This window comes from Kitasatospora sp. NPDC004615 (assembly GCF_042873545.1).
Taxonomy (GTDB): Bacteria; Actinomycetota; Actinomycetes; order Streptomycetales; family Streptomycetaceae; genus Kitasatospora.
In genome coordinates this window covers 827579-883400 of sequence record NZ_JBIALQ010000002.1, presented here as the reverse complement: position 1 = coordinate 883400, position 55822 = coordinate 827579, and the positions used below count along the sequence as shown (strand labels likewise).

The 55822-nt window shown below is 73.1% G+C and carries 54 protein-coding genes and 1 riboswitch (2 of these 55 cut by a window edge); of the genes, 36 read left to right on the top strand and 18 right to left on the bottom strand.

Features of this window, described 5'->3' with window-relative positions; translation table 11 throughout:
- The 3 genes from ACFYS8_RS10835 to ACFYS8_RS10825 form a co-directional block, all read left to right on the top strand.
- Positions 1 to 76, top strand: partial view of an ABC transporter substrate-binding protein gene (locus ACFYS8_RS10835; protein ID WP_387638723.1) — the 3' portion only. 443 nt of this gene lie to the left of the window's left edge; the window shows 76 of its 519 coding nt (coding positions 444-519); its start codon lies off the left edge, out of view; it ends in the stop codon at positions 74 to 76.
- Positions 77 to 133: 57 nt separating this feature from the next.
- A complete protein-coding gene (locus tag ACFYS8_RS10830; RefSeq protein WP_387638721.1) occupies positions 134 to 1084 on the top strand; it encodes an asparaginase in 951 nt (316 codons plus the stop codon).
- Between the two features lie 98 nt (positions 1085 to 1182).
- Positions 1183 to 1401, top strand: coding sequence for a dodecin (locus ACFYS8_RS10825; protein ID WP_387638718.1), 219 nt, complete (start codon positions 1183 to 1185; stop codon positions 1399 to 1401).
- Between the two features lie 93 nt (positions 1402 to 1494).
- Here ACFYS8_RS10825 and ACFYS8_RS10820 read toward each other — a convergent pair whose 3' ends face one another.
- Positions 1495 to 1986 carry an inorganic diphosphatase gene (locus tag ACFYS8_RS10820; RefSeq protein WP_387638715.1) on the bottom strand — a complete coding sequence of 164 codons (492 nt, stop codon included), beginning with the start codon at positions 1984 to 1986 and terminating at the stop codon, positions 1495 to 1497.
- A gap of 95 nt (positions 1987 to 2081) precedes the next feature.
- On the opposite strand from ACFYS8_RS10820, the gene dacB reads away from it, so the two are divergent.
- The 6 genes from dacB (at position 2082) to folE (ending at position 9847) form a co-directional block, all read left to right on the top strand.
- Entirely contained in the window at positions 2082 to 3572 is a 1491-nt protein-coding gene (gene dacB / locus ACFYS8_RS10815) for a D-alanyl-D-alanine carboxypeptidase/D-alanyl-D-alanine-endopeptidase (protein ID WP_387638712.1), read from the top strand.
- Positions 3573 to 3700: 128 nt separating this feature from the next.
- On the top strand, positions 3701 to 4855 hold the full coding sequence (locus ACFYS8_RS10810; RefSeq protein WP_387638710.1) for a zinc-dependent metalloprotease: 1155 nt from the start codon (positions 3701 to 3703) through the stop codon (positions 4853 to 4855).
- Positions 4856 to 5099: 244 nt separating this feature from the next.
- Entirely contained in the window at positions 5100 to 6245 is a 1146-nt protein-coding gene (tilS, locus tag ACFYS8_RS10805) for a tRNA lysidine(34) synthetase TilS (protein WP_387638708.1), read from the top strand.
- 63 nt (positions 6246 to 6308) lie between these two features.
- Complete coding sequence (hpt, locus tag ACFYS8_RS10800) at positions 6309 to 6863, top strand: hypoxanthine phosphoribosyltransferase (protein ID WP_043915585.1); 555 nt, start codon at positions 6309 to 6311, stop codon at positions 6861 to 6863.
- A 221-nt stretch (positions 6864 to 7084) separates the two neighbouring features.
- Positions 7085 to 9127, top strand: coding sequence for an ATP-dependent zinc metalloprotease FtsH (gene ftsH, locus ACFYS8_RS10795; RefSeq protein WP_387638706.1), 2043 nt, complete (start codon positions 7085 to 7087; stop codon positions 9125 to 9127).
- Positions 9128 to 9241: 114 nt separating this feature from the next.
- Positions 9242 to 9847: a GTP cyclohydrolase I FolE gene (folE, locus tag ACFYS8_RS10790; RefSeq protein ID WP_387638704.1), complete on the top strand. Its 606-nt coding sequence runs from the start codon at positions 9242 to 9244 to the stop codon at positions 9845 to 9847.
- A 27-nt stretch (positions 9848 to 9874) separates the two neighbouring features.
- Here the strand turns inward: folE and ACFYS8_RS10785 are convergent, their stop codons facing one another.
- The gene (locus ACFYS8_RS10785; RefSeq protein ID WP_387638702.1) at positions 9875 to 11059 is read right to left on the bottom strand and encodes an alpha/beta hydrolase; all 1185 of its coding nucleotides are present in this window, start codon (positions 11057 to 11059) and stop codon (positions 9875 to 9877) included.
- 391 nt (positions 11060 to 11450) lie between these two features.
- Between ACFYS8_RS10785 and ACFYS8_RS10780 the strand changes: the two genes are divergently transcribed.
- The 7 genes from ACFYS8_RS10780 (at position 11451) to ACFYS8_RS10750 (ending at position 17804) form a co-directional block, all read left to right on the top strand.
- Entirely contained in the window at positions 11451 to 13292 is a 1842-nt protein-coding gene (locus ACFYS8_RS10780; RefSeq protein WP_387638700.1) for a phosphatidylglycerol lysyltransferase domain-containing protein, read from the top strand.
- A gap of 199 nt (positions 13293 to 13491) precedes the next feature.
- A complete protein-coding gene (gene folP, locus ACFYS8_RS10775; protein ID WP_387638697.1) occupies positions 13492 to 14358 on the top strand; it encodes a dihydropteroate synthase in 867 nt (288 codons plus the stop codon).
- 2 nt (positions 14359 to 14360) lie between these two features.
- Positions 14361 to 14858 (top strand): nuclear transport factor 2 family protein, encoded by a 498-nt coding sequence (locus ACFYS8_RS10770; RefSeq protein ID WP_387638694.1) that lies wholly within the window; start codon positions 14361 to 14363, stop codon positions 14856 to 14858.
- Positions 14859 to 15022: 164 nt separating this feature from the next.
- Positions 15023 to 15382: a dihydroneopterin aldolase gene (gene folB, locus ACFYS8_RS10765; RefSeq protein ID WP_387638908.1), complete on the top strand. Its 360-nt coding sequence runs from the start codon at positions 15023 to 15025 to the stop codon at positions 15380 to 15382.
- A gap of 35 nt (positions 15383 to 15417) precedes the next feature.
- Positions 15418 to 16017, top strand: a complete 600-nt coding sequence (gene folK / locus ACFYS8_RS10760) for a 2-amino-4-hydroxy-6-hydroxymethyldihydropteridine diphosphokinase (RefSeq protein WP_387638692.1) — start codon at positions 15418 to 15420, stop codon at positions 16015 to 16017.
- A 144-nt stretch (positions 16018 to 16161) separates the two neighbouring features.
- Positions 16162 to 16659, top strand: coding sequence for a DUF3180 domain-containing protein (locus tag ACFYS8_RS10755; protein ID WP_387638690.1), 498 nt, complete (start codon positions 16162 to 16164; stop codon positions 16657 to 16659).
- 125 nt (positions 16660 to 16784) lie between these two features.
- Positions 16785 to 17804: a hypothetical protein gene (locus tag ACFYS8_RS10750; RefSeq protein ID WP_387638687.1), complete on the top strand. Its 1020-nt coding sequence runs from the start codon at positions 16785 to 16787 to the stop codon at positions 17802 to 17804.
- Between the two features lie 61 nt (positions 17805 to 17865).
- On the opposite strand, the gene ACFYS8_RS10745 is transcribed toward ACFYS8_RS10750, so the two are convergent.
- Positions 17866 to 18441 (bottom strand): TerD family protein, encoded by a 576-nt coding sequence (locus ACFYS8_RS10745; RefSeq protein ID WP_387638684.1) that lies wholly within the window; start codon positions 18439 to 18441, stop codon positions 17866 to 17868.
- A 115-nt stretch (positions 18442 to 18556) separates the two neighbouring features.
- Positions 18557 to 19048, bottom strand: a complete 492-nt coding sequence (locus ACFYS8_RS10740) for a hypothetical protein (protein WP_387638682.1) — start codon at positions 19046 to 19048, stop codon at positions 18557 to 18559.
- A gap of 62 nt (positions 19049 to 19110) precedes the next feature.
- Between ACFYS8_RS10740 and arfB the strand changes: the two genes are divergently transcribed.
- Entirely contained in the window at positions 19111 to 19539 is a 429-nt protein-coding gene (gene arfB / locus ACFYS8_RS10735) for an alternative ribosome rescue aminoacyl-tRNA hydrolase ArfB (protein ID WP_387638680.1), read from the top strand.
- 19 nt (positions 19540 to 19558) lie between these two features.
- Here the strand turns inward: arfB and ACFYS8_RS10730 are convergent, their stop codons facing one another.
- Positions 19559 to 20107: a flavin reductase family protein gene (locus ACFYS8_RS10730; RefSeq protein ID WP_387638677.1), complete on the bottom strand. Its 549-nt coding sequence runs from the start codon at positions 20105 to 20107 to the stop codon at positions 19559 to 19561.
- Positions 20108 to 20401: 294 nt separating this feature from the next.
- Here ACFYS8_RS10730 and ACFYS8_RS10725 point away from each other — a divergent pair, with 294 nt between their 5' ends.
- Positions 20402 to 22174 carry a diguanylate cyclase domain-containing protein gene (locus tag ACFYS8_RS10725; RefSeq protein ID WP_387638674.1) on the top strand — a complete coding sequence of 591 codons (1773 nt, stop codon included), beginning with the start codon at positions 20402 to 20404 and terminating at the stop codon, positions 22172 to 22174.
- A 75-nt stretch (positions 22175 to 22249) separates the two neighbouring features.
- Positions 22250 to 23179, top strand: coding sequence for a hypothetical protein (locus ACFYS8_RS10720; protein WP_387638671.1), 930 nt, complete (start codon positions 22250 to 22252; stop codon positions 23177 to 23179).
- A 66-nt stretch (positions 23180 to 23245) separates the two neighbouring features.
- Here ACFYS8_RS10720 and ACFYS8_RS10715 read toward each other — a convergent pair whose 3' ends face one another.
- From ACFYS8_RS10715 to ACFYS8_RS10700, 4 genes are all read right to left on the bottom strand, one after another.
- On the bottom strand, positions 23246 to 24103 hold the full coding sequence (locus ACFYS8_RS10715) for a ketose-bisphosphate aldolase (protein WP_387638669.1): 858 nt from the start codon (positions 24101 to 24103) through the stop codon (positions 23246 to 23248).
- Between the two features lie 92 nt (positions 24104 to 24195).
- A complete protein-coding gene (gene nagA / locus ACFYS8_RS10710) occupies positions 24196 to 25371 on the bottom strand; it encodes an N-acetylglucosamine-6-phosphate deacetylase (protein ID WP_387638666.1) in 1176 nt (391 codons plus the stop codon).
- The gene (locus ACFYS8_RS10705) at positions 25368 to 26300 is read right to left on the bottom strand and encodes an ROK family protein (RefSeq protein WP_387638663.1); all 933 of its coding nucleotides are present in this window, start codon (positions 26298 to 26300) and stop codon (positions 25368 to 25370) included. The genes nagA and ACFYS8_RS10705 overlap by 4 nt, the downstream gene beginning before the upstream one ends.
- Positions 26301 to 26425: 125 nt before the next feature.
- On the bottom strand, positions 26426 to 27346 hold the full coding sequence (locus ACFYS8_RS10700) for an SIS domain-containing protein (protein WP_387638660.1): 921 nt from the start codon (positions 27344 to 27346) through the stop codon (positions 26426 to 26428).
- Between the two features lie 201 nt (positions 27347 to 27547).
- Between ACFYS8_RS10700 and ACFYS8_RS10695 the strand changes: the two genes are divergently transcribed.
- From ACFYS8_RS10695 to otsB, 4 genes are all read left to right on the top strand, one after another.
- Positions 27548 to 28336 (top strand): DeoR/GlpR family DNA-binding transcription regulator, encoded by a 789-nt coding sequence (locus ACFYS8_RS10695; RefSeq protein WP_387638658.1) that lies wholly within the window; start codon positions 27548 to 27550, stop codon positions 28334 to 28336.
- 148 nt (positions 28337 to 28484) lie between these two features.
- Entirely contained in the window at positions 28485 to 29747 is a 1263-nt protein-coding gene (locus tag ACFYS8_RS10690; RefSeq protein WP_387638656.1) for an extracellular solute-binding protein, read from the top strand.
- A gap of 57 nt (positions 29748 to 29804) precedes the next feature.
- Positions 29805 to 30032 (top strand): DUF3263 domain-containing protein, encoded by a 228-nt coding sequence (locus ACFYS8_RS10685; RefSeq protein WP_387638653.1) that lies wholly within the window; start codon positions 29805 to 29807, stop codon positions 30030 to 30032.
- 49 nt (positions 30033 to 30081) lie between these two features.
- A complete protein-coding gene (otsB, locus tag ACFYS8_RS10680) occupies positions 30082 to 30930 on the top strand; it encodes a trehalose-phosphatase (RefSeq protein WP_387638651.1) in 849 nt (282 codons plus the stop codon).
- Positions 30931 to 30975: 45 nt separating this feature from the next.
- Here otsB and ACFYS8_RS10675 read toward each other — a convergent pair whose 3' ends face one another.
- From ACFYS8_RS10675 to ACFYS8_RS10665, 3 genes are all read right to left on the bottom strand, one after another.
- Positions 30976 to 32442: a trehalose-6-phosphate synthase gene (locus ACFYS8_RS10675; RefSeq protein ID WP_387638649.1), complete on the bottom strand. Its 1467-nt coding sequence runs from the start codon at positions 32440 to 32442 to the stop codon at positions 30976 to 30978.
- 71 nt (positions 32443 to 32513) lie between these two features.
- Positions 32514 to 33002 (bottom strand): hypothetical protein, encoded by a 489-nt coding sequence (locus ACFYS8_RS10670; protein WP_387638647.1) that lies wholly within the window; start codon positions 33000 to 33002, stop codon positions 32514 to 32516.
- Between the two features lie 24 nt (positions 33003 to 33026).
- Positions 33027 to 34001 carry a glucosyl-3-phosphoglycerate synthase gene (locus ACFYS8_RS10665; protein WP_387638905.1) on the bottom strand — a complete coding sequence of 325 codons (975 nt, stop codon included), beginning with the start codon at positions 33999 to 34001 and terminating at the stop codon, positions 33027 to 33029.
- A 163-nt stretch (positions 34002 to 34164) separates the two neighbouring features.
- Positions 34165 to 34293, top strand: a riboswitch (SAM riboswitch).
- Positions 34294 to 34310: 17 nt separating this feature from the next.
- Here ACFYS8_RS10665 and thrC point away from each other — a divergent pair.
- The 5 genes from thrC (at position 34311) to ACFYS8_RS10640 (ending at position 39110) form a co-directional block, all read left to right on the top strand.
- The gene (thrC, locus tag ACFYS8_RS10660) at positions 34311 to 35591 is read left to right on the top strand and encodes a threonine synthase (protein ID WP_387638645.1); all 1281 of its coding nucleotides are present in this window, start codon (positions 34311 to 34313) and stop codon (positions 35589 to 35591) included.
- Positions 35592 to 35623: 32 nt separating this feature from the next.
- Positions 35624 to 35902, top strand: a complete 279-nt coding sequence (locus tag ACFYS8_RS10655; RefSeq protein WP_387638643.1) for a MoaD/ThiS family protein — start codon at positions 35624 to 35626, stop codon at positions 35900 to 35902.
- 588 nt (positions 35903 to 36490) lie between these two features.
- Positions 36491 to 36697, top strand: coding sequence for a cold-shock protein (locus ACFYS8_RS10650; protein ID WP_014137493.1), 207 nt, complete (start codon positions 36491 to 36493; stop codon positions 36695 to 36697).
- Positions 36698 to 37019: 322 nt separating this feature from the next.
- Complete coding sequence (gene groL, locus ACFYS8_RS10645) at positions 37020 to 38642, top strand: chaperonin GroEL (protein WP_387638638.1); 1623 nt, start codon at positions 37020 to 37022, stop codon at positions 38640 to 38642.
- Between the two features lie 111 nt (positions 38643 to 38753).
- The gene (locus ACFYS8_RS10640; protein ID WP_387638636.1) at positions 38754 to 39110 is read left to right on the top strand and encodes a hypothetical protein; all 357 of its coding nucleotides are present in this window, start codon (positions 38754 to 38756) and stop codon (positions 39108 to 39110) included.
- A 66-nt stretch (positions 39111 to 39176) separates the two neighbouring features.
- On the opposite strand, the gene ACFYS8_RS10635 is transcribed toward ACFYS8_RS10640, so the two are convergent.
- Positions 39177 to 39806 carry a hypothetical protein gene (locus ACFYS8_RS10635; protein WP_387638634.1) on the bottom strand — a complete coding sequence of 210 codons (630 nt, stop codon included), beginning with the start codon at positions 39804 to 39806 and terminating at the stop codon, positions 39177 to 39179.
- 165 nt (positions 39807 to 39971) lie between these two features.
- Here ACFYS8_RS10635 and ACFYS8_RS10630 point away from each other — a divergent pair, with 165 nt between their 5' ends.
- The 5 genes from ACFYS8_RS10630 to ACFYS8_RS10610 all read left to right on the top strand — a co-directional run bounded on the left by ACFYS8_RS10630 (position 39972) and on the right by ACFYS8_RS10610 (position 45511).
- Positions 39972 to 40688, top strand: coding sequence for an ABC transporter ATP-binding protein (locus ACFYS8_RS10630; protein ID WP_387638631.1), 717 nt, complete (start codon positions 39972 to 39974; stop codon positions 40686 to 40688).
- Complete coding sequence (locus ACFYS8_RS10625) at positions 40685 to 43384, top strand: ABC transporter permease (protein WP_387638628.1); 2700 nt, start codon at positions 40685 to 40687, stop codon at positions 43382 to 43384. Before ACFYS8_RS10630 ends, ACFYS8_RS10625 begins: the two co-directional genes overlap by 4 nt.
- A gap of 25 nt (positions 43385 to 43409) precedes the next feature.
- Entirely contained in the window at positions 43410 to 43754 is a 345-nt protein-coding gene (locus ACFYS8_RS10620) for a PadR family transcriptional regulator (RefSeq protein ID WP_387638625.1), read from the top strand.
- On the top strand, positions 43751 to 44710 hold the full coding sequence (locus tag ACFYS8_RS10615; RefSeq protein ID WP_387638622.1) for a hypothetical protein: 960 nt from the start codon (positions 43751 to 43753) through the stop codon (positions 44708 to 44710). The genes ACFYS8_RS10620 and ACFYS8_RS10615 overlap by 4 nt, the downstream gene beginning before the upstream one ends.
- A 114-nt stretch (positions 44711 to 44824) precedes the next feature.
- Entirely contained in the window at positions 44825 to 45511 is a 687-nt protein-coding gene (locus ACFYS8_RS10610; protein ID WP_387638619.1) for a copper homeostasis protein CutC, read from the top strand.
- A gap of 145 nt (positions 45512 to 45656) precedes the next feature.
- Here ACFYS8_RS10610 and ACFYS8_RS10605 read toward each other — a convergent pair whose 3' ends face one another.
- Positions 45657 to 47726 (bottom strand): HelD family protein, encoded by a 2070-nt coding sequence (locus ACFYS8_RS10605; RefSeq protein WP_387638618.1) that lies wholly within the window; start codon positions 47724 to 47726, stop codon positions 45657 to 45659.
- Positions 47727 to 48049: 323 nt separating this feature from the next.
- Between ACFYS8_RS10605 and ACFYS8_RS10600 the strand changes: the two genes are divergently transcribed.
- Positions 48050 to 48205 (top strand): hypothetical protein, encoded by a 156-nt coding sequence (locus ACFYS8_RS10600; protein WP_387638615.1) that lies wholly within the window; start codon positions 48050 to 48052, stop codon positions 48203 to 48205.
- An 8-nt stretch (positions 48206 to 48213) separates the two neighbouring features.
- Here ACFYS8_RS10600 and ACFYS8_RS10595 read toward each other — a convergent pair whose 3' ends face one another.
- On the bottom strand, positions 48214 to 49845 hold the full coding sequence (locus ACFYS8_RS10595) for a DNA repair helicase XPB (RefSeq protein WP_387638612.1): 1632 nt from the start codon (positions 49843 to 49845) through the stop codon (positions 48214 to 48216).
- A 62-nt stretch (positions 49846 to 49907) separates the two neighbouring features.
- Complete coding sequence (locus ACFYS8_RS10590) at positions 49908 to 51440, bottom strand: DUF2079 domain-containing protein (protein ID WP_387638610.1); 1533 nt, start codon at positions 51438 to 51440, stop codon at positions 49908 to 49910.
- A 250-nt stretch (positions 51441 to 51690) separates the two neighbouring features.
- On the opposite strand from ACFYS8_RS10590, the gene ACFYS8_RS10585 reads away from it, so the two are divergent.
- On the top strand, positions 51691 to 51963 hold the full coding sequence (locus tag ACFYS8_RS10585) for a hypothetical protein (RefSeq protein WP_387638607.1): 273 nt from the start codon (positions 51691 to 51693) through the stop codon (positions 51961 to 51963).
- Positions 51964 to 51980: 17 nt separating this feature from the next.
- Here ACFYS8_RS10585 and ACFYS8_RS10580 read toward each other — a convergent pair whose 3' ends face one another.
- The gene (locus ACFYS8_RS10580) at positions 51981 to 54458 is read right to left on the bottom strand and encodes a helicase-associated domain-containing protein (protein WP_387638604.1); all 2478 of its coding nucleotides are present in this window, start codon (positions 54456 to 54458) and stop codon (positions 51981 to 51983) included.
- Between the two features lie 174 nt (positions 54459 to 54632).
- Between ACFYS8_RS10580 and ACFYS8_RS10575 the strand changes: the two genes are divergently transcribed.
- Positions 54633 to 55475: a hypothetical protein gene (locus ACFYS8_RS10575; RefSeq protein ID WP_387638601.1), complete on the top strand. Its 843-nt coding sequence runs from the start codon at positions 54633 to 54635 to the stop codon at positions 55473 to 55475.
- A 71-nt stretch (positions 55476 to 55546) separates the two neighbouring features.
- Here the strand turns inward: ACFYS8_RS10575 and ACFYS8_RS10570 are convergent, their stop codons facing one another.
- Positions 55547 to 55822 carry the final stretch of an ABC transporter substrate-binding protein gene (locus ACFYS8_RS10570; protein ID WP_387638598.1) on the bottom strand. It continues 720 nt past the right edge of the window, so only the last 276 of its 996 coding nucleotides appear in the window; the start codon falls outside the window, past its right edge — the gene reads right to left on this strand; its stop codon occupies positions 55547 to 55549.

The following is a 55822-nucleotide window of genomic DNA, read 5'->3' as shown; positions in this document are numbered from 1 at the left end:
CGACTGCGGGGCCGAAATCACCCGCAGGTACCGTGAGGGGGAGGCCCGGGTCGAGGACCTGCTCGGCGACAGCTGAGCGGTCGGGACGCGGCCGGGGCCCACCCACCCTCACCACACGTCCTGGAGACCACCCGTGTCGCAGTCCGCCCTGCCCGCACTCGCCGAGGTCATACGTTCCGGCTTCACCGAGGGCCGCCACCGCGGCTCGCTGGTCCTGCTCGACGCCGACGGCACCGTCGCGTACACGCTGGGCACCCCCGATCAGCCGGTCTACCCGCGCTCCACCGCCAAGCCGTTCCAGGCGATCGCCACCCTGCGGGCCGGCCTGGAGCTGCACGGCGAGCAGCTCGCACTGGCCGCCTCCAGCCACTCCGCGGAGCCCTTCCACCGGGCCGCGGTGCGCCGGATGCTGGCCGACGCGGGCCTCACCGAGGCCGCCCTGCGCACCCCCGCCGAGCTGCCGCTGGACGAGGTTGAGGCGGAGGAACTGCTGCGCTCCGGCGGGGAACGGGCGCCGATCATGATGGACTGCTCCGGCAAGCACGCCGGCTGGCTGGCCGCCTGCGCCGCCAACGGCTGGGACCTGGCGTCCTACCTCGACCCCGAACACCCGATCCAGCGCCTGGCCCGTACCGCGCTGGAGGAGACCACCGGCGAGCCGGCCGCGCACACCGGCACCGACGGCTGCGGCGCCCCGCTGCTGGCCGTCTCGCTGACCGGCCTGGCCCGCGGCTACCGCGCCCTGGTGCTGGCCGAGCCCGGTACCGTGCAGCGCCGGGTGGCCGACGCGATGCGCGCCCACCCCGAGTACGTGGCCGGCACCCGCCGGGCCGACACCTGGCTGATGCGAGCGGTGCCCGGCACGCTGTCCAAGATGGGCGCCGAGGCCGTCCAGGTGGTCGCGTTGGCCGACGGCCGGGCCCTGGCGTTCAAGATCGAGGACGGTGCGGAGCGCGCCCGCGGCCCGGTGCTGGCCGCCGCGCTGCGCCGCCTCGGCGTCCAGGACCCGGTGCTGGAGCGAATCGCGACCGCCCCGCTGCACGGCGGCGGCGCGGTGGTCGGCGAGATCCGCGCGGCATTCTGACGCCCCGCCGGGGCGGCGCCGGGATGCCCGTCCCGGCGCCCTGGTGCACGGTGGACGGCAGGGGAGCGCCCGCCACCGCCGCACAGGGAGTACGCGCCATGTCCGACCACACCTACCGGGTCACCGAGATCGTCGGCTCCTCGCACGAGGGAGTGGACGCCGCCATCCGCAACGGCATCGCCCGCGCCGGCCGCACCCTGCGCCACCTCGACTGGTTCGAGGTGGTGCAGGTCCGCGGCCACATCGAGGACGGGGTGGTGAAGCACTTCCAGGTCGGCCTGAAGGTCGGGTTCAGGCTCGACGACAACGACGGCTGACCGGCCGCCGGAAACCGGCGAGGGGCGGGAGTCCGGTGTCGGACTCCCGCCCCTCGCACGGGCACCGCGGGCCACCCCGAAGGGCGTGACGGCTCAGTGGCCGCCCTGCTCCTGGAGGCGCTTGATCGAGGCCTCGACCTCGGCCTCGGCCTCGGCCCGGCCGACCCAGTCGGCGCCCTGGACGGACTTGCCGGGCTCCAGGTCCTTGTAGACCTCGAAGAAGTGCTGGATCTCCAGACGGTCGAACTCCGACACGTCGTTGATGTCCTGCAGGTGCGACCAGCGCGGGTCGGTCGCCGGGACGCACAGCAGCTTGTCGTCGCCGCCGGCCTCGTCGGTCATCTGGAACATGCCGATGGCGCGGCACTTGATCAGGCAGCCCGGGAAGGTCGGCTCCTCCAGGATGACCAGCGCGTCCAGCGGGTCGCCGTCGTCCGCGAGGGTGCCCTCGACGTAGCCGTAGTCGGCCGGGTAGCGGGTCGAGGTGAAGAGCATGCGGTCCAGACGGAGGCGACCGGTCTCATGGTCGACCTCGTACTTGTTGCGCGAGCCCTTCGGGATCTCGATCAGGACGTCGAACTCCAACGCTTCCTCCAAGGGTGGGGACTGACAGAATCCAAGTGTCTCCTACGGCAGGGAGTGCTCGGGAAAGGGGCCGGTCGGTGAGATCAGGGACAGGGGTGGGACGCGGGCGCAGGACGGCGCTCGTCGGGGTCCTGGGGGTGGCGCTGGCGGCGGGAGTGCTGACCGTCGCCGATCCGGCACTGGCCCAGCCCTCGCCGGGCGCCAGCCGCTCGGACGGGCACGGCAAGCACGCCGACGACGGGCACGGGCAGGGCGGGGACGGGCAGGGCAACGGCCGCGGCAAGCAGGACCGGCGCGGGGACCGGCACCGGGCCGTCCCGGTCAAGGGCCCGGTGCTGCCGGCCGGGGACGCCGGCGACAGCCACCCGCCGACCGGCAACGGGCTGCGCGGCGCGCTCGGCGCCACCGTCCAGGACAAGTCGCTGGGCACCCTGAACTTCGCGGTCGCCGACGCCGCCACCGGCGAGCTGCTGTTCGGCGCGCAGGAGAACGCCCCGGCCACGCCCGCCTCCACCACCAAGCTGGCCACCGCGGTCGCCGCCCTGGCGCTGCTGCCGGCCGGCCACCGGATCGCCACCACCGTGGTGCAGGGCGCCGCCCCCGGTGAGATCACCCTGGTCGGCGGCGGCGACCCCACCCTGACGGCGCTGCCCACCGATCAGATCCGGATCGGCGGCGCCCCCGTGGACGCGGACAGCGCACCCGCCTCGATGGCCGACCTGGCCCGCCGCACCGCCACCGCGCTGAAGGCGGCCGGGACCACGAGCGTCAAGCTGTCCTACGACACCTCGCTGTACAGCGGCCCGCTGCTGCACAAGGACCACGACGCGATGAACATCGCCGCGGTCACCCCACTGATGGTCGACGAGGGCCGGATCGACCCGCGCTCCGTCGACGAGGCCCCGGCCCGGGTGTTCGACCCGGCCGGGCAGGCCGCCGAGACCTTCGCGAACCTGCTGAAGGCCGAAGGCGTCACCGTCCAGAACAAGGCCGGCCAGGCCACCGCCCCCGCCGGGGCCAAGGAACTGGCCCGGGTGGAGTCGCCGGAGATCGGACGGGTGGTGGAGCGGATGCTCACCACCTCCGACAACCAGCTCGCCGAGGCCGTCGCCCGGCAGGCCGCGCTCGCCGCCAAGCAGCCCGCCAGCTTCGAGGGCGGCGCGAGCGCCGTCACCGCCGAACTCGGCAAGCTCGGGGTGCCGATGACCGGCGTGGTGCTCACCGACGGCAGCGGCCTGGCCAAGGCCAACCTGATCCCGCCGATCACCCTGGTGAAGCTGCTCGCCGAGGCCGCCTCCCCGCAGCATCCGGAGCTGCGCCCGGTGATCACCGGCCTGCCGGTCGCGGGCTTCACCGGCACCCTGGCCGGCCGGTTCGGCGCCAAGTCCGGGGCCGGCGAGGCGGCCGGCATCGTGCGCGCCAAGACCGGCACCCTGCAGGGCGTCAACACGCTGGCCGGCACCGTGGTCGACGCCGACGGCCGGGTGCTGGCGTTCGCGCTGATGACCCGCACCGGCGCCGACCCGACCGCGGCCCGCGCCGCGGTCGACCGGATCGTCGCGAAGCTCGCCGCCTGCGGGTGCTGATCACCCGGTGACACCCCGTCGGCCCGCTGACCCGCCGTCAACGGGCCGGACAGGCCCGGACAGACCAAGGGCCTGTCCGGACGCCCAGTTGTCTCCCGGGGGCGGGGGCGAGCACGTACCGTGAGGGCATGACGAGCGCGAACAGCGGTGCGGAGATGGTCGACTGGGATCTCGCGGTGGCGACCGCGGTGCGCCTGGCCCGGCCCGGGCCCCGGATCGGCCGGGAGGAGGCCCGTGCGGTGGTCTCCGAACTGCGCCGGCATGCCGTCGAGGCCGAGCGGCACGTGCGCGAGTTCACCCGGATGGGAACGGGCGAGGACACCCCCGGCACCCCCGTGCTGGTGGTCGACCGGCCCGGCTGGGTGCGGGCCAATGTGGCGGGTTTCCGTACCGTGGTCCGCCCGCTGACGGACCGGCTGGCGGCCCGCCGCCCGGAGGGCCCGGGCACGGCGGCGGTCGGCTCGGTGGGCGCCAAGGCCACCGGCGTGGAGGTCGGCGCGGTGCTGGCGTTCCTGTCGGCGAAGGTGCTCGGCCAGTACGAGACCTTCGCCCCCGCCGATCTGCCCACCGCCCCGGACAGCCCCGAGGGCCTGTTCGACCAGCCGCGCCGGGGCCTGGCGATGCCGCCCGGACGGCTGCTGCTGGTGGCGCCGAACATCGTCCAGGTGGAGCGCGAACTCGACGTCGACCCGCACGACTTCCGGCTCTGGGTGTGCCTGCACGAGGAGACCCACCGCACCCAGTTCACCGCGGTGCCCTGGCTGCGCGACCACATCCAGTCCGAGGTGCAGGAGTTCCTGGCGCAGACCGACGTCGACCCCTCGGCGCTGCTGGACCGGCTGCGCGAGGCGCTCGGCGGCCTGCCGGGCTTCGGCGGCCGCGGCAACGGCTCCACCGCGGGCAGCCTCGTCGACCTGGTGCAGACGCCCGCGCAGCGGGAGATCCTGGCCCGGCTGACCGCCGTGATGTCGCTGCTGGAGGGCCACGCCGACGTGGTGATGGACGGCGTCGGCCCGGCCGTGGTGCCCTCGGTGGCGGAGATCCGGGAGAAGTTCCAGCGCCGCCGCGACCGCGGCAGCGGCCGGCTCGACCTGGTGCTGCGCCGACTGCTCGGCATGGACGCCAAGCTGCGCCAGTACCAGGACGGCGCGGTGTTCGTCCGCGGCGTGGTGGAGCGGGCCGGGATGGACGGCTTCAACCGGGTGTGGACCTCGCCGAACACGCTGCCCACCAAGGATGAGATCCACGACCCGGCGTCCTGGGTGGCCCGGGTGGTCGGCTGAGGCGGATGCCCGGGAACGCCCGGTCGGGCGGCAGGTGCGGCCCGCGGTGGACGGTCAACCGGGCGAGTCGTACACCTGGCGGCAGACGTAACGTTTCTCCATTCACCCGTACGTGGGACCGTGGATCCGCCGTTGGCGCGGAGGGCGTGGGCGGTGGCCGGATTCTGCGACCATCTGTGAGCGCCTGGTGACAGAGAGCTGACAGGCGGCCGACGTACCCTCCCTCCGCCAAGGAGTGCCAACCATGGGCCCACACCCCGCTGTCGCGGCGATACGCCTCGCCGTCCGCCGTACCCTCGCTGAGCTCGCCGCCGAGGCGGGCGTCACCCCCGGAGAGCCGGTGCGCGCCGTCCGCACCGCGCCGCCGGCGCAGGCCGCCCCGCTGCCCGCGCTTGCCACCACCGCCACGGTGCCCGGCACGTTGATCGGTAATGCCCGCCGCCACCCCTCCGGCCTGCCCCGCACCCCGGCCGCCCCCGGCTCCCCGCTGGTGCTGGTCGCGGTCTCCGGCGGCGCCGACTCGATGGCCCTGGCCACCGCCACCGCCTTCGAGGCCCCCAAGCTCGGCCTGCGGGTCGGCGCCGTCACCGTCGACCACGGCCTGCAGGACGGCTCCGCGGAACGCGCCGAACAGGTCGCCGTCCGGCTGCGCGAACTGGGCCTGGACCCGGTGGAGGCGGTCGCGGTGCACGTCGGCCGCGAGGGCGGCCCGGAGAACGCCGCCCGGGAGGCCCGCTACGCCGCGCTGGACTCCGCCGCCGAACGCCACGGCGCGCTCGCCGTCCTGCTCGGCCACACCCGCGACGACCAGGCCGAGACGGTGCTGCTGGGCCTGGCCCGCGGCTCCGGCGCCCGTTCGCTGGCCGGGATGCCCGCACAGAAGGGCCGCTACCGCCGCCCGCTGCTGGAGCTCGACCGGGCCGCCACCCGGCAGGCCTGCTCCGCGCAGTCCATCCCGGTCTGGGACGACCCGCACAACGCCGACCCGGCCTACACCCGCTCCCGGGTCCGCCACGAGGTGCTGCCGGTCCTGGAGAAGCACCTCGGCGGCGGAGTGGTGGAGGCGCTTGCCCGCACCGCCCGGCTGTTCCGCGACGACGCGGACGCGCTGGACCAGTGGGCGGCCCTCGCCGAACGCGACCTGCGCGGCCCCGACGAGGCCCTCGACGTGGGCAAGCTCTCCGAACTGCCCCCCGCGGTGCGCCGTCGGGTGCTGCGTCGCGCGGCCCTGCGCGCGGGCTGCCCGGCCGGCGACCTGTTCGCCCGCCACCTGGAAACCGTGGACCTGCTGGTCACCGGCTGGCGCGGCCAGGGCCCCCTGCACCTACCCGGGGGCGTCGAAGCCGTGCGCCGGTGTGGCACGCTGGTGTTTCGGCGGCAGGGCGACTGAGCACGAACCAGTCGTACCGCCGCCGCCGAACCCAGACCCCGAACGTTTGAGGACGTATCCCCGGTGGACCAGAACGACATGGGCGCAGACCTCGCGAAGGTGCTCATCAGCAAGGACGAGATCGACGCCAAGCTGGTGGAGCTGGCCGCGCGGATCGACCAGGACTACGCCGGGAAGGACCTCCTGCTGGTCGGCGTCCTCAAGGGTGCCGTGATGGTGATGGCTGACCTGGCCCGGACCCTGCACAGCCAGGTGACCATGGACTGGATGGCGGTCTCCTCGTACGGCATGGGCACCAAGTCCTCGGGCGTGGTGCGCATCCTGAAGGACCTGGACACCGACATCGCCGGCCGCGACGTGCTGATCGTCGAGGACATCATCGACTCCGGCCTGACGCTGTCCTGGCTGCTCGGCAACCTCGGTTCCCGCGGCCCGGCCTCGCTGAAGGTGTGCACCCTGCTGCGCAAGCCGGACGCCGCCAAGGTGGAGATCGACGTCGAGTACGTCGGCTTCGACATCCCCAACGAGTTCGTGGTCGGCTACGGCCTGGACTACGCGGAGAAGCTGCGCAACCTGCCGTTCATCGGCACCCTGGCCCCGCACGTCTACGGGGGCTGAACCGTTCGGGCGATGGGTGGGAACAGTGCCTTGTTCCCGCCCGTTGTGCGGGGGTAGGAAAATAGGCTGCACCGTGGTGTGATCCCGTCGTGAGCGGGGGCCGCTGCGGTACGGTCCAATCAACCGCTCGTCTGACGAGCACATATCGGATGCGCCACGGCCCACGGCCGACCAGCGCCCGTTGAATGGCAGGAGGGACGGGGCGGTGACGCCCCGCATGGATGGACGTCAAGCGATACTTCCGTGCGCCGATCATGTGGGTCGTGCTGGCCGCCCTCGCCGTGTTCGCGTTGATGGAGCTCGTCTCGGACTCGAGCGGCTACAAGACTGCGGACACCGGTCAGATCATCAGCGCGATCGACAACAACCAGGTGAAGTCGGCGCAGCTCACCACCGGTGACTCGAACCTCATCAAGATCCAGCTGCAGGACAACCAGAAGCTGAAGCCGGGCGCCAACGGCAAGTCGCCGTCCGGCAGCCGCTTCCAGGCCTCCTACACCGGCGACGTTCAGGCCGCCGATCTGGCCAAGAACCTGCAGACCAAGTACGCCGGCGGGCAGATCCCGGACGGTTACACCGTCAGCCCCGAGAAGCAGTCGACCTTCGTCAGCCTGCTGTTCTCGATGCTGCCGATCGTGATCATCGTCGTGGTCTTCCTGTTCCTGATGAACCAGATGCAGGGCGGCGGCTCCCGGGTCATGCAGTTCGGCAAGTCCAAGGCCAAGCTGCTCACCAAGGACACCCCGAAGACCACCTTCGCGGACGTCGCGGGCGCCGACGAGGCCGTCGAGGAACTCCACGAGATCAAGGAGTTCCTGCAGGAGCCGGCCAAGTTCCAGGCGGTCGGCGCGAAGATCCCCAAGGGTGTGCTGCTGTACGGCCCGCCCGGTACCGGTAAGACCCTGCTGGCCCGCGCCGTCGCGGGTGAGGCGGGCGTCCCGTTCTACTCGATCTCCGGTTCGGACTTCGTCGAGATGTTCGTCGGTGTCGGCGCCAGCCGGGTCCGCGACCTCTTCGAGCAGGCCAAGGCCAACGCCCCGGCGATCATCTTCGTCGACGAGATCGACGCTGTCGGCCGGCACCGCGGTGCGGGTCTCGGCGGCGGTCACGACGAGCGCGAGCAGACCCTCAACCAGCTGCTGGTCGAGATGGACGGCTTCGACGTTAAGGGTGGCGTCATCCTGATCGCCGCCACCAACCGCCCCGACATCCTGGACCCGGCGCTGCTGCGCCCCGGCCGCTTCGACCGGCAGATCGCCGTCGACCGCCCGGACCTCCAGGGCCGGCTGGACATCCTCAAGGTGCACCAGAAGGGCAAGCCGATCGCGCCCGACGTCGACCTGTCGGCCGTCGCCAAGCGCACCCCCGGCTTCACCGGTGCCGACCTGTCGAACGTGCTGAACGAGGCGGCGCTGCTCACCGCGCGCTCCGACAAGAAGCTGATCGACAACCTAATGCTGGACGAGGCGATCGACCGCGTCGTGGCCGGTCCGCAGAAGCGCTCGCGGATCATGTCCGACAAGGAGAAGAAGATCACCGCGTACCACGAGGGCGGTCACGCCCTGGTCGCGGCGGCCTGCAACTACTCCGACCCGGTGCACAAGATCACCATCCTGTCCCGGGGCCGCGCGCTCGGCTACACCATGGTGCTGCCGGACGAGGACAAGTACTCGACCACCCGCAACGAGATGCTCGACCAGCTCGCCTACATGCTGGGCGGCCGGGCGGCGGAGGAACTGGTCTTCCACGACCCGACCACCGGCGCCTCGAACGACATCGAGAAGGCCACCGCCACCGCGCGGGCCATGGTCACCCAGTACGGCATGAGCGAGCGCCTGGGTGCGATCAAGTTCGGCACCTCCGACTCCGAGCCCTTCCTGGGCCGCGAGATGGCCCACCAGCGCGACTACTCCGAGGAGATCGCCGGGCTGGTGGACGAAGAGGTCAAGAAGCTGATCGAGACCGCGCACAACGAGGCCTGGGAGATCCTGGTCGAGAACCGCGACGTGCTCGACAACCTGGTCCTCGAGCTGCTGGAGAAGGAGACGCTGAACAAGGAGCAGATCGCCGAGGTCTTCGCTCCGGTCATCAAGCGTCCCCCGCGTCCGGCGTGGACCGGCTCGGCCCGCCGCACCCCGTCCACCCGGCCGCCGGTGCAGTCGCCGAAGGAGCTGGCGCTGAGCAACGGCGCCGTCTCCGGCAACGACAGCCCGGTCGACACCGTGAAGCTGCCGCCGGCCGACGGCGGCCAGGTCGAGAGCTGATCGACCGAGCACCTGTTCGGAATGGATGCCGCGTTTCCGGGGTTTGTACCCTGGAGGCGCGGCATTCGTGCTGCACGGACACTGTTTTCCCCTTTGACGAGCAGCGAGGCACGCATGATCGATCCGGTGACGCTCGACGGTGAGTTCCCCGTCCGCGAGTTCGACCAGAAGCGGGCCGAGAACGCCGTCCGCGAACTGCTCATCGCCGTCGGTGAGGACCCGGACCGGGAGGGCCTGCTGGAGACCCCCGCCCGGGTCGCGCGCGCCTACCGGGAGATATTCGCGGGCCTGTGGCAGCAGCCGGAGGACGTGCTCACCACCACCTTCGACCTCGGCCACGACGAGATGGTGCTGGTCAAGGACATCGAGGTGTACTCCACCTGCGAGCACCATCTGGTCCCGTTCCGCGGCGTCGCGCACGTCGGCTACATCCCCGCGGTCAGCGGCAAGATCACCGGCCTGTCCAAGCTGGCCCGGCTGGTCGACGTGTTCGCCCGCCGCCCCCAGGTGCAGGAGCGGCTCACCAGCCAGGTCGCGGACGCGCTGATGCGGATCCTGGAGCCGCGCGGCGCCATCGTGGTGATCGAGTGCGAGCACATGTGCATGTCGATGCGCGGCATCCGCAAGCCGGGCGCCACCACCGTCACCTCGGCGGTGCGCGGCCAGCTGCGCGACCCCGCGACCCGGGCCGAGGCGATGAGCCTCATCATCGGGCGATAGCGGCAGTACCGGGGAGGGACGCCCCCGTCAGGGCCGCGGTTCGCGGTCCTGCGGGGGTGCGAGGTGGTCGCTGAGCCACTCCAGGGTGGCCGGCAGTTCGCGGCGCCAGGTGTCGAAGGTGTGGCCGCCGTCCGGCAGCAGCAGCGAGTCGATCAGGAATTCCGGGTGGCCGTCGGCGGCCTGTTTCGCGGCGCTGAGGAACTTCTCGGTCGCCGGGTAGTCGTCCTCGGCGTGGGTGGAGACCACCAGCAGGGTCGAGGCCGGTGCGGGCAGGTTCTTCAGCCGCCAGTTCAGGTCGGCGTGCTTGGCGGCGTCCGCGTCGCCCCCGAACAGGTCGCCGTCGGTCCACCGGTCGTTCGGGACGACGTAGTCCGGGTGCATCCCGGCGGCGTTCCGGTACACGTCGGGGTGACGCATCGCCAGCCGCAGCGCGCAGGAGCCGCCGGTGGAGTAGCCGAACACGCCCCAGGACTCCGCCGTACGGCCCACCCGGTACGCGGAGCGCAGCGCGGCCGGCACGTCCTTGACGAACCAGGTCTCGGTCTTCGGGCCGCCCGCCACGTCCACGCACTCGGTGTCCCGCGGCGGGGCGACGGTGGGGCGGGCCATCACGATCACGGTGGGGGCCATCTGTCCGGTGCGCTGCAGTTCGGCGGCGGTCTGTGGCAGCTGGAGGTCCTCGACCAGGTGCAGCGTCGGGCCGGGGTAGCCGGCCAGCGCGACCAGCACCGGGAAGTGCTCGCGGTTGTAGCGAGGGTTGAAGTACTCGGGCGGCAGATAGACGAACATCTGATCCGACAGACCGGACTCGGTGCCGGTCAGCCGCACCGAGTCGACCCGGCCGACCTGCTCGGGCGGCCCGGCCGGCAGCACGTCCTTGACCGTCTCCAGACCGCCGTCGGTGGTCGGCTGCACCAGCTTGTCGCTCTCGGGGGCGGCGCCGGGGGAGCGCCCGGTGTTCAGGGCCAGCGGGGCGGCCTTGCCGGGGCGGAGCAGGTCGTCCCAGGAGGTGTAGAAGCCGTAGGCGTTGTTCACCGACAGGAGCAGCACCGACAGCGCCGCCACCTGAGTGACTGTCAGTAGCCCTAGTCGCCCCAGCACCGGAAGCGGCCGTTGCCGGGACAGTCGCGGCCACAGCCAGAGGGTGGCGATCAGGGCCGCCACACCCACCACGGTCAGCACGTACACCAGTGTCCGGCTGGTCAGCTCCATGCCGTCCGGCCCTCCTCGACTCCCGCTCGGTCAACGTTGTTTGACGGTCCGTCGGATGCGAGTGGGGGTAGTCTGACCGAGCGTCGGAAACCAGTACGACCGGATGACTGCACGAACGGGAACCGTCGCCCTAGAATGCGGCGTCCACGGGTTGGAATCGCGCCGAACCGCCGGGCCGGCGGCCACAGGTGCGGCATCGGTGGTACCCGCCGCGTCCCCCGGTCCGATGAGCGCAGCCGTTCGAACCGAGCCCCGGGCGGGCTCCTTCCTCCGCCCGGTGTACCCCTCTTGACGTGCGGATTGCCAGAAAAAGGAACAGTCATGAAGGTTCATCACAACCCGGCGCCCGGGGTGCGCGAGCAGCACCCGGGTGCCTCTAGGCTGGGTTCCCATGAGCGCTCCCGTGTCTGCTGAGACGACATCCGACCAGCCCCGCCGGCGGGGGCTGCAGGCGCTCCGGTCCCAAGCCTCCGCCGTACCGAGGCAGTGGCTGCCGGGTGTCGTCGGGTACGCCTGTCTGGCGATCGGCCTGATCGACATCACCTCCGCGGTCTTCCCCCGGTTCCGGGCCACCCGGATGCACACCTGGGCCGGTCAGCTGCCCGGCGGCACCACCACGCTCGCCGCCGCCGGCACCCTGATGGTCGGCATGGTGCTGGTGCTGCTCGCGCACGCGCTGCGCCGCCGCAAGCGGCGCGCCTGGCGCGCCGTGTGCGTGCTGCTGCCGATCGGTGCCGCGCTCCACATGCTGCGCTGGCACCAGTTCGTCCAGGCCGCGATCTCGCTGGCGCTGTTCGTGGTGATGCTGATCCACCAGCGCGAGTTCTACGCCAAGGCCGACCCGCGCACCCGCTGGCGCGCGGCGCTCAACTTCGTCGTGCTCGGCACCGTCTCGGTGCTGATCGGCATGGCGATCGTCTCCGTCCGGTGGAAGTACGAGATCGGCGACCCGTCGCTGTACCAGCGGCTGGAGCACGTCGGCTACGGCCTGTTCGGCTTCGAAGGCCCGATCCACTACACCAGCGAGCGGATCAGCGACCTGGTCGGTTACTCGCTCGGCGCGCTCGGCCTGGTCACCGCGCTCACCACCGCGTACCTGGCGCTGCGCCCCGAGAAGCCCGAACCCGAGCTCACCCCCGAGGACGAACTCAAGGTCCGCGAACTGCTCGCCCGGCACGGCAAGCGCGACTCGCTCGGCTACTTCGCGCTGCGCCGCGACAAGAGCGTGCTGTTCTCGCCCACCGGCAAGGCCGCGATCTCCTACCGGGTGGTCTCCGGCGTGATGCTCGCCTCCGGCGACCCGGTCGGCGACGTCGAGGCCTGGCCCGGCGCGATCAAGGTCTTCATGACCACCGCCCGCGAACACGCCTGGGTGCCCGCCGTCATGGGCTGCTCCGAGGTCGGCGGTGAGGTCTGGACCCGCGAGGCCGACCTGGACGCGCTCGAACTCGGCGACGAGGCCATCGTCGACACCTCCACCTTCTCGCTCTCCGGCCGCGCCATGCGCAACGTCCGCCAGATGGTCAAGCGGATCGAACGCAACGGCTACTCCTGCAAGGTCCGCCGGGTCGGCGACCTCACCCTGGAGGAGAAGCGCCAGATCGCTGACGCGGCCGCCCGCTGGCGCGGCACCGACACCGAACGCGGCTTCTCCATGGCGCTCGGCCGCTTCGGCGACGCCGGCGACGACGACTGCGTGGTCGTCACGGCGCACAAGGCCCCCGAGGAGGGGGAGAGCGCTTCCGGCGGCGACGACCTGAAGGCCGTGCTGCACTTCGTCCCGTGGGGCGACGACGGCATCTCGCTGGAACTGATGCGCCGCGACCGGGAGGCCGACCCCGGCCTCAACGAACTGCTGATCGTCGCCGCCCTCCAGGAGGTCGGCGCGATGGGCATCCGGCGGGTCTCGCTGAACTTCGCGATGTTCCGCTCGGCGCTCGCCCGCGGCGAGCGGATCGGCGCCGGGCCGGTGCTGCGGGCCTGGCGCGGGTTGCTGGTGTTCCTGTCGCGGTGGTTCCAGATCGAGTCGCTGTACAAGTTCAACGCGAAGTTCCAGCCGGTCTGGGAGCCCCGGTTCCTGGTCTACCAGCAGACCCGCGACCTCCCGCGGATCGGCTTCGCCGCGATGCAGGCGGAGGCGTTCATCACGCTCGGCATGCCGCGGTTCGGGCGCAAGCGGCAGCGGCAGGGGCTCATGCCGGAGGTTCCGGCGCAGCTGGGCAAGGCGGCGTAGCGGGCGCGGAGGGGTGCGAAAGCAGGGGCGCGGGGAACTGCGCGGGCAAGGAGTGAGCGCCGGCTAGGTCGCGATCAAGTGCAGGTCATTGTCCTGCGTCGCGATCTTGCGGTTGGGTGCCTTCCGCTGCGCGCAGTTCCCCGCGCCCCTGTTGGTGCACCCCCTGCCGTTTCCCCGCGCCTTGTTGGGGCGACCGATAATGGGTCGTATGAGCGAAAACCTCCCTGGCCTGCCCGTCCTGGACCGTTGTGCGGTGATGGGGGTGGTGAATGTCACGCCGGATTCGTTCTCGGACGGGGGGATGTGGCTGGATCCGGCGAAGGCGATCGCGCATGGGCTGGAGCTGGTGGCGCAGGGGGCTGACCTGGTGGACGTGGGTGGGGAGTCGACCCGGCCGGGGGCTCTGCGGGTGACGGAGGAGGAGGAGCTGCGCCGGGTGGTGCCGGTGGTGGCCGAGCTGGCCCGGGCGGGGGTGGTGGTGTCGGTGGACACCATGCGGGCGGGGGTGGCGCGGGCCGCGGTGGAGGCGGGGGCGAAGATCGTCAACGACGTGTCCGGAGGACTCGCGGACGCGGAGATGGCCCGGGTGGTCGCCGAGACCGGCGCGCCGTTCGTGGTGATGCACTGGCGCGGGCAGTCGGCGGACATGGACGCGTTGGCGGTGTACGAGGACGTGGTCGCGGACGTGGTGCGGGAGCTGACCGTCCGGGTGGAGGACCTGCTCGCGGCGGGGGTGAAGGAGGATCAGCTGATCCTGGACCCCGGCCTGGGGTTCGCCAAGACCAGTGCGCACAACTGGGCGCTGCTGGGCCGGCTGGACGCGCTGACGGCGCTGGGGCGGCCGGTGCTGGTCGCGGCTTCGCGCAAGCGCTTCCTGGGTACGCTGCTGGCCAACCCGGAAACCGGGGAGCTGCGCCCGGCGCGGCAGCGGGACGACGCCACGGCGGCGGTCTCGGTGCTGTCGGCGAAGGCGGGTGCCTGGGCGGTCCGGGTGCATGACGTGTCCGGCACGGCTGACGCCGTACGAGTCGTCGCGGCCTGGGAGCAGGCGGAGCAGAGGGGGTAGGCGTGGCGGAGGCAGTGAGCGGCAACGACCGGGCAGCGGCGCTGGAACCGGACGAGGAAGCCGTGCTGGCGGCCAATCAGACGCTGTACGAGGCCCTGGAGAACGGGGACTTGGACGCCGTCGAGTCGATCTGGCTGGGGCCGGGCGAGGCGGACGACAAGGGCGGGGTGTTCTGCGTGCACCCGGGCTGGCCGATGCTGGTCGGCCGGGCCCAGGTGACGCGTTCGTACATGCTGATCATGGCGAACACCGAGTACATCCAGTTCTTCCTGACGGATGTGGAGGTGGACGTGCAGGGAGATGTGGCGCTCGTCACCTGCACGGAGAACATTCTGTCCGGCGGGGAGCCCGAGGAGGAGGGCGAACTGGGGCCGCTGGTCGGCGGGAAGGTCGTGTCGACGAACCTGTTCCGGCGTACTTCGGACGGCTGGAAGCTGTGGTCGCACCACGGTTCGCCGGTTCTCACCAGCGGCGACGACGAGGACGACGAGGAGGAGTGAGGGCCGTCCGTCAAGGGCCGCGGTGGCCGGTCCGATCGGGTGGGCAGCCGGGGAGGCGGTCCGGGGCGGTCAGCACTCGAAGGTAGATTCGAGGGGCGGCGGGCGACGGTGCCCGCCGGTCCCCGCCGCGGCGGGGCCGTCAGCTGGGAGCAGTGATTCTTTTGCTGGACCGCGTCACTCTGCGTGGGCTCCGTGCCCGCGGCCATCACGGCGTGTTCGAACGGGAGCGGATCGAGGGACAGACCTTCGTCGTCGATCTGACGCTGTTCCTGGACACCCGTCCGGCCGCCGCGAGTGACGATCTGACCCGCACCGCGCACTACGGCGTGATCGCGGAGGAGGTCACCGCGGCGATCGCGGGCGACCCGGTCGACCTGATCGAGACGCTGGCCCAGCGGATCGCCGACCAGTGCCTGCGGCACGAGGTGGTCGAGGAGGTCGAGGTCGTCGTGCACAAGCCCGACGCCCCGATCACCGTCCCGTTCGACGACGTCACCATCACGATCCGCCGGAGCCGCGCTTGATGGCGTCCGGTGGAGCCCGAGTGGAGGGAACTCCCATGGCCACCACAGACCCGACCGCCACGCGGACCACGTTCGACCTGCAGGGCAAGGTGGACCGCGTGGAGTCCACCCTGCACGAGTCGCGGACCGCCGCGGTCGCGCTCGGCAGCAACCTGGGCAACCGTCTGGAGACCCTGCAGGGCGCGGTCGACGCGCTGGAGGACACCCCCGGTGTCCGGGTGACCGCGCTGTCCGCGGTGTACGAGACGGACGCCGTGGGCGGGCCCGCCGGCCAGCCCAACTACTTCAACGCCGTCGCGGTGCTGCGCACCTCGCTGCCGCCGCGGGACCTGCTGGAGCGGGCCAACGCCGTGGAGGACGCGTTCGGCCGGGAACGCACCGTCCGCTGGGGTTCCCGCACCCTGGACGTCGACATCCTCACCTACGAGGGCGTGCTCAGCGACGACCCGCAGCTGACCCTGCCGCACCCGCGCGCCCACGAGCGGGCGTTCGTGCTGGCGCCGTGGCAGGACGCCGACCCGCAGGCCGAGGTGCCCGGGCACGGGCCGGTCGCGGAGCTGCTGGCGGCCCTCGGCGGGGCCGAGGGCCAGGGCGTGCGGCTGCGCGCCGACCTGCAGCTGCGACTGCCGGAGTGAGCGGCCCGGGAACTTCCGGCGGGGTGCGGGCGTAGCTCCCTGCGGGTGCGGCCCGGCCGGTACGGTGGGCTGGTCGCCGTGACCCGCCGGACCTCCGGGCCGTGAAGAGGCCGGGACGAACCACTGGGAAGGAAGCCCGTCCGCGTGAAGCCGCTCCGTCTCCGCCTGCTGCTCGGCATCACCGCCATCACGGGGCTGCTGTCCTGGGGCGGCGCCCGGCTGTGGGACTCGCTGGGCACACTGCCCGGGGTACCCGCGTACGCGCCGTTCGTGCTGGCGGCGATCGCCGTGGTGCTGCTGGCCGTGGCGATCTCGCTGCGGTCGCGGCTGAAGGCGATCCGGGAGCGGCAGCCGGGTGCGAAGCGGGTCGATCCGCTGCACGCGGCGCGGGCGCTGGTGCTGGGGCAGGCCAGTGCGCTGGTGTCGGCGGTGGTGACCGGGGTGTACGCGGGCGTCGGGGTGTTCCTGCTCGGCTCGCTGGAGGTCGCCGCCCGCCGGGCGCAGGCCGCGACGGCGCTGTTCTCGGTGCTGGCCGGCGCGGCGGTGATCGCGGTGGCGCTGTGGCTGCAGCACATCTGCAAGCTTCCCGAGGACCACGACGACCCGGACCACCCGCGCGGCACGGCCGCGTCCTCGCGCTGATCTCCCCGCCGGATCCGGTCGCGCTGCGTGGTGGGACGTACGCGGCCCGTGTTTCTGTCGGCGTGTCAAGGGCGGAATGGGGGCCGAGGCTGACAGCGCCTCGATTCGCACGCTAGTTTCTAGCCATGTCTCGCGGACGCCACCGTCATTCCTCCGTCCTTGGCCGGTCGCTGCCACCGGTCGCCTCCGGTGTGCTCGTGGTCGCGGCGGTGGCCGCGCTGGTGGCCAGTCCGGATCAGATCGTGGCCCGCTCGGTCGGGGTCGCCGCGGTGGTCGCGGTGGTCGGCCTGGCGCTGGTGCTGCGGCAGCGCGACCGGGCCGCCCGGAACGCCGCCGAGGTGGCCATGGTGCGCCGGCTGCGCGCCGAGGAGAGCTACGAGGAGCAGATCGCCGAGGCCGAGTACGCGGCCGAGGTCGCCGAGGAGCGGGCCACCCGTTTCGGGCGGCGCCTGACCGCGGAGAAGTCCCGGCTGGCGAAGGCGGAGACCGAGATCGCCCGGCTGCTGCGCGAGCGCGCGGTGCTGGTCGCCGAGCAGGCGCTGAAGGAGGCCGAGGCGGCCCGCCGGGCGCTCGAGGCGACCCGGCCCAAGAACCCGGCCACCCCGGCCGCGTTCGTCCGCGCACAGGCCGCGCTGCGGCACCTGGAGCGGCAGGCCGTGACGGCCGAGGCGCGTCGCGCGGTCGACGAGCGGGCCCAGGTCGAGCTGCGGCCGCGGATGCCCGAGCCGGTGCCGGCCACCGGTTCGGCGGCGCTGCGCCCGGTCGGCCCGGCGCTGCCCGCCCCGCGCCCGCAGGACGTCGAGCAGGCGGCCCCGGCGGCCCCGCAGCGGCCGCGGGCGGCGGCGTTCAGCTTCTTCGGCCGGCCGGGCGCCGCCCGGGCCGCGCTGCGGGCGGCCGCGCCGGCCCCGGCGGTCGGCGACCTGGCGGACGTGGTGGGCGACGAGGCGATGGCCGACAGCGAGCGCTACGCGGTGCTGGACGCCGCGCCGGTGGACGCCGCGCAGCCCGCGCACCGCGCGGTCGAGCAGCCGCCGAGCCACCAGCACGCGGAGTCCGACACCGAGCCCGTCGAGGTGGTCGACCTGACCGTGCACGACGAGACCGAGGTGCTGGAGCTGCCCGAGCTGCGGGCCGGCCGCCCCTGACGACGCGAAAGGGCCCCCGCTCCGGACGGAGCGGGGGCCCTTTTCACGTGCCGGCGGCTGCTCAGACGTTGACGCCGAAGTCCTGGGCGATGCCGGCCAGGCCGGAGGCGTAGCCCTGGCCGATGGCGCGGAACTTCCACTCGGCGCCGTTGCGGTACAGCTCGCCGAAGACCATGGCGGTCTCGGTGGCGGCGTCCTCGGAGAGGTCGTAGCGGGCGATCTCGGCGCCGCCGGCCTGGTTGAGCACCCGGATGTAGGCGTTGCGGACCTGGCCGAAGCTCTGGCCGCGGGTGTTGCCGTCGTAGATCGACACCGGGAAGGCGATCCGGGTGACGTCGGCGGGCAGCGCGGCCAGGTTGACGTTGATCGACTCGTCGTCGCCCGCGCCTTCGCCGGTGCGGTTGTCGCCGGTGTGCACGACGGTGCTGTCCGGGGTGCTGGTGTTGTTGAAGAAGACGAAGTGGCGGTCGGAGTAGACCCGGCCCTCGCCGTTCAGCACGATCGCGCTGGCGTCCAGGTCGAACTCGGTGCCGGTGGTGGTGCGCACGTCCCAGCCGAGGCCGACGGTGACCGCGGTCAGGCCGGGGGCTTCCTTGGTCAGCGAGACGTTGCCACCCTTGGAGAGGCTCACGGGCATGGTCTGTGGTGTCCCTTCGGTCGGTTTTGACCGGAGAACGTGGGACGGGCGGCCGTTGGTTCCACCGCTCCGTGGACGGACGGATTTCTCCCCCGATCGGCCGCCCGGCGCCGGGTCAGATGCGCGGGTACCGGCCCTGCACGGTCCAGATGTTCGGATTGTCGGCCAGGTCCTCGTGCAGCTCGAACAGGTCGGCCAGCACGTCCTGCAGGAAGTCCCGGGCCTCCCGGCGCAGTTCGGCGTGCCGGACCACCAGCGGCTCGTCGTCCGGCCGCCAGGTGGCGGTGATCTCCACCCAGCCGAACCGGCGGGCGAAGCGCAGCAGTTCGGTGTTCTGGGTGAAGTCCAGGTCCTCGGTGCGCACCCGGGCCTCCCGGCTGCCGCGCGGGTCCTCGTCCAGGCGCTCGACGATGTCGCACAGCGCCCAGGCGAAGTCCAGCACCGGCACCCAGCTCCAGCGGGTCTCCACGCCGGCGCCGTCGTCGGTCTCCAGGTAGACGTCCCCGGCGAACAGGTCGTGCCGCAGCGCGCGGACCGGCGCGGTGCGGTAGTCGGTCTGCGGGGGGTCGGGGAAGCGGTTGGACAGGGAGTAGCCGAGCTCGATCACGCCCGCCATTGTGCCGGGTTAATCGGGTGACGGCCGCCGGGCCCGGGCGGGATGATGGCGGTATGACTGAGCCCGTGCGCGTACGGGGTTCGGTGGTCGTCCCCGACGCCGAGCTCGTCTGGCGCTTCTCCCGTTCCTCCGGCCCCGGCGGCCAGCACGTCAACACCTCGGACAGCAAGGTCGAGCTGCGCTGGGACCTGGCGGCCTCCGACGCGCTGCCGCAGGTGTGGAAGGACCGCGCCCTGGAGCGGCTGGCCTCCCGGCTGGTCGACGGGGTGCTGGTGGTGCGCGCCTCCGAGCACCGCTCGCAGTGGCGCAACCGCGAGATCGCGGCCGCCCGGCTGGCCTCGCTGCTCGGCGAGGCCACCGCGCCGCCGCCGAAGGCCCGGCGGGCCACCAAGCCGAGCCGGGGCATGGTCGAGCGGCGGCTGGAGAACAAGCGGCACCGCGCCACGCTGAAGCAGGGGCGGGGCCGGATCAAGCCGGAGTGACGGCCGGGGCCTGCCCCCGTCAGCCCAGGTGGCGGTAGCCGGCCCGGAAGTACACCAGCGGCTTCGCGGCCGGGGCGGGCACCCGCGCGGCCAGCACGCGGCCGAGCACCAGGGTGTGGTCGCCGGCCGGGATGCGCCGCTCGGTGCGGCACTCGACGGTGGCGAGCGCGCCGTCGATCAGCGGGGCGCCGGAGTGCGGGCCGCGCTGCCAGGCGGCGTCGGCGAACAGCAGGCGGTCGCTGAGCCGGCCCTTCATGGCGAACCGGGAGGCCAGCGTGCGGTGCTCCTCGCCGAGCAGCGACACCGCCCAGGTCTCGGCCCGGGTGAGCAGGTCGTCCATCCGGGAGTCCTCGCGCACCGAGATCAGCACCAGCGGTGGCTCCAGCGACACCGACAGGAACGAGGTGGCGGTCATGCCCGCGTCCTCGTCCTCCTCGGGGTCGTGCACGGTCACCAGCGAGACGCCGGCCGCCAGTTGGCCGAGGGCGGCGCGGAACTCCTCGGGAGTGGCGCCGGCATCCGCGACGGGGGCGGTGGGGGAGGTGGGGGACTGGGGGGAGCTGTACACGTACCGCACGGTAGTCGCCGGGCGGTCGTGCCGGTATCGGGCCCTGGTCGTAGGTCGGCTCGGTCGCTGGGCCGAGCGCACGGGAGGCGCGTCGCCGGAAGTCGCCTGGCGGGCGTCCTGTCGTTCCCTGCCGTTTCCGAATACGATCATCACTTCATCATTATGTGATTTGAGTCACACTGACAGCCTATTGCTGACCGAGCGTGCCTATCGGAGTGCTCGCTGTGATTCAGTTCTTCTGGCAATCGGACGACAACCTTTCAAGACCATCCGAAGCAGCCGGGGAGCCCCCGCATGGAAGCCGAGTCGGAGCCCTACGTCCGCCTCGCGACCCTCCGCACCTTGCACCGGGTCGTGGCGGACCTCAACGCTGCCCGGAGCCTGGCGGGGACCCTGCAGGCGGTCGTCGAGGGAGCGGTCCACGGGCTCGGATTCGACGCCGCCGCGGTCAGCCTGGTGCGGCCCGACGGCGACCTGGTGATCGCCGCCGTCTGGGAGATCGAGGAGAGCACCTTCGGCGGCCCCGCCGTCCTGCTCGGCCAGGTCGGCTCCCGCGAGTCCTGGGACCGGATGCTCCAGGTCGCCGACCACTGGGGCACCCTGCGCTTCATCCCGCACGACCGCGGCTGGGCCATCGGCACCGACATCCCCACCTGGACCGGCGACGGCCCGATGCCCGTCTACGACAACGACTGGCACCCCGCCGACGTGCTGCTCGCCCCCATGTACAGCGCCGGCGGCGACCTGCTCGGCATCCTCTCGGTGGACCGCCCGCGCAGCGGCAAACGCCCCGGCGCGTGGACCCGCGAAGCGCTGGAGATGTTCTCCCTCCAGGCCTCCATAGCCATCGGCAACGCCCGGCTGCGGGCCGAGATGCAGCGCGCCCTGGCCCGGCTGGAGAAGGAGCAGCAGGCCCTGCGGGCCAGCGAGGAATCCTTCCGGCAGGCCTTCGAGTACGCCCCCAGCGGCATGGCCATCACCGAACTGCACGGCGACGGCACCGGCCAGCTCACCCGCGTCAACGACGCCCTGTGCCGCCTGCTCGGCCGCCCCCGGGCCACCCTGCGCCAGCAGCGCTTCGTCGACCTGGTCCACCCCGACGACCTGGAGCTGCTGCTGCGCACCAGCGCCGAGGGCGGCCGGGCCGAACTGCGGCTGTCCCGGCGCGACGGCGGTTACCAGTGGGTGTGCCTGCGCAACTCGGTGGTCGCCGACGCCACCGAGGGGCCCAGCTTCCTGCTCACCCACGTCGAGGACATCGAGGAGCGCAAGCGGCACGAGCTCCAGCTCGCCCACCGGGCCAGCCACGACGCCCTCACCGGCCTGCCCAACGGCGCCGAGCTGCGGGCCCGGCTGGCCCGCCGGCTCTGTTCCCGCCCCCCGCTGCCCGCCCCCGGCCCGCACGGACAGGCACTGTCGCCCGGCCACGGCCTCCTGGACGGCCCGCAGGTGCCCGTGGCCCCCGTCCCCCTCGCGCACGGCTACGCGCCGCCCGACGGCGCCCTGGACCGCGCCCGGGAGGCCTTCGCGGCCGGCGTGGCGTTCCACGAGGACGCCGCCACCGCCCACCACGTGCACGCCGTCGTCCCCGCCGACCCGCCCGGCGGCGAACTCTGGCACGGCCACCGCCGCCCCGGCCCCGACAAGGGGCTCGCCGTCCTCTACTGCGACCTCGACGGCTTCAAGCTGGTCAACGACCGCTACGGCCACAACGCCGGCGACGCCGTGCTGATCGAGATCGCCCGCCGGCTCCAGCAGGTCGTCCGGGAGGGCGACACGGTGGCCCGGATGAGCGGCGACGAGTTCGTGGTGCTGGCCGACGCCATCGGCCGCGAGGAGGCCAAGGAGCTCGCCGGGCGGCTGCGCAGCGCCATCCTGCCGCCGATGCGGATCGACAACCGGGCCGTCCGGGTCGGCGTCAGCCTCGGCATCGGCTGGGCCGGCTGCGGCATGAGCATCGACGAGGTCCTGCACTCCGCGGACGAGCGGATGTACGACGAGAAGCGCACCCGCGGCGGCGCGGCCCGCGGCTCGCGCGGCGAGCGCTCGCACCGCCGGGCGGGCTGAACCGCTTACACCGTGTTCGAGCACGGCAGGTAGGGTGCCCTGGGTACGAGAGCATCCAGTCCTGGGGAGTTGACCGTGACGACGGCCGGCAGCAACGACGGCGCGGACGAGGACGACCCGTTCGCGTACCTCTACCGCCCCGCCGAGGGCGAGGAGCCCGCGCCCGAGCGGCCCCGGACCGGCTACAGCCGCCCGATGGAGGTCGGCCGCGCCAACTACGGCGAGCGCCCCGTCCACCCGCAGGCCCCGCCGTCCCCCGGTTACCCGCAGGCCGCCCCCGGGCAGGAGACCACCGCGCTGCCGCCGCAGCAGTCCCGGTACGCCGAGCGCTCCCGGCCCCGGCCCGGCGAGGACCGGCCGGCCGGCCGCGGCAAGGCCGCCGTGATCGGCGCCGTCGCGGTGGTCGCCGCGATCGCCATCGGCGCGGGCGTCGCGCTGTCCACCGGCGACCCGGACGGCGGCAAGAGCCAGGCCGGCGGCGCCACGCACAGCCCGTCCGCCCCGGCCGAGCCCACCTCGTCGGCGCCGCCGTCCAGCGCGGCGCCCAGCCCGAGCACGCTCTCCGGCGGTACGGACGTCGCCGACGCCGCCGGCATGAAGCTCAGCGGAGGCAGCACGGCCGCGAACCAGGTGGCGGGCGCGAAGGCGGCCGGCGGCAAGTACGTCGACGGCCTCGGCGCGGTCGGCGCGTCGGTCTCCTGGGACGTCGACATGCCCGCCGCCGGACAGTTCCAGATCTGGCTGCGCTTCAACAACAGCGGCCAGAACGCCACCGCGACGGTCGCGGTCGACGGCCAGCCCACCTACACCCCTATAAAGCTGAACAACTACAGCCCCGGCCTGCCGCCGGACAGCTCCTGGTACTCGTCCTGGGTCAGCGGAACGGTCGCCCAGCCCGGCCACCACACCATCTCGGTGTCCTGCCAGGCCGGCAACCAGTGCGGCTTCCTGCTCGACCAGATCGCCGTCACCCCGAACGGGACCTCCAAGCCCCAGGGCTGGTGATCCGGCCCGACCATGGGCCGGCCGCGGCCCGGGCCTCCGGGTAGGTCCGGGCCGCAGCGGGTGTCGTCAGGCCGAGGTGTGGACCACCCGGGCCAGTTGTTCGACGGTGCGGGTCATCGCGTCGCGGGCGGCGGTGAGGTACTTGCGGGGGTCGGTGACGGTGGGGTGGGCCGTCAGGTGTTCGCGGACGGCGGCGGTGTAGGACAGGTTGAGCGCCGTGCCGATGTTGATCTTCACCATGCCGGCCGCGACCGCCGCCGTGAGCTGCCCGTCGGGGACGCCGGAGCTGCCGTGCAGGACCAGCGGGACGGGGACGGCGGCGGCCAGCTCGCGGATCAGGGCGAGGTCGAGGTCGGCGGTGCGCGAGGTCATCGCGTGCGAGGAGCCGACGGCGACGGCCAGTGCGTCCACGGCGGTGTCGGCGACGTAGCGGGCGGCCTCCGCCGGGTCGGTGCGGGCGCCGGGGGCGTGCGCGGACAGCGGCGGTTCGCCGTCCTTGCCGCCGACCTTGCCGAGTTCGGCCTCCAGGTGCAGGCCGTGGCGGTGCGCCCAGGCGGCGGCCTCGGCGGTGGCCTTGACGTTCTCGTCGTGCGGCAGCGCGGAGGCGTCGAACATCGCCGAGGAGAAGCCGGCGGCGGGGGCTGCGCGCAGCAGGTCGAAGTCCTCGCAGTGGTCGAGGTGCAGCGAGACGGGGACGCGGGCGGCGGCGGCGATCTCCGCGCAGGCCCGGGCGATCGGCAGCAGGCGGCCGGCGCGGTAGGCGATTGCGTTCTGGCTGAGCTGGAGCACGACGGGCGTGCCTGCGGCTTCGGCGCCGGCGGCGATCGCCTCGGCGTGCTCCAGGGTGATCACGTTGAAGGCGGGCAGTCCGCGCCGGTCGGCGGCGGCGGAGGCGAGCAGGTCGGAGGTAGGGGCGAGCGGCAAGGGGGTCTCCCGGGTGGGGTGAGCAACGAGGCGCAGGTTCCGCTGCTCACCCTCCCCGTGGCGGGAGCGACCGGGGGCGAACCCCAGTCGGGTCAGGCCGGGTTGCCGGCCCTGGTGAAGCGGTCCGCGCCGACGATCCACTCACCGCGGCGCATCACCGCGGCGAGCTCGTAGGTGTCGGAGTCGAGGACGACCAGGTCGGCGTTCTTGCCTGCCTCCAGGGAGCCGAGGGTGTCGGCCAGGCCCATCAGCCGGGCCGGGACGGTGGACAGCGAGGTGACGGCCTGGTCCAGGGACAGGCCGAGCACGGTGACGGCGCGCCGGAAGGCGACGTCCAGGGTGAGGGTGGAGCCGGCGATGGAGCCGCCCTCGACGAGGCGGGCGACGCCGTTCTCGACCCGGACCTGGAGCGGGCCGAGCGGGTACATGCCGTCGCCCATGCCGGCCGCGCCCATCGCGTCGGTGATCAGCGCGACCCGCTCGGCACCGGCGGTGCCGTAGGCGAGTTCGAGCACCGAGGGGTGCAGGTGGATGCCGTCGTTGATCAGCTCGACGGTGACCCGCTCGTCCTCCAGCAGCGCGACGATCGGGCCGGGGGCGCGGTGCTGGATGCCCGGCATCGCGTTGAACAGGTGGGTGGCGACGGTGGCCCCGGCGTCGATCGCCTCCAGGGTGACCGCGTAGTCGGAGTCGGTGTGGCCGACGGCGGCGATGATGCCCCGGTCGGCGAGCATCCGGACGGACTCCAGGCCGCCGGGCAGCTCCGGGGCGAGGGTGAACATCTTCGCGTGGCCGCGGGCGGCGTCGGCGAGCTTGCGCACCAGCGCCGGGTCGGGGTCGCGCAGCAGGTCGGGGCGGTGGGCGCCGCACCGGTTGTGGGAGATGAACGGGCCCTCGAAGTGGATGCCGGCCAGGACGCCGTCCTCGACGAGTTCGGAGAGCACGGCCGCCTGGCGGCAGACCTCGTCGATCTCGCCGGTGACGGTGGAGGCCATCGTCGTGGTGGTGCCGTGTTCCAGGTGCGTGCGGGCGGCGGTGAGGGCCTCCTCGGCCACGCCGGACGCGTACGAGGCGCCGCCGCCGCCGTGCACGTGCAGGTCGACGAAGCCGGGGACGACGGTGTACCCGGTCAGGTCGAGGTCGCCGGGTGCCCGCTCGCCGCCGAGGTCCGCGATGCGCGGCCCCTCGACCGTGAGCCGGCCGCCTTCGATCACCCCGCCGGGAACGACGAGTCGGGCTCCGGCCAGTGCAGTACGGTCCGCGGTCACGCGGTCACCTCCATGGAGAGCAGATCCCAGGCGAGCAAACCGGCGCCCAGGGACGCGGCGGTGTCTTTGAGCATGGCCGGAACGACCTTCGGGGGCATCTGGAAGGTCAGGCGCTCGGTCACCGCCGCGCGCAGCGGCGTGAAGAGGGTGTCACCGGCCTCCGCCAGCCCGCCGCCGACGATCACCGTCGACGGGTCGAGCAGGCTCTGCGCGATCACGATGCCGTCGGCGAGCGCGTCCACCGCGTCCTGCCAGACCACCAGGGCCGCCGGGTCGCCGGCGTCGACGGCCAGCGCGCAGGCGGCGGCGTCGGCCTCGGGGTCGCCGGTGGCCTCGGCCCAGGCCCGGGACACCGCGGAGGCGGAGGCCAGGGTCTCCAGGCAGCCGCGGGCGCCGCAGCCGCACTGCGGGCCGCCGGGGCGGACCACCACGTGCCCGATCTCGCCGCCGTAGCCGTGGGCGCCGGCCTCGATCGTGCCGTGGATGCCGATCGCGCCGGCGATGCCGGTGCCGAGCGCGATGAACAGGAAGCGGTCGACTCCGCGACCGGCCCCGATCCGGCCCTCGGCGAGCCCGCCGGAGCGGACGTCGTGGCCGAGGGCGACGGGAATGTTGCCGAGGCGCTCGCCGAGCAGCTTGCGCATCGGCAGGTCCCGCCAGCCGAGGTTGGCGGAGAAGACCGCGATCCCGTTCCTCTCGTCGATCGTTCCCGGCACGGCGACGCCTGCCGCGAGGGGGGCGGCACCGAAGCGGGTGCGGCCCTCCTGCGCCAGGTCGGCGGCGAAGTCGAGGATGGTGGCGACGACGGCGTCGGTGCCGTGCTCCCGCCCGGTCGGTCGGCGTGCCTCGTACAGCACGGAGCCGTCCTGGGCGACCAGCGCGGCCTTCATGCCGGTGCCGCCTACATCGAGTGCGATGACGTGCTTCACGGGGGACAGTTTCCCTTGGCCAGGTCGAAGAGGTCTAGTCCAGTTGCTCGATTGGTCTGGTCCTGAGAGGTGAGCTTTGTCGCTCTTTGCCGACTCCTGGGGGTTTTCGGGGGCTTGGCGGACGGTCAGGTGAGGATGATCGAACGGGTCAGGTTGCGCGGCTCGTCCGGGTTCAGACCGCGGTGCGCGGCCAGCGCGACGGCCAGCTTGTGCACCCGGACCAGGTCGGCCAGCGGGTCCAGACCGCCCGCGCCCGAGTCGGCCACCAGCCGGCCGCCGACCGCCGCCACCTCGTCCGCCAGACCGGCCGGCAGCGCGCCGAACGCCCAGGCGGCGCGGCCCGGAGCGGTGATCGAGATCGGGCCGTGCCGGTATTCCATCGCCGGGTACGCCTCGGTCCAGGCCAGCGCGGCCTCGCGCATCTTCAGACCGGCCTCCTGGGCCAGGCCGTTGGTCCAGCCCGCGCCGAGGAAGGAGATCTGCTCCAGCTCGACCAGCTCCTGCGGCACCTGCCAGGCGACGGCACGCTCGGCGTCCGCGGCGGCCTCGGCGACGGTGGCGACGCCCACCGGGCGGGCCTCCTCCAGCTCCAGGTGGGCGCGGAGCAGGGCCAGCACGGTGGTGGCGAAGCGGGTCTGCACCACCGAGCGCTCGTCGGCGAAGCCCAGGTCGATCAGGTGGCCGGCGTCCGCGGCCACCGGCTTGTCCGGGCAGGCGGTGATCGCGGTGCTCGGCAGGTCGGTGTCGGCGAGCAGCCGCAGCACCTCGGTGGTGGTGCCGGAGCGGGTGATCGCCAGCACCCGGTCGTAGCGGCGGCCGTGCGGGAACTCGGAGGCGGCGAAGGCGTCGGTCTCGCCGTGGCCGCCGGACTCGCGCAGCGTGGCGTAGGCCTGTGCCATGAACCACGAGGTGCCGCAGCCGACCACGGCCACGCGCTCGCCGCGCTGCGGCAGGCCGGCCGGGCCGCTCGCCGCCAGCGCCGCGGCGGTGCGCCAGTTCTCGGGCTGGGTGGCGATCTCCTCGCCGGTCAGGGACGGGTGCGGCATGGGTGCGGACTCCTTCGGCTGTCACCGGACGGCGGCGTTCCCGCGGCGCATTCCTGCGAGCGGGCGAGCTGTGCGCAAATCTGATTGTTTTATAGCTGTTTCGCGCAGCATTGCGCAATGCATCCGCCGTGACTGCGGTGTGCGAAGCTGTCCCGACCGAGCCGCGGGGCGCGCGGTGGCGAGCGCGGAAGGAGCGGAACGGTGTCCAGGTACGAACGGTGGAACGCGCTGCTGGAACTGCTGGCCGAGCACGGCAAGTTGGACGTCGAGGAGGCGGCCGGCGCGCTGAATGTCTCGGCCGCGACCATCCGGCGCGACCTCGACCAGCTGGCCCGCCAGCAGATGGTCACCCGCACCCGGGGCGGCGCGGTGGCGCACAGCGTCTCCTACGATCTGCCGCTGCGCTACAAGACCGCCCGCAACGCCGACGCCAAGCAGCGGATCGGCGCCCTGGTGGCCGGCCTGATCGCGCCCGGCGAAGTGGTCGGCCTGAACGGCGGCACCACCACCACCGAGGTGGCCCGCGCCCTCGCCGTCCGCCCCGACCTGGCCGAGCACCCCGAGAACGGGCAGAGCCTCACCGTGGTCACCAACGCGCTCAACATCGCCAACGAGCTGACGGTCCGCCCGCAGGTGAAGATCGTGGTCACCGGCGGCGTCGCCCGCCCGCAGTCGTACGAGCTGATCGGCCCGCTGGCCGCCCAGGTGCTCGGCGAACTCACCCTGGACACCACGGTGCTGGGCGTGGACGCGATCGACGCCGAGCACGGCGCCACCGCCCACCACGAGGGCGAGGCGGCGGTCAACCGGCTGCTCGCCGAGCGGGCCCGCCGGGTGGTGGTGGCCGCCGACTCCTCCAAGCTGGGCCATCGCGCCTTCGCCCGGATCTGCGGCCTGGACCGGGTGGACATCCTGGTCACCGACGACCAGGTCCCCGACCCGGTGGCGGCCGCCTTCGCCGACGCAGGGGTCACCGTTCTGAAGGCGTGAACGTCCTATAATCGGACAGTTTCTGATGGTCCGTCACACTGAGCGCAACTGGATGTGACACTTCGTTAACTCCGTTCCGACAAGCCTGGACCGGGCCGTCGGACGCCTGTCAGGGTCACGCTGTAACCCTTACGAAGGCGGTCCATCCGTGAAGCGATCAGCGCTGCTCCCCCTGCCCATCGTCGGATCCCTGCTGCTCACCGGCTGCGGAGTCCTGGACATGTCGGGGGGTGTCACGCTCAACCTGGTCGCAGCCGACTACGGCGACAACGAGGCCAACTCCAGCTCGGTCTACTGGAACGACCTGGCCCGCCGCTTCGAGGCCGCCAACGCCGGCATCAAGGTCAAGGTCGACGTGGTCAGCTGGAACGACATCGACAAGCACCTCGCCGACCTGATCGCCAAGGGCAACACCCCCGACATCGCGCAGACCGGCGGCTACGCCGAGCAGGTCGCCGCCAACCGCCTCTACCCGGCCGGCGACGTGCTCTCCAACCGCACCCAGGTCAACCTGCTCGACTCCTTCGCCAAGGCCGGCCAGGTGCTCGGAAGCCAGTACGGCATCCCGTTCATCTCCTCCAGCCGGGTCTTCTTCTACAACAAGGACATCTTCGCCAAGGCCGGCATCGCCAACCCGCCCGTCACCTGGGACGACGTCCGCCGCGACGCCGAACTGATCAAGGCCAGGGTCCCCGGCGTCATCCCGTACGCGCTGCCGCTCGGCCCCGAGGAGGCCCAGGGCGAGGCGATGATCTGGACCATGAGCGGTGGCGGCGGACTCTCCGACGTCGCCGGCAACTACACCATCGACAGCCAGGCGAACCGCGCCACCTTCAACTGGCTGCGCACCAACCTGGTCGAGAAGCGCCTCACCTACGACGACCCGGCCAAGGTCGACCGCAAGGCCGCGTTCGCGGACTTCGGGGCCGGCAAGGCCGCCATGCTCAACGGCCACCCCGGGCTGATCAGCAAGGCCGTCGCGGGGAACATTCAGTACGGCACCGCGGTGATCCCGCGCAAGGACACCGGCGTCAAGCCCTCGACCCTCGGCGTCGCCGACTGGGTGATGGCGTTCAAGGCGAACGGCCACCGGGCGGAGATCAAGAAGTTCCTCGACTTCGCCTACACGAAGGAGAACACCATCAAGTTCGACGAGCAGTACAACATGCTGCCCGTCACCCAGGACACCCTCGAGGAGATGTCCGCCAACCCCGGGCACAAGGACCTCAACGAGTTCCTCAACGCGCTGCCGAGCGCCAACTTCTACCCGCTCGGCGACCCGTCCTGGGACAAGGTCTCCAGCATGCTCAAGCAGCGCATCGGCGAGGCCGTGCGGCCCGGCACGACGGACGTGCTCGGCGACCTCCAGTCCGCCGCCGCGGCCGAGGCGTCGCGGGCCCGCAAGGGCTGACGGCCGCGGCGCGGCGCCCGGCCGGGGGCTGACGGTCCTGGTGCTTAGCCTGGACGCATGGCCGAACTGACCGACCGCGACCGGGCGGTACTCGAACTGGAAGCACGCGGGTGGCGGACCGCCGGCGCCAAGGAACAGGCGATCCGGCAGGAACTCGGCATCTCCGCCACCCGCTACTACCAGCTGCTCAACGCCCTGCTCGACCGGCCGGAGGCACTCGCCCACGCACCCGTCCTGGTCAACCGGCTGCGGCGGGTGCGGCAGGGGCGGCGTGACGCCCGGTAGTGACGCGATCAGGGCCCGCCGGGGGCCCCGGCCGGGTAGCGTCGGGGCCATGGGAATTGCTGAGCAGATCACGTCCCAGGCAGGGCGGACCGGACTGGCGGGCCTGCTCGCCGACCCGCGCTCCGCGGTCGTGGGACTCGACTTCGACGGCACGCTCGCCCCGATCGTCGCCGACCCCGAGAGGGCCCGCGCCCACCCCGGCGTCGTCCCCGCCCTCACCGCGCTCGCCCCGCTGGTCGGCTCGGTCGTCATCGTCACCGGCCGGCCCGCGGCGACCGCTGCCGCGTACGGCGGCTTCGGGGCTGTCGCCGGGCTCGAACACCTCACCGTCCTCGGCCACTACGGCGCGGAACGCTGGGACGCGCGGACCGGTGCCGTCACGGCGGCGCCGGCGCCGCCGGGGGTTGCTGCCGTTCGGGGCGAACTTCCTTCGCTGCTGGGGGAGTTGAAGGCTGCCGGCGGCGTTTCCGTGGAGGACAAGGAACGGGCGCTGGCGGTGCACACCCGGCGGGCGGACGACCCCGACGGTGAACTCGCGCGCCTGCGCGCCCCGTTGGCCGAACTGGCCGCGCGGCACGGCCTGGTGGTCGAACCCGGCCGGATGGTCCTCGAACTGCGCCCGCCCGGCGTCGACAAGGGCGTCGCCCTGCGGAAGTTCCTCGCCGAACGGGAAGCCGGGCCGGTGCTGTTCGCGGGCGACGATCTCGGGGACGTCGCCGCGTACGAGGAGGTCGAGTCGCGCCGGAAGGACGGCCACCCCGGCCTGCTGGTGTGCAGCGGCCCCGTCACCGGCGAGGCCCCCGTCCGCGAGCTGGCCGATCGCGCGGACCTGGTGGTGGCGGGGCCGGCGGGGGTGGTGGACCTGCTCAGTGAGCTGGCGGAGCTGTTGGGCGCGTAAGCGGGGGTGCGACAAGCGCAAGCCCGCTTACGCGCCCAACCGCTCCTACAGCGCGTGGAGCTGGTCCAGGAACCACTGCTGTGGAGGCAGTGCCGTTGCCGCGGACGCCAGGCGCTTGGTGCGGTCGGCGCGGTCGGCGGGGGGCATGGTGAGGGCCTGGGCCAGGGCGTCGGCGGTGGCGATGACGTCGAAGGGGTTGATGGTGATCGCGTCGTCGGCGAGTTCCGCGTGGGCGCCGGCCTCGCGGGAGAGGACCAGGGCGCAGCCGTGGTCGGAGACGACGGGGACTTCCTTGGCGACCAGGTTCATGCCGTCGCGGACGGGGTTGACCAGGGCGACGTCGGCGAGCCGGTACGCGGCGAGGGAGCGCGGGAAGTCGTCGTCGACGTGCAGGATGAGCGGCTGCCAGTCGGCGGTGGCGAACTCGGCGTTGATCTCCTCGGCGAGCCGCCGCACTTCGGCGGTGTACTCGCGGTACTCGGCGAGGTCGGTGCGCGAGGGGTAGGCGAAGGCGATGTGGACGACCCGGTCGTGCCATTCGGGGCGGGTGCGCAGCAGGTGCCGGTAGGCGAGCAGGCCGCGGACGATGTTCTTGCTGAGTTCGGTGCGGTCGACCCGGACGATGGTGCGCCGGTCGCCGACGGCTTCGCGCAGGGCGGCGAGGCGTTCGTCGACGTCGGGCCGGTGGGCGCGTTCGCGCAGGAACGCGGCGTCGGCGCCGAGGCCGTGGACGCCGAGCCGGGTGGTGCGGCCGGCGTACGTGACGGCGAGGACGTCGCGGTCGACGCTCGCGCCGAGGACGGCTTCGCAGCAGTCGGCGAAGGCGAGGGCCCAGCGGCGGGTGAGGAAGGCGGCGCGGTCGGCGCCGAGGATGCCGCGGAGGACTTCGGCGGCGACGTCGTCGGGCAGCAGCCGGTAGTACTCGGGCGGCGCCCAGGGGGTGTGCGAGAAGTGGCCGATGCGCAGGTCGGGGCGGAGTTCGCGGAGCAGCGCGGGGGTCAGCGAGAGGTGGTAGTCCTGCACCAGGACGGCGGCGCCGGGGGCGGCCTCGGCGGCGAGGGCCTCGGCGAAGGCGGTGTTGTAGGCCCGGTAGGCGGCCCATTCGGTGCGGAAGCCGGCGTCGAAGGCGGGTTTGGTGGGGATGTCGTACAGCAGGTGGTGGACGAACCACAGGGTGGAGTTGGCGACGCCGTTGTAGGCAAGGGCGAAGGTCTCCGGATCGATGTCCAGCATCCGGACGGCCTGTCCGCCGACGTCGTGGCCGGCCCGGTCGAGGCGCCCGTCGGGGGCCTGCCGGGCGGCGGTGCGGTCGGCGTCGGAGAGGGCGGCGCAGACCCAGACGGCGTTCGGGTCGTCGATCGCGGAGAGCCCGGAGACCAGGCCGCCGCCGCCTCTGCGGAGGCTCAGCGTGCCATCGTCCTCCGTGCGGAAGGACACCGGGCCGCGGTTGGAGGCCACCAGGATCGGGGCGGCTCCGGACTGCGTGGGGCGTTCGGACGCGTGATCGGCCATACAGCCAACCTTGCCGTGCGACCAGCCGACCAAACCACCCGGCGCGGCCCGCGACGGGTGAACGGCGGGCGTCAGCCGCGATGGCCGGTCGGCGGGCCGGAGTCGCGGGCGGGCAGGAAGTCGGGCAGCCACGGCGGGCGGCCGTCCGGGCACTTCCCGGGCAGGTACCACCCGCGCGGCGGGGTGAGGTTGTGCTCCAGGTCGACGGCGGCGACGGCGAGTGCGGTGAGCAGGGCGGCGAAGGCCGCGGCGAGCGCCCGGGTGAGCAGGCCGGGGGAGCGGCGGGTGAGGTACAGGGCGAGCAGGACGGCGAGGGGCGGCAGGAACAGGTAGCCGCACTCGTACGAGTTGAGCAGGTTGAACCGGGCGTCGTCGGTCAGGTCGTAGGTGACCGGCCGGGCCATGTTCAGGCAGTCGGACCAGGTGTCCTCGATCAGCCGCAGCACCCGGGACTCGACCGTGAAGCCGAGGACGGGCGCGAGCAGCAGGGCGAGGCAGCCGATGCCGGCGCCGGAACCGGAAGCGGCGGGCGCGGGTTCGGCTTCCGGGGTGGGGTCCATGCCGGGACGGACGTGGGGTGGCGGTCAGCGGTTGCGGTACTCGGGGACGGTGATCATCGGGGGGCGTTCGGCGGCGGGGACGGGGTGGGTGCGGGGGGTGAAGCCGGTGGCGGTGCGGGTGTACTGGGTGAGCAGGGGGCGGACGAGGTCGGGGTCGGCCTTGAGGCGGTGGGCGCGGTCGAGGCGTTCCAGGGCGGTGCGGTAGATGGTGGCGGCCATCCGGCCGAGGGCCTGGCCGTCCTGGTGGCGGTGGTGCCGGACGCCGACGTCGACCTGGGCCAGCGCGTCGAGCCCGACCAGTTCCAACGCGTCGACCAGCAGGCCGAGTTCGACGCCGTAGCCGGTCGGGAAGGGCAGCTGTTCGAGCAGGCTGCGGCGGGCCGCGTACTCGCCGCCGAGCGGCTGGACGAAGCCGGCCAGCTGCGGCCAGTGCAGGTTGAGCAGGGGGCGGGCGACCAGTTCGGTGACCCGGCCGCCGCCGGCCGGGACGACGGCGCCGTCGGCCTCGAACGGGCGGTCGTACATGGCCTTGACCAGGTGCAGGTCGGGGTCGGTGAGCAGGGGGCCGATGATGCCGGAGACGAACGCCGGGTCGAATTCGCGCAGGTCGGCGTCGATGTAGCAGACGATCGCGCCGCTGCTGGCGAGCAGTGAGCGCCACAGCACCTCGCCCTTGCCGGGGGCGGCGGGCAGCCGGGGCAGGATGGCGTCGCGGTGCACCACCCGGGCGCCGGCGGCGGCCGCGGCGGCGGCGGTGCCGTCGACCGAGCCGGAGTCGACCACCAGCAGTTCGTCGACCAGCGGGACGCGTTCCATCAGTTCGGTGCGGATGGTGGTGACGATCTCGCCGACGGTGGGTTCCTCGTCCAGGGCGGGCAGCACCACGCTGACGGTGCCGGCCGGGCCGGCGGCGCGTTTGGCGGCGAGCAGCCGGTCGAGCGGCCGGTCGGTGGCCGTCCAGGACCGGCGGCGCAGCCAGTCGGCCACTTCCGGCAGTATCCCGGGCTCGGGCTGCTCGGCCAAGATCTCGCTCCCTGTCTCGCTCTGTCTCGGTTGTCGGACGGTGGGGTTCGACCGCACCGGCCTTCCGTTACAGTCTTCGTACTGCGCTCGGACCTTCGCACGCCGGGGTCGCTCGCAGCGTACGACCACAACTTCATACAGCTCATCCAGAGGGACTGAGGGAACGGCCCGTTGAAGTCCCGGCAACCCTCCCGCGCGGCCCAGCAGGCCCGGCGGGACAGGTGCCAATTCCGGCCCGGGCGCGACCGCGCCCCGGGGAAGATGAGGAGAAAGGGCCTCGCCATCATGGCTGTTGACACCCCCGCACCTGCCGCCGTCGACCTCGGTCCGGCCACCGCACTGTCCTGTCGCGAGTGCGGCACCCGCTTCCCGCTCGGCCCGAGCTTCGCGTGCCTGGAGTGCTTCGGCCCGCTGGAGATCGCCTACGACTACGCCGGCTACGACGCCGAGGAACTGCGCAAGCGGATCGAGGCCGGCCCGGCGTCGATCTGGCGCTACGCCCCGCTGCTGCCCGTCCCCGCCGACGTCGCGGGCAAGCCGAACCTGAACCCGGGCTGGACCCCGCTGGTGAAGGCCGACAACCTGGGCCGCGAGCTGGGCTTCACCGCGCAGCTGCACATCAAGGACGACTCCGGCAACCCCACCCACTCGTTCAAGGACCGGGTGGTGGCCTGCGCGATCGAGGCCGCCCGCGCCTTCGGGTTCACCACGCTGTCCTGCTCGTCCACCGGCAACCTGGCGGGCGCGGTGGGCTCCGCCGCGGCCCGGGCCGGCTTCAAGTCCTGTGTGTTCATCCCGCACGACCTGGAGCAGGGCAAGGTCGTGATGGCCGGGGTGTACGGCGGCGAGCTGGTCGGCATCGACGGCAACTACGACGACGTGAACCGGTTCTGCTCGGAGCTGATCGGCGACCCGGCCGGCGAGGGCTGGGGCTTCGTCAACGTCAACCTGCGCCCCTACTACGGCGAGGGCTCCAAGACCCTGGCGTACGAGATCTGCGAGCAGCTCGGCTGGCGGCTGCCCGAGCAGATCGTCATCCCGATCGCCTCCGGCTCCCAGCTCACCAAGATCGACAAGGGGCTTCAGGAGCTGATCAAGCTCGGCCTGGTCGAGGACCGCCCCTACAAGATCTTCGGCGCCCAGGCCGAGGGCTGCTCCCCGGTCTCCGCCGCCTTCAAGGCCGGCCGCGACGTGATCAAGCCGGTCAAGCCGGACACCATCGCCAAGTCGCTGGCGATCGGCAACCCCGCCGACGGCCCGTACGTGCTCGACATCGCCCGCCGCACCGGCGGTGCCGTCGAGGACGTCACCGACGCGCAGGTGGTCGAGGCGATCAAGCTGCTGGCCCGCACCGAGGGCATCTTCGCCGAGACCGCGGGCGGCGTCACCGTCGGCGTGCTGAAGAAGCTGGTCGAGACCGGGCAGCTCGACCCGAGCAAGGAGACCGTCGCGATCAACACCGGCGACGGCCTGAAGACCCTCGACGCGGTCGCCGACTCCGGCATGACCGCCGTGATCCGCCCGACGCTGGAGTCCTTCCGCGCCGCCGGTCTCGTCTCCGCCTGATCCCCCCACGACTTTCTTCTAGGAGCACCCCCATGAGCGCCACCGTCCGCATCCCCACCATCCTCCGCACCTACACCGGCGGCGCCGCCGAGGTGACCGCCGAGGGCGCCACCCTGGCCGCCGTCATCGCCGACCTGGAGGCGAACCACACCGGCATCGCCGCCCGCCTGCTGGACGACACCGGCAAGCTGCGCCGCTTCGTGAACGTGTACGTCAACGACGACGACGTGCGCTTCGCCGAGGGCCTGGAGACCGAGATCAAGGACGGCGCCTCGGTGTCGATCATTCCGGCGGTGGCCGGCGGCTGCTGAGGCAGCTCCGGGCGGCCGGTGGGGCCGCCCCGCGTATTCGTTCCGCCGCCGTCGGGCGCGGGCTCGGAATTCGATTTCCGAGCCGCCCGGCGGCGGCTTCGCACATCGGCCGGGCGCGCGGGCAGCCGTGATTCCGACCTGGCGGGTCGCTGGAATTCCCGCGTTCGCGGGGGAGTAGAGTGCCGGTGGAGCCGTTCCCCGCCACGGCCCGTTCCAATCCTCGATTTTTCCCGCACCGCACCTCGCGCCGGCCCCGTCCCGTCCCGCGCTCTGAGACATGCGCCGGACCGTTCACCGCCCGACCTGTCAGGCCGCCGTCAGAATTCTTTCGACGATTTGCGGCGACACGTCCGTTATGTCCGGTGGCAATTGTCGGGCCATATACCTTTCGACCCGTCATATCCGGTGTGGGGTACGGACTTTCCGTGAAATTAGGGCCTGTTGCAGAGGGCGCATATCCGGATACATTCAGCCGCGACACGAGGCTGCGCCGTGCGGGGGGGAGTCCCCACAGGCCGGCCTTCCAGACCTCCGGGTCCGCGTCCCGCGGATCTCTGAAGGGCCAGCACAGCACAAGGGGAGTTCGGAATGGCTCAGGGCACCGTCAAGTGGTTCAACGCCGAGAAGGGCTACGGCTTCATCGCGGTCGACGGTGGAGCGGACGTGTTCGTCCACTACAGCGCGATCCAGATGGACGGCTACCGCACCCTGGAAGAGGGCCAGCGGGTCGAGTTCGAGATCTCGCAGGGTCAGAAGGGTCCGCAGGCCGACATGGTCCGCGCCGCCGGCGCCTGACGGCCCGGTAGACCGCACACACCACAGCTATGACCCGGCAGGTCCGGCCCCGGCGCGACGCGTCCGGGTCCGGGCCTGTCGGCGTTCCCGGGCCTGCCTGCGGGTTTCCCGGGAGGGGCGTCGGAGCGCGGCGAATGGGCTTGCACTCGACACCCCCGAGTGCTAATCATTGGCGTTAGCACTCACAGCGTGAGAGTGACAACGGACCGGGCCGGTGAGGCCCCGGAAGCGGTAGGGGACGAGACCCCCGCTCTCCTGGGCCGTCCGTCGCGGGCACCCCCTTGGTCCGAGCAGTCGACCGTGTCCCGGAGGACCACTTCTAATGGCCAAGATCATCGCCTTTGACGAGGAAGCCCGCCGCGGCCTTGAGCGTGGCATGAACCAGCTTGCCGACGCCGTGAAGGTCACGCTCGGCCCCAAGGGTCGCAACGTCGTTCTGGAGAAGAAGTGGGGCGCCCCCACCATCACCAACGACGGTGTCTCCATCGCCAAGGAGATCGAGCTCGAGGACCCGTACGAGAAGATCGGCGCCGAGCTCGTCAAGGAGGTCGCCAAGAAGACCGACGACGTCGCGGGTGACGGCACCACCACCGCCACCGTGCTGGCCCAGGCGCTCGTCCGCGAGGGTCTGCGCAACGTCGCCGCCGGCGCCAACCCGATGGCCCTGAAGCGCGGTATCGAGAAGGCCGTCGCCGCCGTCTCCGACCAGCTGCTGGCCCAGGCCAAGGACGTGGAGACCAAGGAGCAGATCGCCTCCACCGCCTCCATCTCGGCCGCCGACACCCAGATCGGCGAGCTCATCGCCGAGGCCATGGACAAGGTCGGCAAGGAAGGCGTCATCACCGTCGAGGAGAGCAACACCTTCGGCCTGGAGCTCGAGCTCACCGAGGGCATGCGCTTCGACAAGGGCTACATCTCCGCCTACTTCGCCACCGACCTGGAGCGCATGGAGACGAGCTTCGAGGACCCGTACATCCTCATCGCCAACTCCAAGATCTCCTCGGTCAAGGACCTGCTCCCGCTGCTGGAGAAGGTCATGCAGAGCGGCAAGCCGCTCGTCATCATCGCCGAGGACGTCGAGGGCGAGGCCCTGTCGACCCTGGTCGTGAACAAGATCCGCGGCACCTTCAAGTCCGTCGCCGTCAAGGCCCCGGGCTTCGGCGACCGCCGCAAGGCCATGCTGGGCGACATCGCCATCCTGACCGGCGGCACCGTGATCTCCGAGGAGGTCGGCCTCAAGCTCGAGAACGCCGGCGTCGACCTGCTGGGCACCGCCCGCAAGGTCGTCATCACCAAGGACGAGACCACCATCGTCGACGGTGGCGGCGACAGCGACCAGGTTGCCGGTCGCGTCAACCAGATCCGCGCCGAGATCGAGAACTCCGACTCGGACTACGACCGCGAGAAGCTCCAGGAGCGCCTCGCCAAGCTGGCCGGCGGCGTGGCCGTCATCAAGGCCGGCGCGGCCACCGAGGTCGAGCTCAAGGAGCGCAAGCACCGCATCGAGGACGCGGTGCGCAACGCCAAGGCCGCCGTCGAGGAGGGCATCGTCGCCGGTGGTGGCGTCGCCCTGCTGCAGGCCGGTGTCGCGTTCGAGAAGCTGGAGCTGGACGGCGACGAGGCCACCGGTGCCAACATCGTCCGCGTGGCGCTCGAGGCCCCGATCAAGCAGATCGCCACCAACGCCGGCCTCGAGGGCGGCGTCGTGGTCGAGAAGGTTCGCAACCTGCCCGCCGGCCACGGCCTGAACGCCGCGACCAACGAGTACGTCGACCTGATCGCCTCCGGCATCATCGACCCCGCCAAGGTCACCCGCTCCGCCCTGCAGAACGCCGCCTCCATCGCGGCGCTGTTCCTCACCACCGAGGCCGTCATCGCCGACAAGCCGGAGAAGGCCTCCGCGGCCGCCGGCGGCGGCATGCCGGGCGGTGACATGGACTTCTGATCCGACCTCACCGGTTGGATCGGTCAGTCTCACGCCGTGAGGGCGGTCTCCTTCGGGAGGCCGCCCTTGCGGCGTTTCCGGGTCGTGGCGGCGGTTTGGGACAATGGGCGGATGTCCAGCAACGAGATCGAAGCCGCCCTGCACAGCGCCCGCGCGCTGATCCTCGCCGACCTCACCGCGCGGGACGTCGCCGACGCCGCGATCGTCTCGCTGGTCGAGGACGCCGTCACCCACCGCCGCTGGTGGCTCGAACAGTGGCCGGACGGCTGCGAGTTCGTGCTCGGGCTGATCGCGCAGGACGTGCAGGACGCGCTGCTGGAGTCGTACGGGCGGTGGCCGTTGTGCGCGGCTTGTGCGGCGGAGGACGACCCGCACGCGCTGGGCGTGGAGCCGGAGTTGGGGGCGGATCCGCACTGGGTGTGCGGCAAGAAGGGTCTGATCGTCGCGGCGGTGGGGGAGCTCGACTGACAGCAGGCGCTTCGCATCCGCTCGCGCCCCTGGTCTCGCGCCCGCACAGTTTTCGCGCCCGCCCTCTTACCCGGCCAGCTCGTTGAGCTCGTGCTGCATGTTCGCCCGCGCCTGCGCGTCGTAGCGGGCGTGGGCCTCGGGGGTGCGGTAGAGGGCGGGGAGGGCGAGGAGGTGGTGGAGGATCGTGGTGCGGCCCTCGCGGAAGGCGTTCGGGGGGACGAAGGAGTATTCGTCGCGGATGGCGGCGGTGTAGGCCGCGTAGCGGTCGGGGGGTGAGCCGAGGACGGCGAGGTCGGCGTCGCAGAGGACTTCGCCGTTGTGGTCGCCGGGCGCGGGGTGGTGGGTGACGGTGAGTCGGACCAGGCGGTCGACCTCGTGGACCAGGGGTTCGGGCAGGCCCGCCTCGCGTAGGGCGCGGCAGGCGAGGGCGGCGCTGCGTTCTTCGTTCTCGGAGCGGTCGGGCCGGTAGACGGCGTCGTGGAACCAGGCGGCCAGCCGGACGGCGTCCGGGTTCTCGGCGTGGTCGGCGAGTTCGTCGATCCGGTCCAGGACGGCCCGCAGGTGGTCGGTGGTGTGGTAGCGGCGCTGCGGTTCGGCCCAGCGGGCGAGCAGGTCGCGGGCGTAGGGCTCCGGGTCGACGGTGGCGCCGCAGCGCGTGAGCAAGGCGTGCCAGCGCTCGGACAGCGATGCGGTCATGACGGTCATTCTGCTCCCTGCCGGTGGTGCGGCGGCATGGTTCGGCCCGCGATGTGATCCAGACTATATGTAGTTCACCGACTTATGACGCAGACTTGAGTAGTCGTCGCTCGAAGGCTATACATACTCGGTATGCAAGACGTTCCGCTGTTCCGAGGGGGAGCCATGACCGGATCGAGCGCGCAGGCCGTGCTGCGCCTGGAGGGAGTCGGCCGGGTGCACGGCCGGGGCGAGGCCCAGGTGCACGCCCTGCACCCGATCGACCTGGAAGTGCGGGCCGGGGAGTTCCTGGCCGTGATGGGGCCGTCCGGCTCCGGGAAGTCCACGCTGCTCGCTCTGGCCGGCGGCCTGGACCGCCCGTCGGTCGGCCGGGTGCTGGTCGAGGGCACCCCGCTGGAGGGGCTGAGCCGGGCCAAGTTGGCCGATGTGCGTCGCCGCTCGGTCGGCTACGTGTTCCAGTCGTACAACCTGATTCCGTCGCTGACGGCGGCCGAGAACATCTCGCTGCCAAGGGAGTTGGACGGCGTCTCCGCCCGGACCGCCCGCGCGGAGGCACTGGTCGCGCTGGAGGAGCTGGGGATCGCCCAACTCGCCGACCGGTTCCCGGAGGACATGTCCGGCGGCCAGCAGCAGCGGGTCGCGATCGGCCGGGCGCTGGCGGGTGAGCGCCGGCTGGTGCTCGCCGACGAGCCGACCGGCGCGCTCGACTCGGCCACCGGCGAGGCCGTGCTGCAGGTGCTGCGTTCGCGCTGCGACGCCGGCGCCGCCGCCATGATGGTCACCCACGACCCCACGCATGCGGCCTGGGCGGACCGGGTGGTGTTCCTCCGGGACGGCCGGTACCTCCGCGAGGCGGCGCAGCGCACCGAGGCCGGCCGATGAGCGCCTGGCGGGCGGTGCTGCGGATGGCGCGCCGCGACGCCCTGCGGGCCAAGGGCCGCAGCGCCCTGGTGGTCGCGATGATCGCGCTGCCGGTGCTCGGCGCGACCGGCGTGGACGTGGTGCACCGCAGCGGGCAGCTCAGCGCCGCCGAGCGCTCCGACCGGCTGATGGGCCGTTCCGACGCGCTGATCGGCGCCTACGACCCGGGCCGGAGCATCGAGCAGGCGGTGTTCCCGGCCGACGGCGTCCGCACCCTGCCGGTGCGCCCGGACAACCAGACGCCCGAGCAGAAGCGCGCCGTCGGCACCGAACCGACCGTGCTGCTCGGCGAGTTGCTCCCGAAGGGCAGCACCCTGATCCCGGCCCGCACCGGCCCGGTGGCGTCCGTGCAGACCCACGACGGCCTGGCCCCCGTCGACACCTTCGAGGCCGATCTGACCGGCGAGCTCTGGCAGGGCCGGCTGAACCTGGTCTCCGGCCGGGCCCCCGCCGCCGCCCACGAGGCCGCCGCCACCCGGGCGTTCCTCACCGGCACCGGCCTGCGGATCGGCGACCGGGTCACCGTCCGCGGCCTGGAGTCCACCCCGTTCACGCTGACCGGCACCGTCGAACTCCCCGGTGACCTGAACAAGTCCGAACTGGTCGCCCGCCCCGGCGAGTTGTACCAGCAGCTGGACGCCGCGCAGGTCACCGCCGGACTCGCCCCGCAGAACCCGGGCGCCGAGCAGGCCGCCGCCAACAAGGCCGCCTGGCTGGTCCGGCTGCCCGCCGGGGCGAGCCTCGGCTGGGAGCAGGTCCGCGAACTCAACCGCTACGGCTACACCCTGGCGAGCCGCCAGGTCGCCGCCCACCCGCCGGCCGACGTGCCGGCCGTGGAGGAGGCCGTCGGCGCGCAGGACGCCCGCGAACGCCGGTTGATGACGGTCGCCACCACCGCCGCGATGGCCCTGTTGGAGGTCGCGCTGCTGGCCGGCCCCGCCTTCGCGGTCGGCGCCCGGCGGGCCCGCCGCCAGCTCGCCCTGTTCGGCGCGGCCGGCGGCCGCCCCGGACACGTCCGGGCCGTGGTGCTCGGCGGCGGACTGGTGCTCGGCGCGGCCGGCGCGGTGCTCGGCACCGTGGTCGGCGCCGCCCTGGTCGCCGTGCTGCGCACCCGGATCGAGGAGTGGGGCGGCAGCCGGTTCGGCGGGCTCACCCTGAACCCGTCCGACCTGCTGGGGATCGCCGCCGTCGGCATGGTCACCGCGCTGCTGGCCGCCCTGCTGCCCGCCCTGCAGGCCGGACGCCGCGAAGTGCTCGACGGCCTGACGGACCGGGACCCGGTGCGCCGCTCCGCCCGCTGGACGCCACTGCTCGGCCTGGCGGTCGTGCTGGCCGGCATCGGACTCGCGCTGTACGGCGCGGTGGCCGCCCCGACCGGCGGGATGCCGGTGGTCGCCGGACTGTCGACGCGCACCCTGTCGGTGCTGGGCGGCGCCACGCTCGCCGAACTCGGCCTGCTGCTGTTCACCCCGCTGCTGCTCGCCCTGCTCGGCAGGCTCGCCCGCCTGCTGCCGGTCGGCCCGCGGCTCGCGCTGCGCGACACCGCCCGGCACCGCTCCCGCACCGGCCCCGCGGTCGCCGCCGTGCTGGCCGCCGTCGCCGGAGCCGTCGCGGTCGGCGTGCACACCGCGGGTGCCGAGGCCCAGGACCGCGCCTCCTACCGGCTGGAGCAGCCCGTCGGCGCCGTCAGGCTCACCCTGCACGGCGACGCCGACACCATGCCCCAGCTGCGCACCGCCATCGTCCAGGACATCCCGGACCTCGGGGAGCGCGCCGACCTGTACGAGGCCAACTACGTGTTCTGCGAGGGCTGCTCCAGCGTGGTGTCCGCGGAGGGCGGGCAGCGCTACGGCCGGGACGTCACCAGGTCGGTCGTGGTCGGCGACGCCAAGGTGCTGCGCAACCTGCTGGCGGTGCGCGACCAGGCCGCCGAGACGGCGCTGCTCGCCGGGAAGGCCGTGGTCACCGACCCGTCCTACCTGCACGACGGCAAGGCGGTGCTGCGGATGCTGGGCAACAACATGGAGCCCAAGGACGTCACCGTCGACGCCGTCCTGCTCGAACGGCCCGCCGCGCAGCGCTACGCGCCGCTGGTGATCTCGCCCGACGCGATCCGCGGACTCGGTCTGAAGGTCGTGCCGGCCGGGGCGATCTGGCTGCCCACCACGCCCGTCACCGACCGGGCCCAACAGCGGGCCGCCGCCACCGTCGCCCGACTCGCCCCGCACTCCGAGTTCGGCGTGGAACGCGGCTTCCGGCCGCAGAGCAGCGTGGTGCAGGTCGCGCTCAGCGGCTTCGCCGCCCTGGTGGTGCTCGGCGCGGCCGTGGTCTCCACCGCGCTGGCCGCCGACGACGCCCGCCGCGAACGCGTCCTGCTGTCCGCGATCGGCGCCCGGCCGCGCACCCGGCGCACCGTCGCCGGGCTCCAGGCCGGACTGATCTCGCTGCTCGGCGCCCTGCTCGGCACCGTCAGCGGCTTCGTCCCCGCGTACGCCCTGCTGCGCTCCCGGGTGGCCGGGGCGCTGGGCGCACCCGCCGTGCTGAACCCCGCCGACATCCCGTGGGCCACCATCGCGCTGTTCGCCCTGGCGCTGCCGGTGCTGGCCGGCCTGCTCGGCGCGCTGCGCCGGGACGACCCCGCGGGATGGCGCGGATAGGCAGGTCGGCGATATATGTAGTCGTATGACTGAACGCGCCATGCAGGAACCCACCCTGCTGCTGCTCACCGCCCTAGCGGACGCCCCCCGGCACGGATACGCGCTGATCCAGGAAGTCGACGCGATCTCCGGGGGGCGGGTGAAGCTCCGCACCGGAACCCTGTACGGCGCCCTCGACCGGCTGCTCCAGCAGGGCCTGATCGAGGTCGCCGCCGAGGAGATCGTCGACGGCCGGGCCCGCCGCACGTACTCCCTCACCGAATCCGGCCGCGGTGTCCTGGCCACCGAGGCCGAACGGCTGCGCACCGTCGCCGCCGAGGCGCAGCGCCGCCTCGGCGGCGCCGTCCGTCCGCGGGGGGCGACCGCATGAACATGGCCCTGCGCACCGCCCTCGCGCTCTACCCCGCCCGCTACCGCCGCGACCGGGGCGCCGAACTCGCCGAGGTGTTCGCCGACACCACCGCCGGCTCCGGCCGCCTCGCCACCGCCCGCGAGGCCCTCGACCTCGCCACCTACGGCCTGCGGCTGCGCACCGGCCTGACCGAGACCGCGCTCCCCGGCCGCCTGCTGGTCGCCGCCGCCCCGCTGCTGGCCGGCACCGTGCTCGGCCTCGGCACCCTGCCCGGCGCCGGCGACTGGCGGGAGTACGGGATCACCGGCGCCGCCCACGCCGGAACGGACCTCCCGTGGGCCCAACTGGTGGAGAACCTCGCCGTGCTGGGCCTCGTCGTCGTCCCGGTGCTGCTGGCCGCCGCCGCCGTGTTCGGCGCCTGGCGGGCCGTCCGACTGCTCGGCGCCGTGGTGGCGCTGCTCGGCACCGTCCGGATCGGGTACGCCGCGCTGGACCTGTTCGGCCCGCAACCCGGCGTCGGATGGTTCTTCCTGTACTCCGCCACCGTCCTGCTGCCGTACCTGCTGGGCGGCCTGCTGCTGGCCGTCGCACCGACCGGCCCGGGCGACTCCCGCGGCCGGGCCGACCGGCTGCTGGTCCTGGCCGGCGCGGCCGCCGGATTCGCCCTGACCCGGGCCCAGGGCTACTACGACACCCGCTACCTGATGGACGGCTGGTGGCCGACCGCGCTGCTGCTGCTCCCGCTGCTGCTGATGCTGTTCGCCGCCCGCGACCGGCTGCTGCCCGCCGCGCTCGGCGTCGCGCTGCTGCCGCTGACCGTCGCGTTCAGCCTGTTCTCGCTCTGGGAGCAGCTCGGCGGAGTGTGGCGGGCCGCGCCCTACGCGCTCGCGACCGGGCTGGCGCTGCTGGCGGCGTTCCGACTGCTCGCCTCCACCCGCCCGACGGAGCGTCAGATCGCTGCCCCGCTGGGCTGAACGGGGAGGGAAGCGGGCGAACGGGGCGCCGGCGGGGAGCGAACGGAGGAGGACGCGGGGCCGAACGGACGAGGGGGGTCGCCCGGGGCGGACCGATGTGGCAGGCTATCGGATATGTCTAGACCAATGTTCGAAGTGATCGCGCTGACCGCCCAGGACGCCAGGGCCGCCGAGTCGGGCGGCGCGGACCGCCTCGAACTGGTCACCGACATGGCCGCCGACGGGCTCACCCCCACCGTCCAGGACTTCGCCGCGATCCGCGCCGCCGTCTCGCTCCCGCTCCGCGTCATGCTCCGCATCCGCGACGGCTTCACCCCCGGCGACCTCGACCTGCTGCTGACCCGGACCGCCGCGCTGCGCGCCGAGGGCGCGGACGAGTTCGTCTTCGGCTTCCTCACCCCCGATGGTGCGGTGGATCTGGACGCGACCCGAACCGTCGCCGACGCCGTCACCGGCTGCCGCTGGACGTTCCACCGGGCCATCGACCACAGCACCGACCGCTCCGAGGTCCGCGCCGCCGTCGCCGACCTGCCCGGACTCGACACCTTCCTCACCTCCGGCGCCCCGGCGGGCGTCGACGCCGGGCGGGAAGTCCTCCTCGGCGAACTCGCCAAGTCCGGCAACCCCGGCTACCGCCAGCAGATCCTGGTCGGCGGCGGCCTCCGCGCCGAGCACGTTCCCGAACTGCGTGCGGCCGGCTTCGACGCGTTCCACATCGGCGGGGCGGCGCGAACTGGGGGCTGGGCGGGGGCGGTGGACGCGGCACGGGTCGCGGAATGGCGGGAGCTCATCGGGGATTAGAGGTGCACAACCAGGGGCGCGGGGAACTGCGCGACAAGCGCATACCCGTCCGTCAGGTCGCGATCAAGTGCAGGTCACTGTCCTGCGTCGCGATCTTGCGGGTGGGTGCCTTCCGCTTCGCGCAGTTCCCCGCGCCCCTGGTGGCTTACGTCAGCTCGTTCGGCATCGGGTCCGTGTGGAGCACCGTCAGCCCCGAGACCGCGCGCGTCAATGACACGTAGAGGCGGCGCAGCCCCGTGCGGTGGTCGGGTTCGCCGGCGATGATCGCGGTGGGTTCGTCGAGGACGACGTAGTCGTATTCGAGGCCCTTGGCGAGGGAGGCGGGGACGAGGGTCAGCCGGGCGTCGGCGGTGGTTTCGGTGCCGGGTTCCAGGCAGGGCAGCCCTGCGGCTCCGAGCATCTCGGCGAGGGCGGGGATGCGCGCGTCGGCGGCGATCAGGCCGACGGAGCCCTCGTGGCGGAGGGCGTCCTGGCAGGCGGCGAGGACGGCTTCGTCGCGCCCGGCGGGGACGTGGCGGATGGTGAGGGAGCCCGGGGTGTCGCGGACGGAGGTCGCGGGGGCCAGGCCGGGGGCGATCGCGGGGAGGAGGCGGGAGGCGTAGGCGATGACCTCGCCGGGGACGCGGAAGCCCTGGGTGAGTTCCTCGATGTGGGCGCCGTCCTTGCCGAGGTGGTGCAGGGCTTCCTGCCAGCTGTCGGTGGCCCAGGGGGTGGTGCCCTGGGCGAGGTCGCCGAGGACGGTCGCGGAGCCCGTGGTGCAGCGGCGGCCGACGGCCCGGTACTGCATGGGGGAGAGGTCCTGGGCCTCGTCGACGACCACGTGGCCGAGCGAGGCGGTGCGGTGGACGAGGTCGGTGGTCTCGTCGATCAGGACGGCGTCGGCGGCGGACCAGGGTGCGGTGCGGGCGGAGCGCGGCGCCTTGGCCCACAGGATGGTGGCCTGTTCGTCGGCGTCCAGGATGCCGTCTGCCGCGGCGGCCAGGAATTCGGCGTCGCTCAGCAGGCGGTGCACCAGTTTCACCGGGTCGACGGCGGGCCAGCTGGCCTTGACGACGGCCTTGACGGCGGTGTTGCGGGCCACCGCGTCCTGCACCCGGTCGTCGGGGGCCTCGCCGCCGTGTTCCATCTTGACCAGGACGGCGTGCGCGATCCGCTGCGGGAGGGCCTCGGCGGCAGCCCCGTAGCGAATGTCGCGGTCCATCAACTCGCGGACGATTTCCTCGAGTTCGTAGGCCGGAACGCGCCAGCGGCGGGAGCCGCGGACCACCACGCAGGGCTCGGTGGGGACGGTGATCCCGGCCCGGACGGCGTTGCGCAGGACCTGGGCCATTCGGGCGTCGCCCTTGATCCGGGCGGTGTCGGCGGTGTCGGTGCCGCGCACCTCGACGTGGCCGACGAGTTCCTGCACGGTGGCCTGGGCGACGTCCAACTCGCCGAGGGCGGGCAGGACTTGCTCGATGTACTGGAGGAAGGACCGGTTCGGGCCGACCACCAGGGTGCCGGTGCGGGCGAGCCGCTCGCGGTGCGCGTACAGCAGGTAGGCGACACGGTGCAGGCCGACGGCGGTCTTCCCGGTGCCGGGGGCGCCCTGGACGCAGACGGTGCCGGTGATGTCGGCGCGGACGATCTCGTCCTGCTCGGGCTGGATGGTGGCGACGATGTCGCGCATCGGGCCGACGCGGGGCTTCTCGATCTCCGCGGCGAGCAGTGCGGAGCGGGTGTCGCCCTCGTCGGGGTCGGACAGGTTCTCGTCCTCGTAGGCCGTCAACTCGCCACCGGTGTAACCGAATCGGCGGCGCTTGGCGACGTCCAGCGGGTCCTTGCGGCTGGCCCGGTAGAACGGCTGGGAGACCGGGGCGCGCCAGTCGATCACCATCGGGTCGCCGTCGGCGTCGTGGACGTGCCGGCGTCCGATGTAGAACTGCTCGCCGCCGCTGCCCTCGGACTCGGCCTCGCTGATCGCGTGCAGGTAGTCCAGCCGGCCGAAGAACAGCGGGGTGTGCGCGAGGTCGGCGAGCGCCTTGATGCGGTCGTCGATCTGCCTCTGCAGCACCCGCGCGGACACCCAGGTGCCGGTGACGTCACGCAGGTCGAGCGCCTCGACGTCCTCGCGCATCGCCTTCAGCGCGGCCCGGGAGGCGGCCAGGTGGGAGCGTTCGCGGCCCAGCGGGTCGGTGTCGGCGGCGAACGTGTCGGTGGGGGTGAGGGAGTGCACGGCGGACCTTCCCGGCCGCCCGGCATCCAGGGGCGGCGGACTCGTCTTGGCTCACGGTGAAGGACACCGGCCGGTTTCCGAGCGGCCGGCACCTCCCACGGCTGCCGACGCGGCACCACGGTTCGGGAGGGCAGACGGACGATCCTAGACCCGCCGCTGCCCGGGAGCGAATCCGTTTTCTCAGGGACGACCCTCCCCCCACCCCTGGGGGATCACCCCCTGACGGGCGTAGGGGTCGGTCCACCTTCAGGACGACCAACTGCCCGCCAGGTACGGCCTTCCGGTTGATGCCCGCCGACCGCCCCCGGACCCACCATGGAGACATGACGAACGAACGAATGAACCCGCAGGTCAACGGCGCCCACAGTGTCTCGGAGCGCCGCCGGGGCCCGGTGGCCGCCGCCTTCCGCAACGTCGGCATCGTCCTCGACACCGCCGCGCGCGTCCTCTTCCTCGGGCGCGACGGCGTCAAGATGTAGCCCCTCGCCTACAGGTCGTCGGCGTCGACGATCCGGTACGCGTAGCCCTGCTCGGCGAGGAACCGCTGGCGGTGCGCCGCGAAGTCCTGGTCCACGGTGTCCCGGGCGACCACCGAGTAGAAGTGCGCCGCGTGCCCGTCCGCCTTCGGCCGCAGCACCCGGCCCAGCCGCTGCGCCTCCTCCTGGCGGGAGCCGAACGTGCCCGACACCTGGATGGCCACGGTGGCCTCCGGCAGGTCGATCGAGAAGTTCGCGACCTTGGAGACCACCAGCACACTGATCTCCTTCGACCGGAACGCGTCGAACAGCTTCTCGCGCTGCGCGTTCGAGGTCTCACCCTTGATCACCGGGGCGTTCAGCGCCTCGCCCAACTCGTCCAGCTGGTCGATGTACTGGCCGATGATCAGCGTCTGGTCGCCCTTGTGCTTCTCCACCAGCCGCTCCACCACCCGGCGCTTGGTCACCGTGGTCGAACAGAACCGGTACTTCTCCTCCGGCTCGGCGGTCGCGTACATCAGCCGCTCCGAGTCGGACAGCGTCACCCGCACCTCGCAGCAGTCGGCGGGCGCGATGTAGCCCTGCGCCTCGATCTCCTTCCACGGGGCGTCGAAGCGCTTCGGGCCGATCAGCGAGAACACGTCGCCCTCGCGGCCGTCCTCGCGCACCAGCGTCGCCGTCAGACCGAGCCGGCGGCGCGCCTGCAGGTCGGCGGTGAACTTGAACACCGGCGCGGGCAGCAGGTGCACCTCGTCGTACACCACCAGGCCCCAGTTGCGTGCGTCGAACAGCTCCAGGTGCGCGTACACGCCCTTCCGCTTGGTGGTCATCACCTGGTAGGTGGCGATGGTCACCGGGCGGATCTCCTTGCGGGCGCCGCTGTACTCGCCGATCTCGTCCTCGGTCAGCGAGGTCCGCTTGATCAGCTCGTGCTTCCACTGCCGGGCCGAGACGGTGTTGGTCACCAGGATCAGCGTCGTCGACTTGGCCTCCGCCATCGCCGCCGCACCCACCAGCGTCTTGCCGGCGCCGCACGGCAGCACCACGACGCCGGAGCCGCCGTGCCAGAACCCGTCCACCGCGTGCCGCTGGTACGGGCGCAGCTCCCAGCCGTCCTCCTCCAGGTGGATCGGGTGCGCCTCGCCGTCCACGTACCCGGCGTGGTCCTCGGCCGGCCAGCCCAGCTTCAGCAGCACCTGCTTGATCTGGCCGCGCTCCGACGGGTGCACCACCACCGTGTCCGGGTCCACCCGGGCCCCGACCAGCGGCGCGATCTTCTTCGACCGCAGCACCTCCTCCAGCACCGGCCGGTCCGTGGTGGACAGCACCAGCCCGTGCACCGGGTGCTTCTGCAACTGCAGCCGCCCGTACCGCGCCATGGTGTCCGCGACGTCCACCAGCAGCGCGTGCGGCACCGGGTAGCGCGAGTACGTCACCAGCGCGTCCACCACCTGCTCGGCGTCGTGCCCCGCCGCCCGCGCGTTCCACAGCCCCAGCGGCGTCACCCGGTAGGTGTGGATGTGCTCCGGCGCCCGCTCCAGCTCGGCGAACGGCGCGATCACCCGCCGGCACTCCGCCGCCTGCGGATGGTCGATCTCCAACAGCAGCGTCTTGTCGCTCTGCACGATCAGCGGTCCGTTCACGCCTGTGCATCCCTTCCGCCCGGGGCCAAACCTCCAGTGTGCCGCATCGTGCGGCGAGGCCGTCAGCCGAGGAAGAAGTTGTGGCCGACGTCCGGGGGGATGACCTCCTGGTACGGGGTGGAGCCGGGGCCGGGGAGGTGGGTGCCGGGGACGGGGTCGGTGCCGGTGTGCCGCAGCAGGGTGACGCCGTCCTGGTCGAACAGCTCCTGGTAGCCGTGGGCGAGCAGGAAGGCGCGGTAGGCGGCCTGGTCCGGGTCCTTCTGGAACGGGAAGGCGCGCTGGGTGTACCGCAGGATGACGTACTCCTGGCCGCGCGGAGTGCCGTCCGCCAGCATCACGTGGGTGCGGTTGGTCAGCCGCGGCGCGACCTGGTTGTCGGCCTCCACCGTGGCGCCGTCCGGGATCAGCTTCGCCGCCCGGGCCAGCGCCGCCGTCGGAGCCTTCGGCTGCCACTCGTACGGCAGGACCAGGTGGTAGAGACCGAGCGAGGCCGAGGCGGCGAGCGACAGCACGGCCGCGAGCGCCCCCAGCCGGCGGACCTGCCGGCGCTGCCCGCGCGCCCACAGAACGCCCAGGGTCTCGATCGCGGCCGTGACCAGGACCGGCCACAGGAACGCGTCGTAGTGCCGGGCGATCGACCAGTGGTTCGGATTGTCGGACAGGATCCGCTCCGCCAGCAGCGGCAACGCGACCAGCATGGTCGCCGAGCGGAACGGCAGAGCCGCCGTGGTGAGCACCAGCCAGCCGAGCAGCATCGGCTTCAGCGGACTGGAGAACGCCGACTCCACCAGCAGCCACGGATTGCCGAGCACGTGCCGCAGCGCCTCGCCGCCGTCCGCACCGAGCTGCCCGTAGTTCCAGTAGTAGCCCGGCTCGCCACCCATCGCCGGTATCACGTACGCGATCTCCACCGCCGCAGCCAGCGGACCGCACACCAGCAGCGACCAGCCCAGCACCTTCGCCCACCGGTCCGTGCCGCCGCGCTCACGCCACAGCAGCACCGCGCCGAACGCGCCGACCGCCAGCCCCAGATCCTCCTTGGTCGCACACAGCAGCAGCGCCGCGAGCGCCGCCCACCCCCAGCGCCGCGCCCCCGCCCGTTCGAACAGCAGCAGGAACAGCGGGACGGCGAACCCGACCTCGTGGAACCCGCCGCGCGAGGAGATCAGCAACGGCCAGCCCAGCCCGTACACCAGCGCCGCGCCGTCCATCACCCGGGTACGGACCCGCGCATCGGCACCCGCGAACGCCCGGCTCGCGATCCGGCGCACCAGCGGAACACCCGCCGCGAACAGCGCCGCCTGCCCGACCAGCAGCATCCGCGGGTCGTCCCACACCCAGTACAGCGGCGCGAGCAGCGCCAGCACCGGCGAGAAGTGGTCGCCCAGCAACGAGAAGCCCGGCGGGAACTCGTGGTGCACGCTCTTCAACGTCGACACCGGCAGCCCGAAATGCGCGTAACCGCGCACGCCCTGGTCGAAGATCCCCAGGTCGAAACCGCCCAGCTGGAGCGACGTCCACTGCTGGACGCCCAGCGCCAGACAGACCGCGAAACTCAGCAGGGTGAACAGGGCCGTCCGGCGCCGGCGGGTCAAGCGGACCCCGGCCACACGGCCCGTCGCCGCACGGGCGACCGGGGACTTCAGAGCGGAGGAAATGGTCACGGCTCCGGTCCTGTCGGGGGCCGGCGAAGGCCCGCTTCCGGCACGGGTGAAGCCCTCCCACCCCCGGCCGCTCCGCAGTCTAACGGCCACCCGTGAGACGCCCGGCGCAGATCGTCAAGCGGAGCCCGGCCCCCCGCAACAGTGACCGCCAGGCGGCCGGCTCGTTGGGCAGGCCATGACCATGCGCAACCGATTCCTGGCAGGCCTCGCGCTCTCCGGCGCCGCCCTCGCCACCACCCTCGGCGCGGCCCCCGCAAGCGCCGCCGGCGAAAGCCCGGCCCTCGACCAGGTCGCCGACGTCGGCCAGCCCGGCGGCCTCCTCGGCACCCTCGCCTTCACCGGCACCGGCCTGCTCACCGGCGTGGAGCCGAAGATGCCGGACACGCACGCGATCGTGGAGGAGGCGAAGAAGCAGAAGGCGGAGGACGAGGCGAAGCAGCACGCGGGCAAGTAGCTGTATGGCCCGACTGCCTAGTCGTCGACCTCGGCCACGCCGGTGATCCGGTGGAGGGCGAAGGTGCGGACCTCGTCGGAGAGGTGGTCGTAGGCGGTGACGAAGCCGCCCTCGACCTTGACTGGGTCGATGACGCGCTGGGAGGAGAGGCCTTCCGCGTTGAGGTAGCCGATCCACATGCGTTCGCCGAGGAGGACGGCGGTCTGCAGGGAGGCGAGGGTGTCGGCGGCGGCGGTGCGCGGGACGACCGCGTTCGCGGGGCCCGCGACAGCGTCCTTGCGGGGGGCGGTCGCGGCGCGGTCGCCGGCCCGGATGGCGCGGACGGCGGCGGTGAGCAGGGTGTCGTCGGGGCGGGCGGGGCCGTCGGGGACGGGCGTGGGCGCGGCGCGTGGCGGGGTGCGGCGGGCGTCGGGGCGGGTGATCACGACGTCGCCTTCGGCGGACTCCGCGGCGGGCGCGTAGCCCATGGTGCGCAGCACGGTGAGCAGGGTGTCCGGCGGGGCCTGGGCGGCGAGCACGGTGGGGGCGAGCAGGCGTAGGCGCAGCTCGGCGGCGCGCCGGTCGGCGAGGACTTCGCCGAGCAGTTGGGGGTCGTCGCAGCGCAGGTAGGAGGAGGCGGCGCCGACCCGCAGGACGCCGTGGCGGCGGGCGACGTCGTCGATCAGGTAGGCGAGCGGCTGCGGGACGGGCGTGCGGGAGTGCCGGCCGAGGAAGCCTTGCAGGTCGGCGGCGGTGCGTCCGGCGTCGAGGGCGCGGCGGATCGTTTCGGGGGTGAAGCGGTAGACGGTCGCGCCGCCCTTGGACTCGATGTCGGCGCAGAGTGCGAGTGCCTGGGCGAGCGGGGTGAGCAGCGGGCCGGGGGCGATCGCGGTGAGGTCGGGCTGCAGGATGACGTGGTCGAGGGGTTCGGGCAGCAGCGGGGCGAGGACGGCGGTGGGGTCTGCGCCGGCGAGCAGGGCGCGGGCGGGGGCGGCGAGCGCGCCGCGGCCGGTGATGCCGAGCAGTTCGGCCTCGTGCAGGGTCCAGCCGGTGAGGGTCTCGCGCAGGTCGTGGCCGTCGGGGCCGGTGGGGCCGCCGCGCAGGGGGCGGTGCCAGCGCAGGGCGGGCAGGACGGCGTCGGCGCCGGCGGCGGTGCCGGGGGGCTGTTCGGCGAGCCGGGTGAGGGTGGCGCGGCGGACGGACGGGGCGAGGGTGCGGTCGAGTTCGGGGCCGAGGGCGGCGCGCGGCCGGCCCTTGCTGTCGGGGGTGCCGGTCAGGCGGCCGACGCGGGTGGCGGTGAGCCAGGTGCGGGCGAGCAGGGTCCAGCGTTCGGCGGTGTCCTGCTGCCGCCACTGGTCGTACGCGGGGGTCGGCGCCCACACCTCGTCGATCTCGCCGTCGGGGGCCAACAGGCCTGCGGTGTGGGCGAGTTCGAGCCAGAACGCGGCGTCGGACTCGGAGCTTTCGAGCAGGGTCGCGGCGCGCTTGAGGTCGCGGATGCCGAGGCCGCCGGCCCGCAGGGTGGGCGGCGGGGTGACGCTCCAGGCTTCGAGGAGCTCTTCGAGGGTGCGGACGGCGGTGGCGGCCTGCCCGGCGGCGGTGCGGTCGACCATCGCGGGGTCGCGGGTGACGACGGGGGCGACGGCGGGCGGGGCGGGTTCGACGGTGCGGTGGGTGCGGCCGCCGCGCAGGTGCAGGGCGAGTTCGCGGGGCAGCACCACGGAAGTGGGGCTGGACGGCAGCAGCAGGCCGCGGGCGAGCAGCCATTCGACGGGGCCGCGCGCGTCGTCGGCGGTGACCTGCCGGGCGGCGTCCGGGACGGTGCCGGTGGGCGGCCCCCAGACCAGGCGTTCCAGCAGGCCGACGGCGGCGGGCGGGGCCTGGTCGAGCAGCGCGGTCAGGCGCTTGCGGTCGCCGAGCAGGGCGGTGAGCGCGGCGACGGCGGTGACCGGGTCGGGGGTGGGCGGCAGTCCGGCGCCGGCCAGCAGTTGCTGGAGGCGGGCGGGCGACATGCCGACGGTGGCCTCGGCGAGGGTCGGGCCGAGACCGGTGCGGCCCGGGTTGGCGGCGCTCGGGGCGAGTGCCTCGCGGACGGCGAGGACCAGCCGCAGTGACGAGTCCGGGCCCCAGATCAGGGCCTGTTCGCGCAGCCGGGCGAGCGCGCCGGGGAGCGCGGCGGTGACGGCGGCGCGGTCCACCGGCTCGGCGCCGGGGTGCGGCTTGACCCGGGCGGGCCCGGCCAGCAGGTTGCGCACCGCGGTCTCGGACGCGCCCTCTGGGGCGGCGGCCAGCGCCTCGACGGTCTGCAGGGTGAAGCGGTCGAGCCGTTCCAGCGCGCGCAGCACGGACGCCCGGCTGGAGAGCCGGGCGGACAGCTGGGTGAGGTCGGTCGGCACCGGGTTCAGCAGGTCGGGACGGGCCCGGAGCAGCGCGGCGACAGCGTCGTCCTCCCGGCCGCGGAGTTCCTCGGCCAGCGTGCGGGGGGCGCCTGTGCGGGCGGCGCGCGGTGCGGTCATCCGGTCCAGCCTAGTCAACGCCCCCGGCCGAGGCCCAGAACGGCGGAAGAACTCCCGGCGAAACCGGGGCAGTCCGGGCCCAACGGCCAGTGGAGCGGGCTCGCTTCGGGCGGCCGCGGGTGGGTACCGTCTCGATGCGGCGGGAAGTACGACGTGAGGGCGGGTGGCGGGGCGATGGCGGGCGGCTCGTGGTGGCGCGAGGGCGGGTCGGCGGAGGGTTCGGACGGCGGGGACAGCGTGTACGTGCCCGCGCAGGCGGCGGAGCCGCCGCCGGTACCGGCCGTCCCGCCGATGCCGGCGGCACCCCCGCCGCGGCGCCCCGTCGAGTTCGACAAGCCGGTGCCGCCCCCCGTCGAGTTCGAGCTGCCGCCCGGGCCGTCCGCGGACGAGGTGGAGCGGGCCGCGCACTGGGCGGAGGGACGCGGCCGCGCCGACGTCACCTCGGTCTTCCCCGGCTGGACGGAGGTGTACTTCGACCTGCCGGCGGAGCCGGACCCCGAACCGGAGCCGAAGGCCACGCCCGAGCCGGAGCCCGAACCCGAACCCGAGCCCCCGGCCGAACCGCGCCCGGGACTGGCGATGCGTGCCCTGCGCGCCCTGTTCGGCAAGCCGCAGCCCGCACCCGCGCCGGAGGCCGCCCCCGCCGAGGCCCCGGCGACGGGTGGCGGGGCCCGGCGGCCCGCGCCGCTGCTGGTGCTCGGCGCGGTGCTGCTGGTGGCCGGCGCGGTGACGGGTTCGCTGCTGGTGATGCTGGCGGGCTGGGGCGTGGCCTACCTGTCGAGCGGCCTCTCCGACCTGCTGAAGAAGTTCGCCGTCCTGGGCATCCCGCTGATCACGGTGACCGGTCTGACGATATGGAACTGGGGCCGCGAGAAGGGCCGTTGGGGCACCCCCCTGACCCCGGGCACCGACGCCGGCCACGCCACCTGGGCAGCCGCCCCGGACGTCCTGCGGGCGGCGGCGGTACTGACGGCGCTGTTCCTGCTGGCGGTGACGCTGCGCCGCCGCAAGGCCTAGCGGCGCGGTGCCGAAGGGGCCCCGCGCGGTGATCCGTCGGGGTCCGACTGTCGTATCGGCCGGCAGGCGTCTCAGCTCGCGCCGAGCAGGTGGAGCAGTTCGGCGATCAGGAAGTGCGCACCGGTGTAGCCGATGCCCTGGAACCAGAGCTGGTCGTTCACCGGGAAGGCCCGGTGTGCGCGGACGGCGCCGAGGGACTGCCAGGCGGGGGAGGCGAGGGCGGCGCCCAGTCCGTTGCGGTCGGGGTGGCCGTAGCCGGAGTAGAACAGCAGGTCGCCGTCGGCGGCGGAGAGCTGGTCGGGGGCGGTCTCGACGGCGAACTGGTCGGTGTTCTGCGGGTCGGGCCG

Bases quoted from the DNA above. Each gene is read 5' to 3' on its own strand.
- ACFYS8_RS10825 (WP_387638718.1), top strand. From the start codon at position 1,183: ATGTCCGACCACACCTACCGGGTCACCGAGATCGTCGGCTCCTCGCAC.
- ACFYS8_RS10810 (WP_387638710.1), top strand. From the start codon at position 3,701: ATGACGAGCGCGAACAGCGGTGCGGAGATGGTCGACTGGGATCTCGCG.
- tilS (WP_387638708.1), top strand. From the start codon at position 5,100: ATGGGCCCACACCCCGCTGTCGCGGCGATACGCCTCGCCGTCCGCCGT.
- ftsH (WP_387638706.1), top strand. From the start codon at position 7,085: ATGGACGTCAAGCGATACTTCCGTGCGCCGATCATGTGGGTCGTGCTG.
- folE (WP_387638704.1), top strand. From the start codon at position 9,242: ATGATCGATCCGGTGACGCTCGACGGTGAGTTCCCCGTCCGCGAGTTC.
- ACFYS8_RS10785 (WP_387638702.1), bottom strand. From the start codon at position 11,059: ATGGAGCTGACCAGCCGGACACTGGTGTACGTGCTGACCGTGGTGGGT.
- ACFYS8_RS10780 (WP_387638700.1), top strand. From the start codon at position 11,451: ATGAGCGCTCCCGTGTCTGCTGAGACGACATCCGACCAGCCCCGCCGG.
- folP (WP_387638697.1), top strand. From the start codon at position 13,492: ATGGGTCGTATGAGCGAAAACCTCCCTGGCCTGCCCGTCCTGGACCGT.
- folK (WP_387638692.1), top strand. From the start codon at position 15,418: ATGGCCACCACAGACCCGACCGCCACGCGGACCACGTTCGACCTGCAG.
- ACFYS8_RS10750 (WP_387638687.1), top strand. From the start codon at position 16,785: ATGTCTCGCGGACGCCACCGTCATTCCTCCGTCCTTGGCCGGTCGCTG.
- ACFYS8_RS10745 (WP_387638684.1), bottom strand. From the start codon at position 18,441: ATGCCCGTGAGCCTCTCCAAGGGTGGCAACGTCTCGCTGACCAAGGAA.
- arfB (WP_387638680.1), top strand. From the start codon at position 19,111: ATGACTGAGCCCGTGCGCGTACGGGGTTCGGTGGTCGTCCCCGACGCC.
- ACFYS8_RS10725 (WP_387638674.1), top strand. From the start codon at position 20,402: ATGGAAGCCGAGTCGGAGCCCTACGTCCGCCTCGCGACCCTCCGCACC.
- ACFYS8_RS10700 (WP_387638660.1), bottom strand. From the start codon at position 27,346: ATGCCGCACCCGTCCCTGACCGGCGAGGAGATCGCCACCCAGCCCGAG.
- ACFYS8_RS10685 (WP_387638653.1), top strand. From the start codon at position 29,805: ATGGCCGAACTGACCGACCGCGACCGGGCGGTACTCGAACTGGAAGCA.
- otsB (WP_387638651.1), top strand. From the start codon at position 30,082: ATGGGAATTGCTGAGCAGATCACGTCCCAGGCAGGGCGGACCGGACTG.
- ACFYS8_RS10675 (WP_387638649.1), bottom strand. From the start codon at position 32,442: ATGGCCGATCACGCGTCCGAACGCCCCACGCAGTCCGGAGCCGCCCCG.
- ACFYS8_RS10670 (WP_387638647.1), bottom strand. From the start codon at position 33,002: ATGGACCCCACCCCGGAAGCCGAACCCGCGCCCGCCGCTTCCGGTTCC.
- thrC (WP_387638645.1), top strand. From the start codon at position 34,311: ATGGCTGTTGACACCCCCGCACCTGCCGCCGTCGACCTCGGTCCGGCC.
- ACFYS8_RS10655 (WP_387638643.1), top strand. From the start codon at position 35,624: ATGAGCGCCACCGTCCGCATCCCCACCATCCTCCGCACCTACACCGGC.
- ACFYS8_RS10650 (WP_014137493.1), top strand. From the start codon at position 36,491: ATGGCTCAGGGCACCGTCAAGTGGTTCAACGCCGAGAAGGGCTACGGC.
- groL (WP_387638638.1), top strand. From the start codon at position 37,020: ATGGCCAAGATCATCGCCTTTGACGAGGAAGCCCGCCGCGGCCTTGAG.
- ACFYS8_RS10640 (WP_387638636.1), top strand. From the start codon at position 38,754: ATGTCCAGCAACGAGATCGAAGCCGCCCTGCACAGCGCCCGCGCGCTG.
- ACFYS8_RS10635 (WP_387638634.1), bottom strand. From the start codon at position 39,806: ATGACCGCATCGCTGTCCGAGCGCTGGCACGCCTTGCTCACGCGCTGC.
- ACFYS8_RS10630 (WP_387638631.1), top strand. From the start codon at position 39,972: ATGACCGGATCGAGCGCGCAGGCCGTGCTGCGCCTGGAGGGAGTCGGC.
- ACFYS8_RS10625 (WP_387638628.1), top strand. From the start codon at position 40,685: ATGAGCGCCTGGCGGGCGGTGCTGCGGATGGCGCGCCGCGACGCCCTG.
- ACFYS8_RS10620 (WP_387638625.1), top strand. From the start codon at position 43,410: ATGACTGAACGCGCCATGCAGGAACCCACCCTGCTGCTGCTCACCGCC.
- ACFYS8_RS10615 (WP_387638622.1), top strand. From the start codon at position 43,751: ATGAACATGGCCCTGCGCACCGCCCTCGCGCTCTACCCCGCCCGCTAC.
- ACFYS8_RS10610 (WP_387638619.1), top strand. From the start codon at position 44,825: ATGTCTAGACCAATGTTCGAAGTGATCGCGCTGACCGCCCAGGACGCC.
- ACFYS8_RS10600 (WP_387638615.1), top strand. From the start codon at position 48,050: ATGACGAACGAACGAATGAACCCGCAGGTCAACGGCGCCCACAGTGTC.
- ACFYS8_RS10585 (WP_387638607.1), top strand. From the start codon at position 51,691: ATGCGCAACCGATTCCTGGCAGGCCTCGCGCTCTCCGGCGCCGCCCTC.
- ACFYS8_RS10580 (WP_387638604.1), bottom strand. From the start codon at position 54,458: ATGACCGCACCGCGCGCCGCCCGCACAGGCGCCCCCCGCACGCTGGCC.
- ACFYS8_RS10575 (WP_387638601.1), top strand. From the start codon at position 54,633: ATGGCGGGCGGCTCGTGGTGGCGCGAGGGCGGGTCGGCGGAGGGTTCG.